Source organism: Phytohabitans houttuyneae, from assembly GCF_011764425.1.
Lineage (GTDB): Bacteria > Actinomycetota > Actinomycetes > Mycobacteriales > Micromonosporaceae > Phytohabitans > Phytohabitans houttuyneae.
On the sequence record NZ_BLPF01000001.1, the window covers coordinates 3,773,196 to 3,829,139 of the forward strand.

Here is a 55,944-nt window from a genome sequence, read left to right on the forward strand (position 1 = left end):
CCGCCGCCGCCCACCGGCACCAGCACCACGTCGACGTCCGGCAGGTCCTCGGCGATCTCCAGCCCGACGGTCCCCTGGCCGGCGATCACGTCCCGGTGGTCGTACGGCGGGATCAGCGCCAGACCGTCCTTCGCCGCCCGCTCCTGCGCCACGTCGAGGCGCTCCGGCGGCGGCACCAGCACCACCTCGGCACCGAGCGCGCGTACCTGGTCGACCTTCACCGCCGGCGCCACGTCCGGGATCACCACGACGCAGGGCGCGCCGGCGCGGCGGGCGGCGTACGCCAGGGCCTGCCCGTGGTTGCCCGACGAGTGCGTGATCACCCCGCGGGCCCGCTGCTCGTCGGTGAGCCGCGCCACCGCGTTCGTGGCGCCGCGGAGCTTGAACGAGCCGACCGGCTGGAGGCTCTCGGGCTTGAGCCACAGGCCGTCGTCCCAGCGCGTGGGCAGGAGCGGCGTGCGGAGGGCCACGCCGGCGATGTTGCGGGCGGCGGCGCGGACATCGTCCAGGGAGGTCAACTGCATGGCGTCAAGGGTGCCTTATCACGAAGCCACCTTCGGCACACCGGACAAAAGCCTAGAATCACCCAATGGAAGAACCACCGGACGGCGAGTCGGGTCGCGGTGCGCGCGTCGCCGTGCTCATCGGCGCCGCGATCGTGCTGGTCTCGCTGTGCTGCTGCGCGGCCGCGGTCGCGGGGGTGGTGACCTGGGGTGACGACGCCTACCGCTGGTTCACCAACGAGCGGGGTGACACCGTGGCCGTCGGCCAGGCCGGGCGGGACGGCGCGTTCGAGTTCACGGTGTCCCGCATCGACTGCGGCGTCTCCCAGATCGGAGACTCGTTCGTCAACCAGTCGGCCGTCGGCCAGTTCTGCCTGGCCGAGATGACCATCCACAACGTGGGCAAACGCCCGGCCACGTTCGCCGACGCCCTCCAGCGGGGATACGGGCCGGACGGCGACCGGTACGCGCCGGACAGCGCCGCCGGAATCCTCGCCAACTCCGAGCAGCAGCTCTTCCAGAACCAGATCAATCCGGGCAACCGGGTGACCGGAGTCGTCGTGTACGACATACCGCCCGACAGCCACATCGCCGAGCTTGAGCTGCACGAGTCGGAGGACACCGCCGGCCTGCGGGTGAAGGCGTAAACGCCGGTTGGGCGACCCTGTCCTGCGCGCGCACCGCTGGTGGAGTACCTTCGTCCCCGTACAGGAGGTAGCGAATGTCCTTGACGGTGAGCACGGTCCAGCACGGCGACACATTCGTCGTGACGGTTGCGGGTGAGCTCGACATGGGCACGGCGCCGCAGTTGCAGGACCAGATCACGGACCTGCTCGACAAGGGGCGCAGCCGGCTGGTCTTTGACCTCGCCGACCTCTCCTTCTGCGACTCGACCGGGCTGTCGGTCTTCGTCCGCGCGAAAAACAACTGCGACGAGGCGGGCGGCATCTTCCGGCTCGCCGCGCCGCAGCGTGGTGTTCTCCGGATCCTCGAGGTCAGCGGTCTCGTCGAGGTGCTGGAGACCTACCCCACGGTCGAGGAGGCCAGGACGGCGGGCGCCGCCGCACCCGCCGCCGACTGAGCCTTCTGGTTCGTTCGCTCGTGCGGCGCTCAAGGCGACGTCTTCCTCCGCCGCCCCGAAAACCCCGACTTCGTCGGCGGGGCGGCTCCGTCCAGACGCCGCCGCGCCAACTCGCTCACTCACGCCTTAGGTGACCTTGAGACGCTCGGCGTCCGCCGACGCGTCGTCGGGCTGCTCCTGCGACGCCCGCTCCGCGCGCACGCGCGCGTGGTAGTGCTCGACCTCCCGGTCCACCCGCTCCGGCGACCACCCGAGCACGCCGGCCATCAGCTCCGCGGCGGGGCGCGCGGCCGCGTCGCCACGATCGAAAACCTCGATCGAGATCCGGGTACGGCGCGTGAGCACATCCTCCAGCCGCAACGCTCCCTCGTGGCTCGCCGCGTACACCACCTCGGCCCGCACGTAGTCGTCCGCCCCTTCCAGCGGCTCGCCCAGCTTGTGGTCCGCGTCGATCAGGTCGAAGACCTCGTCGGCGAGCGTGCCGTACCGGCTCAGCAGGTGCTCGACCCGCGCCACGTGCAGGCCGTGCTTCTGGGCGAGCGCACGGCGCTGGTTCCAGCGGGCGGCGAAGCCCTCCGCGCCGAGAAGCGGGATCTTGTCGGTCACCGAGGGCGGCGCTCCCCCACCCATGCCGTCGACGGCCGCGTCCACCGCGTCCGCCGCCATCACCCGATACGTGGTGAACTTGCCCCCGCCACCACCACCAGCCCGGGTGACGGGCTGCCCACGACGTGCTCGCGGGACAGCTTCGAAGTCAGCTCCGACTCGCCGGACAGCAGCGGGCGGAGCCCGGCGTACACGCCCTGGACGTCCTCCCGCGTGACCGGGGTGACGAGCACGCGGTTGACGTGTTCCAGCAGGTAGTCGATGTCTTTGCGGGTCGCCGCCGGATGCGCCTTGTCCAGGCGCCAGTCGGTGTCGGTGGTACCGATGATCCAGTGCCGTCCCCAGGGGATCACGAAGAGCACGCTCGTCTCGGTGCGCAGGATCAGCCCGGTGGTCGAGCGGATCCGGTCCCGGGGCACCACCAGGTGGATGCCCTTGGACGCCCGCACGTGAAACTGTCCCCGCTCGCCCACCAGCGCCTGCGTGTCGTCGGTCCACACGCCGGTCGCATTGATCACCTGGCGAGCGCGCACCTCGATCTCGCGGCCGCCCTCCTCGTCGAGCACGCGTACGCCAGCGATGCGGTCGCCCTCACGGACGAAGCCGGTGACCGCGGCCCGGGACGCGACGTGCGCGCCATAGCTGGCCGCGGTCCGCACCAGAAACTCGGTGAACCGCGCGTCGTCCACCTGCGCGTCGTAGTACCGCAGCGCGCCGATGAGCGAGTCCTTGCGCAGGCCGGGTGCCGCACGCAGCGCGCCCCGGCGGGTCAGGTGCCGGTGCCGGGGCAGGCCGCGCGCGCTGCCGCTGGACAGGGACAGCGTGTCGTAGAGCATGACGCCGGCGCCGGCGTACACGCGCTCCCACGCGTGGTGCTTCAACGGATAGAGGAACGCGACCGGCCGCACCAGATGCGGCGCGAGGCGCTGCAGGAGCAGCCCGCGCTCCCGCAACGCCTCCCGTACCAGCGCGAAGTCGAGCATCTCCAGGTAGCGCAGGCCACCGTGGATCAGCTTGCTGGATCGGCTGGATGTGCCGCTGGCCCAGTCCCGCGCTTCGAGGAGCCCGACGGTGAGGCCGCGGGTGACGGCGTCCAGCGCGGCTCCCGCGCCGACCACACCGCCACCCACGACGACCACGTCCAGCTCGCGCCCGTCGCCCATCGTGTCGAGCGCCCGCGTCCTGGCCTGTGGCGAAAGGGCGGTCATACGTCCACCCAATCCAGGGTCCGCTGCACCGCCTTCTTCCACTTGGCGTACCCCTCGTCGCGCTGCTCGTCCGACCAGGTGGGCGACCAGCGCTCGCTCTCGTTCCAGTTCTGGCGCAGCTCGTCGGTGTTCTTCCAGAAGCCGGTCGCGAGCCCCGCCGCGTACGCGGCGCCGAGCGCGGTGGTCTCCGCCACCACGGGACGGCTCACCGGCACGCCGAGGATGTCGGCCTGCAGCTGCATGCAGAGCTTGTTGGCGGTGACGCCACCGTCCACTTTGAGCACGTCGAGGTGCACGCCGGAGTCCTGCTCCATCGCCACCGCGACGTCGCGGCTCTGGTAGCAGATCGCCTCCAGGGTCGCGCGGGCCAGGTGGGCGTTCGTGTTGTACCGGGAGAGGCCGACGATCGCGCCGCGCGCGTCGGACCGCCAGTACGGTGCGAACAGGCCTGAGAAGGCCGGTACGAAGTAGACGCCCCCGTTGTCCTCGACCTGTGCGGCCAGCGCCTCGCTCTGCGCCGCGCCGCTGATGATGCCGAGCTGGTCGCGCAGCCACTGCACGGCCGAGCCGGTCACCGCGATCGAGCCCTCCAGCGCGTACACCGCGGGTGCGTCGCCGAGCTTGTAACAGACGGTCGTGAGCAGGCCGGACTTCGAGCGCACCAGCGAGGTACCGGTGTTGAGCAGCATGAAGTTGCCGGTGCCGTAGGTGTTCTTCGCCTCGCCCTCGGAGAAGCAGACCTGACCCACCGTCGCGGCCTGCTGGTCACCGAGGTCGGCGGTGAGCGGGACCTCGCCGCCGAGCGGGCCGTTCGGGAGGGTCACCCCGTACCGGCTGGGGTCGGACGAGGGGCGGATCTGCGGGAGCATCGCGCGCGGGATGTTGAAGAACGACAGCAGCTCGTCGTCCCAGTCCAGCGTCTCCAGGTTCATCAGCATGGTGCGGCTGGCGTTTGTGACGTCGGTGACGTGCACTCCGCCGTCGACACCGCCGGTGAGGTTCCACAGCAGCCACGTGTCGGTGTTGCCGAAGATGGCCTCGCCGCTTTCCGCCGCGGCGCGTACCCCGTCGACGTTCTCCAGGATCCACTGGATCTTGCCGCCGGAGAAGTAGGTGGCCGGCGGCAGGCCGGCCTTCTGCCGGATCACGTCGCCCCGACCGTCGCGGTCGAGCGCCGCGGCGATCTGGTCGGTGCGCGTGTCCTGCCAGACGATCGCGTTGTAGTAGGGGCGGCCGGTGCGCCGGTTCCACACGACGGACGTCTCGCGCTGGTTGGTGATGCCGAGTGCGGCGAGGTCGGAGGCGCTGAGGCCGCGGCTGTTCATGGCGGTGCGGACAACCGCCGTCGTTCGCTCCCAGATCTCCAGCGGGTTGTGCTCGACCCAGCCGGCCTTGGGCAGGATCTGCTCGTGCTCCAACTGGTGGCGCCCGACCTCGTTGCCACCGTGGTCGAAGATCATGAATCTGGTACTTGTCGTGCCCTGGTCCACCGCGCCGACGAAGTCAGCCATTCTCGTTCTCCTTCGCTGTCTCTTACTGCCTCGCCTGGACGGTCTCCGGCTCTGCCTGTGTCGGGATGCGACCGGGCTCGGGCGGGCCTTCCTTGGGGAGGAACCGGCCGATGAGCAGCTGGTACAGCCCCGCACCGCCCAAGCCGCCCAGGAGCGGCCCGACGATCGGCACCCAGAAGTAGAGGTCGTTGTTCTGATCGCGGAAGGCTGTTCCGTACCCCGTGAGGAAGGATGCCAGCCGCGGCCCGAAGTCACGGGCAGGGTTGATGGCGTATCCGGCGTTGGTGCCCCACGCCATGCCGATGCCGACCACCAGCAGGCCGATGACGACCGGGGCGAGGTTGGCCGCGGGCGTGTTCTGCCTCAGGTCGGTTAGGGCGAGGATCACGAAGAGCAGGATCGCAGTACCGATGATCTGGTCGCGGAATCCGCCCCACATGTCGACCGGGAGGGAGCCGTTGCCGGGGAGGGTGGAGAAGACGCCCTGTGACTTGATGGTGTGGCCGGGGTCGAACGCGCCGAGGACTTCGGTGTAGTTCCAGCGCACGATCAGCGCGGCCACGAACGCGCCGAGCGTCTGCGCCGCCGTGTAGGGCAGGACCTTGCGCCACTCGAAGCCTTTGAAGACCGCGAGGGCGAGGGTCACCGCCGGATTGAGGTGGGCGCCGCTGATCCGGGCAGCGACGTAGACGCCGAGCGTGACGCCGAGGCCCCACGCCCACGCGATGCTGTCGTGGTCACCGATGCCGCCCGCGACGACCTGCGCCACCACCCCCACTCCGAAGAGGATGAGGATCATCGTGCCCGCGAACTCCGCTGCCAGCTCGCCGAGGAGTCCCGGGAGTCTCATGCGCTGTGCCATGTTTCCTCCTCGTACCCGGGTTGTTACGAAGCGCCACGGTAGGGACGCCTAGCGCCCCGGTCAACGAACCCCGGTCGGCATTGTCGAACACTGTTGCTCCAGGCAGAACGGAGTTAGCATGCGGCCGTGCCCGGACAGGTACAGTCCATCGCCCGCGCCGCCGCCATCCTCCGGCTGCTCGCCGGGGGCTCGGGGCGACTCGGGTTGCTTGAGATCGCCCGCGCGCTGGACCTGCCGAAGGGCACCGCGCACGGCATCGTCCGGACGCTCCAGGACGTGGGGTTCGTCGAGCAGGACAAGACGTCCGGGAAGTACCAGCTCGGTGCGGCGCTGCTGCACCTCGGCACCAGCTACCTCGACGTCAACGAGCTGCGCTCCCGCTCGATCAACTGGGCCGACCCGCTCGCCGCCCGCAGTGGCGAGGCCGTACGGATCGGCACGCTGCTGGACAGCAAGGTGCTGGTCGTGCACCACGTCTTCCGTCCCGACGACACACTCCAGACGCTCGACGTGGGCGCGCTGCTGCCACCGCACGCCACCGCGCTGGGCAAGGTGCTGCTGGCGTACCAGGCCGGCGTCAGTGCCGCTCCACCAGCGCAGTCACATGGCGGCGGTTACGACGATCTGGCGCCCTACACCCGGCGCACGCTCGCCACCCCACGCGCGCTCGCACGGGCGCTGGCCGCGATCCGCGAGGCGGGGTGGGCCTCGGACATCGAGGAGATGACCGTCGGCGAAGCCAGCATCGCCGCACCCATCAGGGGTACGGCGGGCTGGTCGTCGGCGCCATCGGTATCTCCGGACCGGTCGAGCGGGTCTGCGACGCGCACGGCCAGCCGCGGGTCTCCCTCGTGACGCAGGTTCGCGAGGCTGCCCGTGCCGTATCCCGTGACCTTGGAGGGCGGGGTCTGTGAACGGTCGCTACGTCATCTCCATCGACCAGGGCACCACGTCGACGCGGTGCATCGTCTTCGACCACCGGGGCCAGCTCGTCTCGGTCGACCAGCGTGAACACGCGCAGCACTTCCCCGCCCCGGCTGGGTCGAGCACGACGCCATGGAGATCTGGCGCAACGTGGAGAGGGTCGTGCCCCGGGCGCTGTCCCGCGGCGGCATCGACGCCAGCCAGATCGCCGCGATCGGCATCGCAAACCAGCGTGAGACCACTGTGGTGTGGGATCGCCGCACCGGGGTGCCCGTCGCCCCCGCGATCGTCTGGCAGGACACCCGCACGGACGCGCTGGTCGAGGAGCTGTCGCGCACCGCGGGCGCCGACGAGGTACAGCGGCGGTGCGGGCTGCCGCTCGCCACGTACTTCACCGGTCCCAAGCTGCGCTGGCTGCTCGACCACACCCCGGGCCTGCGCGGGCGTGCCGAACGCGGCGAGGTCCTCTTCGGCACGATGGAGAGCTGGCTGATCTGGAACCTCACCGGCGAGCACCTCACCGACGTCACGAACGCCAGCCGCACGATGCTCATGGACCTGGCGACGCTCGACTGGCATCCGGACTCGCTGGACTTCTTCGGCATCCCGCCGGCGATCCTGCCGGAGATCCGCTCGTCGGCCGGCGTCTTCGGCACGGTGCGCACGGTCCTGCCCGGCGTACGGCTCGCCGCCGCCCTGGGCGACCAGCAGGCCGCGCTCTTCGGCCAGACCTGCTTCACGCCGGGCGAGGCCAAGTGCACGTACGGGACGGGGAGCTTCCTGCTGCTCAACACCGGTACCGGCCCGGTCCGCTCGCAGCACGGCCTGCTCACCACGGTCGGCTACCGCATCGAGGGGCAGCCGGCCGTGTACGCGCTGGAAGGCTCGATCGCCATCACCGGCTCGCTGGTGCAGTGGTTTCGCGACGGGCTGGGCATCATCAACACCGCGCCGGAGATCGAGACGCTCGCCCGTACCGTCGACGACAACGGCGGGTGCTACATCGTGCCTGCGTTCTCCGGCCTCTTCGCGCCACACTGGCGCAGCGAGGCGCGGGGCGTGATCGTGGGGCTGACCTCGTACATCACAAAGGGACACCTGGCCCGCGCCGTGCTGGAGGCCACGGGCTGGCAGACCCGCGAGGTGGTCGACGCGATGGACGCCGACTCGGGCCTCGCGCTCACCACCCTCAAGGTCGACGGCGGCATGACCTCCGACAACCTCCTGATGCAGTTCCTGGCCGACGTGCTCGACGTGCCCGTGGTACGCCCGATGGTCGCCGAGACGGTCTCACTCGGCGCCGCCTACGCGGCCGGGCTCGCCGTCGGCTACTGGCCGGACCTCGAGGGCCTGCGGCGAAACTGGCACCGCGCGGCACAGTGGCTGCCCGATGTGGACCCCCAGTGGCGCAAGACCGAGTACGACAACTGGCGCCGCGCTGTGGAACGCACCTTCGGCTGGATCCAGCCCCACTAGCCCTTGCCCGCGCTTGGCCTTGCCCGGTTGATGCCTTGCCCCGTTGATCAGGGACTTTGTGGGTGGACACGCCGGCCGACTCGCCCACCAACTCCCTGATCAACCGCCGCCGGGGAGGCGTCGTGAGGCGCGGGGTCGATAGCGTGGATCTGTGGATCTTCGGGGCATAGAGGTGCGGGATCACCTGGAGGGATCGCGGCTGGGGCAGCTCATGGGGCTCTTCGCCGCCGGGTGGTGGACTGAGGACCGGGTGGCGGAGGATGTGGCGGCGATGCTCGCGGCGTCCGACCTTGTCTTCGCGCTCGTGCACCGCCCCGACGACCGGCTCGTCGGGTTTGCCCGCGTGCTGACCGACGGCGTCTACCTGGCCCTGGTGCTCGACGTGCTCGTAGCGCCGGACGCGCGCGGCTCGGGCGTCGGGGCCATGCTGATGGACGCCGTCGTGCGGCATCCGCGCCTGGCGCGCGTCCGGAGTGTCGAGCTTGTCTGCCAGCCGGAGCTCTTCGGGTTTTACCGGCGGTGGGGCTTTACCGAGCAGGTCGGTCGCTCGACGCTGATGCGCCTCACTCGGTCTTCGTGACGGTCGAGGCGGTCACCGTGCCTTCCGCGTCGGCGCCGCCCTCCACGCTCACCTTGTCGCCCGCCTTGAGGTCCTTGAGCTTGCCCGGCACGCTGACGGACGTGTCGCCGTCGGTCCGCACAGTGACCACCTCGCCCGAGGCCGTCTCGATGTAGACGGTGGTGCCGTCGACCAGCTTCACCGTGCCGGTGGTCGCCTCGGCGCTCTGGCCGCTGGCGCTCGGCGCGCCCTGCCCGGTCTGTGCGCCGCCGCCCGGGAACCCCTCCGGAAAGCCGCCCTGGCCGCGGTAGCCACCCGGGCCGCCGCCGGGACCCGCGGCGGCGGGCGTCTCGCCGTAGGCCTTCTGCACCTCGACGCCCGCCACGAAGCCGCCGACCAGCAGCAGCGCCAGGCCGAACACGATGGTCCACCTGTTCCACCAGCGGCGGCTCGCGGCCGCGGCCAGCTCGGTGTCCAATGTGGATGCGGTCAACACGGGCTCCCGGGTCACTCGTAGCGGAGGGCGTCGATGGGGCGCAGGCCGGCCGCGCGGTTGGCCGGCACGCTGCCGAAGAAGAGGCCGATCGCGACCGAGACGCCCAGGGCGAGCGCGATCGAGCTGGGCACGATGATCGGCTTTACGCCGACGATCGTGAAGTTGCTGCCGACGAGCGCGGCCGCCACGCCCAGACCACCGCCCAACAGGCTCAGCATCGTCGCCTCGGCCAGGAACTGGGTCAGGATCACCCGGCGTGGCGCGCCGAGCGCCTTGCGGATGCCGATCTCGCGGGTCCGCTCGGTCACCGTGACGAGCATGATGTTGGTGATGCCGATGCCGCCGACCAGCAGGCTGATGCCGGCCACCGCCCCCAGCAGCGTCGTGAACGTGTCCGCGGTCTCGGTCTGCGTCTCCAGCAACTGCGACGCGTTTTGGATGCGGTAGGGCTGGGTGGTCGAGCCTGCCGTCGTCTCGATCCGCTGGGACAGGATGAGCGAGACCTGCGACTGCGCGTCGGCGACCTTTTCCGACGAGCTAGCTTCCACGATGATCGAGTTGAACGGACCGTATCCGACGAGCGCCTGCTGCACCGCGGTGAGCGGCGCGATGGCCAGGTCGTTGGCGTCCATGAAGCCCGAGGCGCTGCTCTTTTCCTCCAGCACGCCCACCACCGTGAAGAGCGCGCCGCTCACGGTGATCTCCTCGCCGACCGGGTCGAGGCCGGGAAACAGCTCCTCCGCGACCGTCTGCCCGATCACGACCACCCGGCGTCCCTGCGCCACGTCTTCTTCGGTGAACGCGGACCCGGTTTCCACCGGCGAGTTGGACGCGCCGAAATAGCTCGGATAGCTGCCGACGAACTGCTGCACCGAGTGGTCGGTGCCCTCATACGTGAGGGTCGCCTGCGTGCTGGCGACCGGCGACACCGAGGTGACATCCGGCGCGAGCACCGGGTCGTCGAGTGCCTCGGCCACCTCGCGCGTCAGCACGTCGCCGCCGCCGACGCCCTGCACGGTCAGCGTCTTGGTGCCCAGCGCCTCGATCCGCTCGGCCACCTCGCGCGCCGAACCGTTGCCCACCGCGACGAGCAGGATCACGGCGGCGACGCCTATCAGGATGCCCAGCATCGTGAGGCCGGAGCGGAGCTTGTTGGCCCCGATCCCGCGGACCGCAAAGCGCAGCACCTCGAAAACGCTCATGCCCGTCCTCGCTCGTGCACGGCCGGCTGCTGCCGGAGGTCGGCGGAGATCTGGCCGTCGAAGAGCCTGATCAGGCGGCTGGCTCGGGCGGCCACGTCTCCCTCGTGCGTGATGAGCAGGATCGTGCGGCCCGCGGCGTGCAGCTCGTCGAAGATGCCGAGGATGTCCTCTGTCGACCGGCTGTCGAGGTTGCCCGTGGGCTCGTCGGCCAGCAGCAGCGCCGGCTCGGTAACAAGTGCGCGCGCCACCGCGACGCGCTGCTGCTGGCCACCGGACAGCTGGTTGGGCTCGTGGTCCGCCCGGTCCGCGAGCCCAACCATGTCCAGTGCGACCCGCGCCCGGCGCCGGCGCTCCGCCGCCTTCACCCCCGCGTATGCCAGTGGAAGCTCCACATTGGCCAGTGCGCTCGTGCGGGGGATCAGGTTGAAGGACTGGAAGACGAAGCCGATCCGCCTGTTGCGCACGAGGGCGAGCTGGCGGTCGTTGAGCCGGCTCACGTCGACACCGTCGAGCAGATACCGCCCTGCGGAGGGGATGTCGAGGCACCCGAGGATGTTCATCAGCGTGGACTTGCCAGAGCCGGACGAGCCCATGATCGCGAGGTATTCACCGCGCTCGACGCTCAATGACACTCCGCGCAGGGCGTGCACGGTGGCTGCGCCTTCGCCATACACCTTGGTCACGCTGCGGACGTCCAGGACGGTCACCGGCCACCACCGGGGGTCGCTGGCCGCCGCCCGGGAAGCCTCCACCGCCGGGGAGCCCACCGCCGCCGGGGAAGCCGCCGCCGGGGAACGTGCCCTGGTTGGTGGAAGTGCTCGACGTGGTGATCACGACCTGCTCGCCGACCGTGAGCCCCGACTTGATCTCGGTGGCGCTGTCGCCCTCAAGTCCGATCTCGACGGTGCGCACGACCCGCTGGCCGCCCTCCAGCACGGTCACCGTGTGGCGGGTGCCGACGCTGGTGAGGGCCGCCGAGTTGACATACACCACGTTTTCCGCCTGCCCGACGGTCACCGACACCTCGACGCTCTGACCCGCGCGCACCCCGTCGGGCAGCGTGTCGAGCGTGAACGTCACCCCATACGTCACGACGTTGTTTTCCGAGGTCGCGTTGGGGTCGATCGCGGCGAGGCTGGCCGTGGACTCGGCACCGGGCAGCGCATTCCACGTGACGGTGCCGGACTGCCCGCTCTTGAGCTTGGTGGCGTCGGCCTCGGCCACCGATGCGGCCACCTCCAGCCGCGTGAGGTCTGCGATCTCGACGAAGCCCGACGATGACGAGTCGGACCCGTCGCCCCCGGTGCTTCCACCGCTCGACCCGCTGCTCGACGCCGAGCTGCCCACCGTGCCGTTGACCGCTGTCACCGTGCCGGCCATCGGCGCCTTGAGCGTGGTGCCGGCGACCCCGTCCTCGGCCTCGGCGACATCCAGCTCGGCCTGCTCGACCTCGGCCTCCGCCTCCGCCGTGTCGCTGTCGGCATCCTCGGCGCGGTCGAGCGCGGCCTGCGCGGCGTCGAGATTGGCCTCGGCGGCGTCGAGCTGCCGCTGCGCCGCGGTGCCGTCCACCTTGGCGAGCACCTGGCCCTTGGTCACCTTGTCGCCCACCTGGACGTGGATCTCGGTGACCGTGCCGGACGTGTCGAACGAGGCGCTCGCGGTCGACGCGCTCTGCACCGTGCCGGAGGCGGAGACCGTCGCCGTGACCGTGCCCTGTGCGACCGGAACGGTGCGGCTGTCACCGGTGCCCGTCTCGGCGGCCTCGGCCCTGGCGAAAGACGTGTATGCCCACGTCGCCGCGGCGGCCAGGACCAGCGCGAGCGCGACGTTGACAAGCAGAGCCGGGGACAGGCCCAACCTCGGCAGGGATCGGCGCATGCGCGAAAGCTTGGAGGAGGCGCCTCGGAGCAACCCCCGCGCTAGCTCAAAGGTGACTGGGAACCCGTCGGCAGCAGCACCCGGAACGCGGAACCCTGCCCCGGCCCCGTCTCCAGCTCCACCCGGCCGCCGTGGCTGCTCACGATCGCCGCCACGATCGAGAGCCCGAGCCCCGAGCCGCCGTTGCGCCGGGCGCGGCTCGGATCCGCGCGGTACAGCCGCTCGAAGATGCGCCCCGCGTGCTCGGTGGGCACGCCCGGACCGTTGTCGGCGACCTCCAGCACGGCGATCGGGGTGCGGCGCGGCAGGTCGTCACCGACCGCGGCGGTCGTGGACCGGTGCGGCCGGTACGTGCTCAGCCGGCCCACCCGCACGGTGATGTCGGCCTGCGGCGGCGTGTGCTGGAGCGCGTTGGCGACGAGGTTGGTGGCGACCTGGCGGAGGCGGTGCTCGTCGCCGAGCACGGTCACCGGCTCGAAGCCGCACTCGTCTCCGCCGAAGCTGGCCAGCCGCACCGGCCGGTCTGGGCGCCGCGCATGCGCGTCACGGATCGTGTCGGCGGCGATGGCGAGCAGGTCGACCGGGCGCCGCTGCGGCTCGCGCTGGCGGTCCAGCTTGGCGAGCAGCAGCAGGTCTTCGACCAGCAGCCCCATCCGCGCCGCCTCGGCCTCGATGCGGGCCATCGTCTCGTCCAGCAGGGGGCCGTGCGGGGCACCACCCCGGCGGTACAGCTCGGCGAAGCCCCGGATCGACGTGAGCGGTGTGCGCAGCTCGTGCGAAGCGTCCGCGACGAACTGCCGGATGCGCTGCTCGGACGCGGTGCGCGCGGCGACCTCCGACTCGATCCGGTCGAGCATCGAGTTGAGCGCGATGCCGAGCCGTCCGGACTCGGTGTGCGGGTCGGCGTCGTCGACGCGGCGGGTCAGGTCGCCCGCGGTGATCTCGGTCGAGGTCGACTCCATCCGGGTGAGCGGGCGCAGGCCGATCCGGACGACCGACGCCGCGACAAGGCCGAGCAGGAGGAGCACCACGAACATCACGATCAGGTCGATCACCAGCAGCAGGTCGGCCGTCGCCTCCACCTGGCGCAGCGAGACGGCGGGAACGGCAACGCCACCGTCCTCGCGCGCGACCACCACCACGCGCCAGAAGTCTTCGCCGTCGGCCGACTCCACCGTGAACGGCTTGCCGCCGACCCGCTTGGACACCTCCTCGAACGAGCCAACCTCGGGTGGAGAGATCTCCTCCGAACCCATCATCGAGCGCTGGTTGCCCTGGGCGTCGTAGATCAGCATCGTCCGGTACAGGTCGAACTTGCCGCGGGGGAAGCCGTCGTCGTCGGGGCGGACCCGGATCGGGCGATCGTCGGCGGCCATCCGGCTCATCCCGATGAGCTGCTCGTCGATCTGGTCAGTCAGGTAGCGCTTCAGCAGCAGGATGCCGGCCGCGTTGGACGCGATGAGGGCCACCGCGGTCAGCGCGGCCACCACGACGACGAGGCGGGACCGGAGGGTCCAGTGCCGCCACCTCGGCATTTTCATTCGTCCGGGGGGCGGGGCAGGCGCAACGCGTAGCCGACACCGCGCACGGTGTGGATCAGCGGCGGCTCCCAGCAGTCGATCTTTTTGCGCAGGTAGTACACGTACGACTCGACGATCCGGCCGTCGCCGCCGAAGTCGTAGCTCCACACGCGATCGAGGATCTGCGCCTTGCTCACCACCCGCCCCGCGTTGACAAGCAGGTAGCGAAGCAGGTTGAACTCGGTCGGCGACAGGTCGACGAGCCGCCCGCCCCGGCGCACCTCGTGCGCGTCCTCGTCGAGCTCCAGGTCGGCGTAGCGCAGGACGCCGCCGTCGCCGTCACCCTCCGGCTCGGTGCGGCTGCGCCGCAGGATCGCCCGGATGCGGAGCACGACCTCCTCCAGGCTGAACGGCTTTGTCACGTAGTCGTCGGCGCCGACCGTCAGCCCGGAGATGCGATCCTCGACCGCGTCACGCGCCGTCAGGAACAGCACGGGCACGCCCGGACCCGAGCCGGACCGCAGCCGCTGCGCCACCTGAAAGCCGTCGAGGTCGGGCAGCATCACGTCGAGCACCACGAGGTCGGGCTCGAACTCGACCGCTGTGGCGAGGGCCTCGTGCCCTCCGCTCGCCACGCGCACGTCGAAGTCGATCAGCCGCAGCGTCGCAGACAGCAGGGCACAGATGTTGGGCTCGTCGTCGACGACGAGCACTCGGGTCAAACGGCCAGCCACGTCACTCTTGTACGGGAACTGCCTCGGAGTTGGCTGGGAACTACCTAAGCGCCAGCTATGACAACTTCGTCGCCTTCGATAAGTCCGCTCTTGACCTCGGTGAACTGGTCGCCCCGCAGGCCGACCTCCACCGTGCGGGTCTCGTCCCCCGCCGCCGTGCGGACGACGACCTTTCCTTCGGCCCGCACCGCCGTCGACGGCACCCGAAGCACGCCGGTGACCTCGCCGGTCTTGACCCTCACACCCGCGCTCTGACCGACGAGAAGCTCCGCCGGCACCTCCTCGAACGCGAGCACCGCGCCGTATCGCACCATGTCGCCGTCTGCGGTGCCCACCGGGCTGACCCGGACGACACGCGCGGCGAACTCCTCGCCCGGCCGGTTGGCAAGCGTCACCGTGGCACTCAGGCCCACCGTGAGGCGGCCGGCGTCGGCCTCGGGAAAGTCGGCCGCCACCTGCATGCCGGCCACATCGGCGAGCGAGACGAACGTGCTGCCCGCGCGGACGTCGGCACCCACGGCTCCGCCGACCGACAGCACCTTGCCACCGATCGGTGCCGTGATCTTCGTGCCCGCCAACTGGTCCTCCGCCTCGGCGAGGGCGAGCTCCGCGCTCGTCACCCGCTGCTGGGCGGCGAACACCGCATCGCCGCCCCGGGGCGCCCCACCAGGGCAGGCGGAACTCTCCCCGCCACCGGGCACCTGGCCACCGTCGGGTCCGGACGGTGCGCTGCTATGGGGTGGCTGGCTTGCCGACGGCGCCTCCGTGCTCCGCGACGGCGACGGGGATGGCGACGGCTGGACGCTCGGCGACGGGGACGGCGTCGCGGACGGTGAAGGGGTCGCCCCGCCGCCCGACATCAGGGCGACCTGCACCACCTGCCCGCCCACGGCGGCGGAGACCGCGCAGGTGCTCGTCCCGCTGTCGGCGGCCTCCTCCGCCTCGTCGAGCGCCTCCTCGGCGTCGTCGAGCGCGTCCTGGGCGTCGTCCACCCGCTCCTGCGCCTCGGTGGCGTCGATCTCGGCGAGCACCTGACCAGCCTTGACCTGGTCGCCGGCGCGCACCTTGACCGAGGTCACGGTGCCGTCGATGGCGAAGCCGAGCGTCCGCGTCTGCGCGGGCTCGAGCGAACCCGTCGTCGCCACCGCCGTGGCCACGTCGCCCCGGTCGACCCGCGCCGTGGCGGCCTCGGCCGTGGGTGCCGGATCGCCGCTGGTCAACGCATACGCCCCCGCGGACGTGAGCACGACGACCAGCACGACGAGGCCGCACACGACAAACCGCGTGCGGACACGCCACTTCCTCCGGCGAACGCCCATGAGCCGCGAGTCTCGGCCGTCCACCTCGCAGCCGCCTGAGCCGTACCTCGGAGTTTGCTCAGAGTCGATTCGAAGGGTTCTCCGAGCTTCGCCTGACGCGGCATGGAGGTAGCGGCGGTTGCATGAGCCGGCGTGCCGCGGAGTTCCCCCAAGCCCGCGGCACGACCAAGGCAAGCCCTCGCGGCACGCCCACTGATGGAGGACCTGTGTCTCTGCGCGCGCGTTGGACCCTCGCTCTGGCAGCCGGATCGATCGCGGCGCTCTTCGTCGCCGCGGGGTGTGGCGGCTCGGATGGCGGCTCCGATGACTCCGGCCAGGCTGCGACAGGCTTCTCGGCCTACATGGACTGCCTTCGCGACCAGGGCATCGACATCCCCGACACGACGGCGTCCGGCCGGCCGGGCGGCTTCCCGTCGGGGCGTCCGACCGCGTTCCCGTCGGGCTTCCCCTCGGACCGTCCGACCGCGTTCCCGTCCGGCGGGCCGTCGGGCGGGCCGGGTGTCGGGCCGTCGGGAGCGCCCGGTGGCGGTCGGATGGGCAGCGGCTTCCGGCCGGAGGGCGTCGACGACGCGACCTGGCAGAAGGCCCAGGAGGCGTGTGCCTCGCTGCGACCGACCGGCGGCCCGGGCGGCCCGGGCGGGCAGGGCGGCCCAGGCGGGGGCAACCGCGAGGCGGACGCTGCCTACCGCACCTGCCTCTCGGACCGCGGCGTCGACCTGAGCGCCAACCCGAGCACCACCGACCCCAAGGTCAAGGAGGCCATGGAGGCGTGCGCGGTCCTGCGCCCGAGCGCCTCGACCACACCCTAGGAGCGGGTCACCAGCGGTTGATCAGGGAGTCCGGCGCGGCCAGCCACAAGGTCCCTGATCAGCCGGGTCAGTCCTCGACGAAGCGAGGGCGTGCGACCGCGAGCCCGGCGACGGTCTGTGCCAGCGCGGCGGCGATGAGAAAGCCGATCGGGATGTTCCACCCACCGGTGATCTCGTAGAGCGCGCCGACGACGAGGGGGCCGAGCGCGGCGATCAGGTAGCCGAGGCTCTGCGTGAAGGCGGACAGCGCCACCGTCCCCTCGGGCGTCCTCGCGCGCAGGCCGATCGTCACCAGCGCGAGCGGAAACGCGCCCTGGCCGATCGAGAGCAGGACCACCCACGCGACGGCGCCGCCGTGTGGGGCGAGGATGAGGCCGACGTACGAGGCGATCATCATGGCCGACAGCGCCAGCACCAGCGGCCTCAGGCTGCGCAGCCGCATCGCGAGCGCGGGCATCACCAGCGCCACCGGGATGCCCACGGCGGTGACGCCGGCGAGCAGCAGGCCGGCCGTCTGCGGGCGGTAGCCGGAGTCGCGGAAGAGCTGGGCCAGCCAGCCCATCGTGGCGTACCCGCTCAGTGCCTGCGTGCCGAAGTAGATGGCCATCGCCCAGCCGACCCGGGTGCGGGCCGGGCGCACCCGCCCGTTCAGCGGCGCGGCCGTCGCGTGCGTGCCGGAGCGGCGGAGGATCACCGGGAGCCACGGCAGCACCGCGACCACGGCGAGCACCGACCACGCGCCCAGCCCCGCCCGCCACGAGCCGAAGGCGTCGGCGATCGGCACTGCCGAGGCGGCGGCCACGGAGGCGCCGGCGGTCAGCGAGACCGTGTACGCACCGGTGACCAGCCCGGTTCGCGTCGGGAAGTACTGCCGCACCAGCAGCGGAAGCAGGATGTTGGCGACCGCGATGCCGGCCAGGGCCAGCGCGCTCGTGGCGATGAACACGACCGTCGACCCGGTGGCGACCCGCACCGCCTCGCCCGCGACAAGCGCGACCATCGCGGCCACGACCACGCGGCCGGGCGAGAAGCGGCGCACCAGCCAGGGTGCGATCGCGCCGAACGCGGCGAACGCGATCGTCGGCATCGTCGTGACCACGCCGGCCATGGCACCGGAAAGGTGCAGGCCGGTGCGCACCTCCTCGAGGAGGGCGCCGAGGCTCGTGATGGCGATGCGCAGGTTGAGCGCGACGAGCAGGATGCCGGCGAGGATGAGCGCGGTGCCGCGCGTACGGGCAGCCGGTGCGGTCTCGATGGCGGCGGAGGCAGGGGCGGTGAGTGTCGATGCTGGCGGAGCCACGAGGACCATCCTAAAATCATGGGATGATTTATGGTCGGGTGATGTAACCGATGCCACTAGCCGCAGCTCACGAGGTGGGAGCCGGCCACCGCGGCATCACACCCACCCGTTCCCGCCCCACCCTTGTCCGGCAGGTGATCGACCAGCTCCGCGAGCAGGTCGCAGCGGGCGAGTGGCCGGTGGGCAGCCGCATCCCGACCGAGCCGCAGCTTGTCGAGGCGCTCGGCGTCGGGCGAAACACGGTTCGCGAGGCGGTGCGGGCGCTCGTGCACGCCGGGGTGCTGGAGTGCCGCCAGGGCTCGGGCACCTACGTGATCTCGGTGGACGAGATGTCCGGCGTGGTGGGCCGCCGGCTGGCCGGGGCACAGGCTGCCGAGGCGGTCGAGGTGCGCCGCGCGTTCGAGGTCGAGGCGGCGCGGCTGGCGGCGATGCGCCGTACCCCCGAAGACATGGCGGCGCTCGACGGCGCGCTGGCCGACCGCGAGGCCGCGTGGCGATCAGGCCGCGTCGACGATTTCGTGGAGGCCGACGCCGTGCTGCACACCGCGATCGTGGCGGCCGCGCACAACGCGATGCTGGCCGAGCTTTACGCCTCGTTCGGTGCGGCGATGCTCCGCGCCTCGATCGCGACCTGCGTGGGCGACGAGCTGCGCCCCGAGCACCGCGTCGACCACGACCGCCTCGTCGATGCCATCCGGGCGGGAGACCCGACGCGGGCGGCCGCCGAGGCTGGGGCATTTCTGGAGGTATGACGCCGGGACCACTACGGTGCTGGGCATGCTCAAGGGTTTTAAAGACTTCATCATGCGCGGAAACGTGGTCGACCTCGCGGTCGGCATCGTGATCGGCGCCGCGTTCACAGGCGTGGTGACCCAGTTCACCAAGTCGTTCCTGGAGCCGCTGGTGCGGGTCATCTCGGGCGGCGAAGGCATAACGGCCGGTGCACCAAAGATCCGGGGTGTCGCGTTCGACTGGGCGGCTTTCATCAACGCGGCCATCGCCTTCCTGCTCACCGCAGCGGCGCTCTACCTGTTCGTCGTGGTGCCGATGAACAAGCTCGCCGAGCGCCGCCGCCGCGGCGAGGAGCCACCGCCCGCCGCCCCCAGCGAAGAGGTCAAGCTCCTCACCGAGATCCGCGACGCGCTCATCTCCACGCGGGTACCCGAGCAGCACCGCAGCGCCCTCGACAACCTCGTCAACAAAGATCGACCCGCCGACCGTTAGTCGAACATCCGTTCTATACAGTGCTCCGATGGAACAGCGAAAGCACTGGTGGAACGGCAAGTGGGGCCGGCTAGCGCGCCGGGACGTGTACCTGCGCGCCGACGCCGACCAGTGGTTCGTGGAGCAGCGCGCGGGCGGGGCCGAAGGGCTGTCCCGCTTCTACGAGTACGACAGCGAGGACGAGGCCTACGAGGCGGTCCGCGCGCTCCTCGCCGGTCCGGACGAGTGGCGCCGACTAGATGGCAACACTACCTAGGTAGCTGTGCTACCTTCCCCGAGTGGATCAGGACCGGCGAGGGCAGTGGCTGCGCGGCGTGCTCGACGTCTGCGTGCTCGCCCTCCTGGCCCGCCGCGAGTCGTACGGGTACGAGCTCGCCCAGGCCCTCGACCGCGCCGGCCTCGGCCAGATCCAGGGCGGCACGCTCTACCCCGTCCTCCTGCGGCTGCAGCGCACCGGCCTTGTCGCGGCCCACTGGCGCGACGGCGAGTCCGGGCCGGCCCGCAAGTACTACCGGCTCACCCCGTCGGGCGAGGAGGCCGTGCGCCGCCTTTCGACCGACTGGCGCGCCTTCGCCGGCCGGGTGGACGACCTGCTCATGGAAGAGGTGACCAGTTGATGACCGACGAGAGGTGGCTGCACGCGCTCGGCCAGGAGCTGGCCCGGCACCGGCTCGCGCCGGAGGTCACGCACCACGTGGTCGCCGAGGCCGCCGCGCACCTGCGGGACAGCGGGCAGCCGGCGTTCCGGGCCTTCGGGACGCCGGAGGGCTACGCGGCCGCGGTCGCGGAGAGCCTTGCCAGCCAGCGCCGCCCGCAGCGGCGCCCGCCGGGACGCGTGCGGTTGCAGGCCCGCCAGATCACCAAGAGGTACGGGCGGCGCACCGTCCTGCGCCCCACGGACCTGACCATCCGCGCGGGCGAGGTGGCCGCGATCGTCGGGGCGAACGGGTGCGGCAAGAGCACGTTCCTGCGCATCTGCGCCGGCCTGCTGTCGCCGGACTCGGGCGACGTGGCGGTCGACGGCGTGCTGGGCTACTGCCCGCAGGACGGCGGCACGTATGACTTCCTCCTTCCCGAGGAGCACTTCGTGCTGGTGGGCGCCGGCCGTGGCCTCGACCGTGCCCACTCGCGGCGGCTGGGACGCGCCGGCGCCGCCTCGCTCCAGTGGGATGCGGGCGAGAGCGTGCAGGCGCGGCACCTCTCCGGCGGCACCCGGCAGAAGCTCAACCTCGTGATGGCCGCGCTCGGCGACCCGGACGTGCTGCTGCTCGACGAGCCGTACCAGGGCTTCGACCGCGGCACGTACCTCGACTTCTGGCAGCACGTGTGGCGCTGGCGCGACGAGGGGCGGGCGATCGTGGTCGTCACCCACCTGCTCAGCCAACTGGACCAGGTCGACCAGGTGCTCGACCTGACGCCCGACCGCCGAGGAGTCGCCGCATGAAGCTGCTGACCGTCGCCGAGATGGCGCTGCGCGAGCTGGCGCGCCGACGGGGCGTCCTCCTGCTGCTCCTGACCTTGCCCCTGCTCTGCTACCTGGTCCGCCACGGCCAGGTCGGCCAGTCGATCCGCTTCGTGCTGCTGGGCCTCGCCTGGGCGGTGAGCACCGCGGCCCTGTTCGCCAGCGGGACGAGCCGCCACATCGAGCCGAGGCTGCGCCTGTCCGGGTACCGCAGCCACCATCTCTACCTGGGCCGGCTGACCGCGATGTGGGTGCTCGGGCTGGCGGTCGCGGCGCCGTTCTTCGCGCTGATCGCCATCGACCGCGGCGGCCAGGTGCGGCTCGGTGCGCTGGCCGCCGCGATGGTGCTGGCGGTGACGGTCGCCGCCCCGTTCGGCCTCCTGATCGGCGCGCTCATGCCCCGCGAGCTGGAGGGCACGCTCATCCTGCTGGTGACGATCAGCCTGCAGATGATGATCGACCCCGCCGACCAGATCACGCGGCTCACGCCCTTCTGGTCCAGCCGCGAGATCGGGACGTACGCGGTCGACCACACCGGCAAGGAGTACCTGGTCCGCGGCCTCGCCCACGGCATCGCCGTCACCCTGCTGGCGACCGCGCTCGTGGCGATCGTGTTAACCGTCCGTTTGCGGAGCCGCCCTCACTTGCGGTACGCACCCCGTTAGAGGGGGTGTCCCGATGGCTGACGAAGACCGCCGCACCGACCGGCTACGGCGCAGGTGGGACCGCGTGTCCGGGTCGTACGACGGCATCATGACCCCAGCCGACCAGCGCTTCTTCGGCGACACCCGCCAGTGGGTGTGCGGCCAGGCCACCGGCGAGGTGCTGGAGGTGGCCATCGGCACCGGCCTCAACCTCGTGCACTACCCGGCCGGCGCGCGGTTGACCGGCGTGGAGTTCAGCCCCGGGATGCTCGCGCTCGCCCGCCGCCGCGCCACCGACCTCGACCGCGCGGTCGACCTGCGCGAGGGCGACGCCCAGGCACTCGACCTGCCCGACGCCGCCTACGACACGGTGGTGTGCACGTTCGGCCTCTGCGCGATCCCGGACGACCGCAAGGCGCTCGCCGAGATGGACCGCGTCCTGCGCCCCGGCGGCCTCCTGCTGCTGGCCGACCACGTGGCCGCCGGCCCGTGGCCGCTGCGCGCGGTGCAGTGGCTGGCCGAGCTGGTCAGCGTGCCAATGGCCGGCGAATACTGGCGGCGCCGCCCGATCCGCCACGTCGAGGCGATGGGCTACATGATCGAGCGGCACGACCGCTTCCGCCTGGGCATCGTCGAACGCCTCGCCGCCCGCAAACCCACCGCTGGTACCTCATAGCGGTACCGACGACGGGCGTCAACCTCCACCGGGTAGTAGCGCACGCGCAAACTACTCACCGTTCGCCGATCCGAATTGCCAATGGCCGGTGGCCGTTAAGTGAGATCGGCCGTACCGCCGACGATGACGGTGGGCCGTCAGGGCCGCATTTTTCGATAGATCGGCCCGCATCGTTGGGCTCATTTCTGATCACGCGCCGTGTAACTTCCAGTACTACTGCGGTATCGAGGAGGTTGCGAATGTCCGAGGACACGTGGCTCGCCGCTCGGCTGATTCCCACATCCGGCATCAATGGCGCTGAGGAACAAGAGCGAAGAGCAACCTCGGCCGTTCTCGCGGTGATGAGCGCGGTACGCGAGTTCGGACGCGCTCTTACCCAGCCGTTCGGTGCACCGGCGGGCCCGGTTCAGACCTTTATCGAGGTCCCGTTCAAGCTCGGCGACAAACAACTCTTTCCCGATGGCCTCATTCGCGTATCACGAGGTCAGCGGCAGTGGACCGCTCTGGTCGAGGTCAAGACGGGAAGCAACGAGTTACGCACGGAGCAGGTGGAGGCGTACCTGGAGATTGCTCGCGAGCAAAGCTTCGACGCCTTGATCACGATCTCCAATGAGATACCGGCAGTCGCGGGCCAGCACCCAACACCCGTCGACAAGCGAAAGCTGCGAAAGGTCAGCCTCTACCACCTGCCGTGGACCGAGATCCTCACTCAGGCCGTCATGCAGAAGGAATACCGCGGTGTGGCCGACCCGGATCAGGCATGGGTCCTCGGCGAACTGATCCGCTACCTCGAGCATCCTCGTTCCGGTGCCATGGAGTTCAGCGACATGGGCCCGGCGTGGGTGAGTGTTCGCGACGGCGTGGCGGCTGGGACCGTCCGCACGGGCGACACAGTTGTCGCAGAAGTGGCCGGACGCTTCGACGCGCTGATGAGATACGCCTGTCTGCGCCTCGGTCGGCGACTCGGCGCAGAAGTGACCCCCGCACTAAGCCGACGCGATCTGGCGGAGCCCTCCCTACGAACCCAAACTTTGGTCAGTCAGTTGAGCACGACGGGCGCCATGACCGGAGGTATCAAGATTCCGGGCGCTGTAGGCGCGATGCAGGTGACGGCGGACCTTCGCGCTGGACGAGTGATTTGCCATGTAGATGTGGACGCACCCAGGAGCGGAAAACCGACGACACGCGTCAACTGGCTGGTGCGCCAACTGAAGGACGCGCCTGAGACTACGCGGGTGGAAGCGTTCGTGATGCACAGCCGTGGCGACGGCACCGCCGGGCTCCTCCGCCAGGTGCGAGCCGATCCGGCCACGTTGATCAGTGATCCGGCGAAGGAACTCCGCGCGTTCCGTGTGGCGATGTCGGCTCCCGCCGGCTCGAAGAGGGGAACGGGGCGAGGGGCATTTATCGACTCGGTACTTGCCGCGATCGACGACTTCTACGAGCAGGTGATTCAAAACTTGAAGCCGTGGATGCCGGCACCTCCGCGCCTTCGCACGCCCGAAGACATTCAGCCGGTTGAACCGGTCTCGCCCAGCCTCGTCTCAACGGCGATCTCTTCTCAGGATGGCGCGACGACCAATCCTCCGGTCGTGGAGCAGCGGAAGGTGGACGAGCCACGATCGCCCGCGGACGCAGTTCACGTCGGAGCCGCTCCACAAGCGGGAGCCGACGACACGTAGATGTGGGATCAGGTGCGGAGGGCGGGCAGCGTGATGGTGAACGTCGTACCGACGCCGAGCTGGCTCGCGACCGTGATCGTGCCGCCATGGTCCGTGACGATCTGGCGGGCGATCGAGAGCCCCAGGCCGCTCCCGCCCGTACGCCGTCCGCGCGCCGAGTCCGCCCGCCAGAAGCGGTCGAAGACGTGCGGCAGCGACGCCGGCGCGATGCCCGTGCCGGTGTCGGCGACCCGCAGCACCACCGCGGTGCCGTCCACCGTGGTCGAGAGCGTCACGCTGCCGCCGGCGGAGGTGGCGCGGAGGGCGTTGGTGACCAGGTTGCCCAGCACCTGCCGCAGGCGGTCGGGGTCGGCGTGCACCTGGGCCGGCCCCGGCGACGCCACCATCAGGCGCACGCCGGCCGACTCGGCGACCGCGTGGTGGGCGGCGCGGGTGGTCTCCAGCACCTCGGCCATGTCGATGACCGTGCGGTGGTACGCGAGCGTGCCCGCCTCGGCCAGCGCCAGGTCCTGCAGGTCGTTGACGATGCGCTGCTGGAGTACCGCCTCCTCGTGCAGCGACGTGAACAGATCGGGGTCGGGCTCGATAACGCCGTCCTTGAGCGCTTCGAGGTAGCCGCGCAGGTTGGCAAGCGGCGTACGCAGCTCGTGCGCGACGTCGGCCACCAGCCTCCGCTGCCGCTCCTCGCCGCGCTGGAGGGAGTCGGCCATGCGGTTGAACGTGCGGCCCAGCTCGGCCACCTCGTCGCTGCCCACCACCGCGACCCGGCTCGTGAGGTCGCCGCGCCCCAGCCGGCGGGCGGCCTCGGTGAGGCTGCCGATCGGGCGGAGCACGCGGCGGCTGAGCAGGGCGGTGCCCGCGAAGGCGAGGATGGCCACGCCGGCCGCGGCGGCGAGGATGGGGGCGGGCGAGAGGGGTGTACGCGGCTCGCCGGCGAACCCCAGCGTGACCCGCAGCGGCTTCGGGGCCACCTCGCTGATCAGGTCGGTGAACGCCTGCGAGAGGCAGATCGGGAGCGCTTCGCCGGCAACCTCCGGCTCCTTGCAGGCGGCGATCCGCCGCTGGTCGAACTCGTTCTCGCGCGGCGACTCGGCCGAACGCGCGTAGCAGTCCTTCAGGACGGCCGGGTCGCCGTCGCGGGCCTGAAACGTGGGCACGCCGAGGGCACCGTCGATCTTCAGAATGTTGTACCCAGCTCGGTACATGCACGCCGCGAAGCGCACGCCCGCGCGGTAGCTGCTCACCGCCTTGTCGGTCGCGACGAACGGCTCGCGCACCTCGGCAAGCTCGATCTTGGGTCGGGGATCGACGAGCGTGACCGAGGTGCCGAGCTTGCGGGCGGTGACACCCTGCAGCGTGTCGGTGTCGGACACCACCTCGCCCGACTCGGTCGCCAGGTGGATCCGCTGCCCCGTGCTGACGCCGAGATCCGAGACGAGGCCGGCCACGCCCTCCCACGTGCCGTGCGTCTGCCCGTACTGGAGCAGCTCGCTGGTCACCTGGTCGATCACCGCGCGGTCGGCTGTCTCGGAGTCGGCGATCTGCTGCGACGCCTGGCGCAGCACGATCCAGGCGGTGGCACCCACGGCGGTGACGGCCACGAGCGTGACCAGCACCAACACGCGAATCCGGAAGCTCACGCCCGTCCTCGCTTCGCTGCGGGCGGACGCGAGCCACGAGACGCATTGAGCCAAACGGTTCGCTCGCTACGCTCGCTCACGACTCGGCCAACCGGTACCCGCGCCCGTAAACGGTCTGCACGTAGCGCGGCTCGGCCGCGTCCTCCTCGATCTTGCGGCGGAGGTTCATCACGTGCGCGTCGACCGTGCGCTCCAGCACGTAGTGGTCGAACCCGAACGCCCGGTCGATGATCTGCGCCCGCGTGAACGCCCGACCCGGCTCGCCCGCCAGAACCTCCAGGATCCCGAACTCCTTGGCCGTCAGCACGATGGGCCGCCCACCCACGCGTACCTCGAATCGCCCTGGATCGATCTCCAGATCGCCGACCTTGAGGATGGCCTGGTTACCCGCTGTGACCGCGCCCGCGCGGCGCAGCAGTGCGCGGACGCGCGCAGCCAGCTCGCGAGGGCTGTACGGCTTCGTGATGTAGTCGTCCGCCCCCACGTCGAGGCCGAGCAGCATGTCGTCCTCGGTGGTACGCGCGGTGAGCAGCAGGATCGGCACCTCCGACTCGCCGCGCAGGATGCGACACACGTCAAGGCCGTCGACCTGCGGCATCATCACGTCGAGCACGACGAGGTCGGGACGGCGCGCGCGGGCGTTTTCCAGCGCGGTGCGCCCGTCGCCGACCACGAGCACACTGTGGCCCTCCCGCTCCAGGTAGACCCGGATGAGGTTCGCCTGCTTGGGGTCGTCCTCGGCGACCAGGATCCGCGCGCTCATGGCCGTCCTCGCTTCGCTGCGGGCGGCCACGAGGCTCCAGGCGCACCGCACCCGATGATTCGCTCGCTGCGCTCGCTCATGGTGTCCAATAGTGCCTGGTACCGCGATGAAGATGCAGTGAAGAACGCCGGGCAGACAGCTTCTTCAATGGTTCTTCACCGCCGCCTCCGTACGGTGCGTGGCATGGGACGCGAAGAGGAGGAACGGTGGCGCCGCGCCGCCCGCCGCCGGATACGGGAGACGATCGCGCTGCGGCGGGCCGTCGCGGCGGTCCAGGAGGAGGAGCAGCGGCGTGCGGCGTAGGAACCGCGCGCTGGCCTACGTCGTGGTCAGCGTGGGCGCCGTCGTGGGCGGCCTGACATTTGCGGCCGGCGGCTTCGCGATTCGCGACAATTCATCATCAGGTACGTCAAACACCTGGTCCGGACCACCGACGGCGGCGCCAGAGACGCCCGTCGAGTCGACGCAGGCGCCGCCGTCCACGACGGCTCCGCCGACGTTTCCGCAGAGCGGCGAGGGTAGCTTCCGGCGCGCGACCGGCTCCGCCAAACGCGTGGGCAGCGGCAAAGTGCTGCGGTACCGCGTCGAGGTCGAGCGGGGGTTGGAGCAGACGCCGGGCGAGTTCGCGCAGTGGGTCGACCGCATCCTGGCCGACGAACGGGGGTGGACGGCGGGTGGCCAATGGGCCTTCCAGCGTCCAGCGGGCGGATCGGTCGACTTCATCGTGAAGCTTGCCAGCCCCGACACCGTCGACGAGATCTGCGGCCGCTACGGCCTGGACACCGGCGGCGAGGTCTCCTGCCGCGGCCAGGAAAACGTCGTGATCAATGTGAAACGGTGGGTGCTGGCCATACCGGCGTACGCGGGCGATGTCGACATGTACCGCCATCTTGTGGTCAACCACGAGGTCGGCCACTTCTTGGGCCACAGCCACGTGACGTGCCCCGGAAAGGGGCGGCTGGCGCCCGTGATGCAGCAGCACATCTTCGGGATGAACGGCTGCGTACCCAACGGGTGGCCCTTTCCCCGCGGCCGCCCGAGATAGCCGCCGGCAAGGTCTTCGCGGCGGCGCCGACCGGCGCCGCATGGCGCGGCGGCATCGGAGTATGCCAGTGCCTGCAGGGTGCCGTTGAGGGCTGGTAGGGCCGGCTGGTTGCGCCTATGCTCCGGAAACGTGTCTAGCGTCGGCGGGGGGCCGGGCGCGGGTCCGCGAGGGCTCCGCGCCCGTATTGTCGCTGTTCCACTGCGGTGGCTCGGCCTGAGCGCCGGCGCCGCCGCCCTCGCCGCGTCGGGCCTGTTCGGCGGGCTGGAGACCGTCGAAGAGCCCGAAGTGCCCGCCGCCAAAATCCACGAGCTGAGCAAGGGCGAGCCGTGGAACGTCACGGTCGACGGCGGCCGCCTCGTCGGCGACGGCCTCCCAGGCCTCCGCCTGACAAACCCCGCCAACCGCTGGGTGGTCGTGCTCGCCACGGTCGAGGTCACCGCAAACGAGAGCCGCAACGACACCGACGACATCATTGACATCTCGGGCGTCGAGGGCTTGGTGGAAAAGCCGGACTATCCCCGCCTCGAACCCCAGTACGTCATCGGACTGCGCGACGGCACCCACGTCAACTACCTCCAGCCGTCGATGCCGGAGAAGCTCGCGTTCTTCTACGAGCAGGAGAGCACCGCCCCGGTACCCACCGAGGTGACGGTGACAATCAACCAGAAGACCTATCGCGTGGACACGCTGACCAACAGCAAGGAGTGGAAGGACCTCGAACCCCGCGCCGAGCTGACAGTGCCCATCGAGGACAGGCGCGGCAAGTGACCACGCCACCCGAGCACCCCGACCAGGACCAGCCCGCCAACGGCTGGCCCCCGCCAGGCAGCGCGCCGCCCGAGGGCTGGCCTACGGCAGCGGGCGCGGCCGGACCGGGATCGGGCGGCTGGCCAGGGCACCCCACCCCGCCGCACGCCGGCGCCCCCGCTCCCGCCAACTGGCCCGCGGCCGGCACACCCGCCTGGCCCGGCCCGATCCCGCCCGGCCCCGCGGCGCCGCCGTCCGCGCCTGGTCCCGCGATGCCGCCGTCCGCGCCCGGTCCCGCGATGCCGCCGTCCGCGCCCGGTCCCGCGATGCCGCCGCCCGCGCCCGGTCCCGCGATGCCGCCGCCCGCGCCCGGTCCCGCGATGCCGCCGCCCGCGCCCGGTCCCGCGATGCCGCCGCCAGCGCCGGGTGCCGCTATGCCCACACCTGGCGCCTGGCCCGGCGCGAGCCCACCGTCCAGCACGGTCCCGCCGCACGGCGCAGTCCCGCCCCACAGCGCGCTCCCATCGCATGGGCAGAGCCCATCGCACGGCACTGTGCCACCCGGCCAGATCCCACCGCCGCCGCACGGTGGTCCGCAGCCCGGCGAAGGCGCACCGCAAGGTGGGTGGCCTGCGCCCGCGCCGCCGCACGGTTGGTCCGCTTCCACGTCGCCGCCTCCGCCACAGGGCTGGCCCGCATCTGCGTCACCGCCCCCGCCACAGGGCTGGCCCGCCTCCACGTCGCAGCCCCCGCCGGGTGGCCGACCCGTGTCCCCGCCTCCGCCGGGTGGCTGGCCCGCATCCCCGCCCTCGTCCACCGGCTGGTCTGGTCCGGCACCGCAACCTCCGCCTGGCCCGGCACCTGGATACCCCGCACCTCCGCCGTCCGGAGTCGTGCCTGGACACCCCGTACCTTCCTCGCCCGGCGCCGCACCCGGACACCCCACACCTCCGCCGCCCGGCGCTATGCCTGGACACCCCGCGCCTACCCCACCCGGCGCCGCACCCGGACACCCCGCACCATCCCCACCCGGCGTCTCGCCTGGACACCCCGCACCTCCCTCGCCGGGTGGCTGGTCGGCGCCCGCGGCGGCCCCGCCGCCCGGTTCGCTTCCGCCACCACCGCCTCATGCCGGCTGGCCCGCGCCACAGGCGGCCGGTGCACAGCACGGCTCAGGGCCGCAGCCCGGTCCCGCCACCTCGCAGCCCGGTCCCGCAGCGCCGCCGGGCGGATGGGCTCCGCCCGCTGGTCTGCCGGCCGCGGGCGGTGCGGGCGCGGGCGGTGCAGGCGCGGGCGCGGCTGCTGGTCTGGGGGCTGCGGGGGTCGCGGGTGCGATGGCCGTCGACCCGGAGGAGGTCCGGCGTCATCGGGCGCCGCCGGGGAGGATCGAGCGGGCCGGGATGCGCGCGCGGGTTGGCATGCTCCTCATCGCCGCGCTGGCGGTCGGGGGCGTGGTGGCCAACTGGCGGCCCCTCAACGGAGATCGCGCGGACCTGCGTGAGCGGCCGTACATCGCGGTCGGTGAGGTGGGCGACTCCGTCTCGGCCCGCACGTTCGAGGCTGAGCTGGTCAGTATGCGCGGTGCGGGCCTGCTCGGGGTGGACGCCAAGCGCTACGAAACCGGCGGCGTGTGGCTCCTCGTCCGGGTGAAGATCACCGCTACCACCGAGGACACGCGGGTCGGATACGCGGCGCTCATCGACGACCGTGACCGTGAGTTTCTGGCGAGCACCAGGTGCACGCAGCCGCTCGCCCCCGGAGGGCGGACCTTCCAGCCGGGGGTGACGGTGGAGGGCGAGATCGCGGTCGAAGTGCCGCGCGATGTGGCCACCTCCATGCGGCTACGGTTGGCGGCCAACAGCTTGGAACATCGGATGGACGCCATGGCCGAGTTCTCGCTGCCCAAAGTGGACACCGCCAAGGTGGACGCGTGGGCCGCGCAGAAGGACGCGGTCATCATGGAGGCGGCGAAGGTGGCGTCGTGACACAGCCACCGCCGTCGCCGTCTCACCGGGCGCACGCTGACTCTGTGTGGGCGCCCCAGCAGGAAGCGTCTCAGGCCCGCGAGTCCGACACGGCGGTCATCCCCGCGGTCGAGCCCGACACCGCCGCCATCCAGGTCGACCCCAGCCAGGCGGACACGGCCGCGCACCCGCGGGTGGCCGACCGTAAGGCGCCGCCGCTGGGTCCCAAGCCGCCGGTCTTGCTCAACCCGCTGCCCCAGCCACCCCACGCGCCGGGCGAATACCCGAACGCGGGTCCGCACCAGCCTCCACAGGTGGCGCCGCGTTCACCCGTCACGAACGCGACGTCGGCCACCTCCGCTCTCCCTCCGCCACCAAAGCCGGTGGTGCCGCCCCGGCGTGCGGAGGAGCCAGCGGCGGGAGGAACGCCATCGGCCTGGGGTGCGACGCAGGAGACGCCCTCACCGTGGAGCGCACCCGTAGCGCCATCGGCCAGGACGGGCACACACCAGGCGGCCGCGCCCGAGGCACCAGCGCACCGCATGCCAACGCCACCGACGCCCCAGCCACCCGCACCGCAAGCACCCACACACCAGACACCAACGCACTGGGAACCCACACGCCCGGCACCAACGCCGCAGCCGGCCATGCCCCAGGCACCAACGCACCAGGCGTCAATGCCTCAGTCGCCTCCGTTCCAAGCGTTCGCACCCCAGATGCCGGCACCCCAACCGCCCGCGCCTCACACAGCCGCGCCTCACACAGCCGCGCCTCACACAGCCGCGCCTCACACAGCCGCAGCTCATGCGCTCACCTCGCAAGCGCCCGCCCCTCAGCCGCGCGCGCCGCAACCCGCTATGCCGCAGCAGGGCGCGCCGGTGGCGTTCGCGCCGCAAGGAACGCCGTTGGCGGCACCGCCCGGCCAGCCGGGCGTGGCGCACCCAGCGGCCCACGGGGCGGGGCAGCCGAACCAGATCCCGCCACCACAAAGCCTTCCGGGGCCGCACGGCTTTCCGCCGCCGGGACCACCGATACAGCCACCACCGGCGCCAGCGGTGGCGAGGCCCAAGGGGTGGTGGCGGCGCAACCTGTGGGGGCTGATCGCGATCCTGCCCGCGTTCGCCCTCGCCATCGGGCCGAGCGCCAAGGAAGGATTCGACAAGTACACCAGTGGGTACCCGCGCCAAGCGGTCCAGCCCAGCTCGGACGGCTGGGCTTCGTACGCCGGCGCGCGCGTCCGGCTCGTCACCTTCGAGCCGGCCATCTACCTGGAGAAGTACGACGGGGAGCTCTTCAGGCCGCAGGGTGGCACCAAGGTGTGGAAGGCCACCCTCGCCTTCGAAGCCGCCGACAGAAAGGCGCTCGCGGGCTGCGATCTCGTGCTGGAAGACACCGCAGGGCGCCTCTACAGCGTGAACCCAGACGAGCTGGACGGCACTCGCGCCGGCTACCCGTCCTGCACGCCGGACGAGGACGACCCATCGACCCCGTGGCAGGCCGAGATGTACTTCGTGACGTCCGGGTCGGCGCAGCCCTCGGCGGTACGCGTGGTGAACAGCCTGGAACTGCCGCTTTACGCCCGGCTGCCCACGTCCTGAGCGTCGCCTTCCGGCGCGGCCGCGGAGGCGGAGTCTGCCGGAGTCGCCGGCTGCAGCCGCAACACCCGGTCGACCGCTGCGGCCAGCAGGGTGGCCAGCAGCACCACGCCCACCGCGTCGTTGAAGATCGCCAGCGGGCCGACCACCGAGCGCCACACCTCGTCCAGGTCCTGTGGTCCGATGATCACCCGCTCGACCTCCCACAGCAGGTCGTTCGCCGTCTGCGCGGCGAGGAACGAGAGGCAGAAGAACAGCATCGGCGCCAGCCCGGCCTGCGCGAGCGTGCGCACCCCGTGCACCAGCGGCATGAATCGCTCGCGCAGGTCGGAGGTCGCGTTGGCACCCACGACGCGGACGGGCTTGGGCAGTGCGTTCCACCGTTTGCTTGCCCGCTGCAACAGTTCGGAGCCGGACGGCGCGGGCGGCGCGAGCCTGTGCCCGTACACGACGGCGCCCACGGCGAGCCACGCCAGCGGTACCACGATCACGGTGTCGGCCGACGCGATCGCGCCCACCAACCAGTCACCGGCACCCCGCACGAGGCCGGTGAGCGGGCCGAGCGCCTCGACGAAACGGTCCCACAGCTCGAGCAGCCACTTGACGACCTTGCGCTCGCGCAGCCAACTGGTCACCGGGTCGCGAACCTGGTTGAGCGCGGCGACCGAGACGATGATCCAGATGACCTCGACGTACGCGCCGAGGATGCCCAGCACGGGCCACCTGCGGCCGGCGCGGAAGGTGTTGAGTAGCCAGCGCAACACGATCGCCACCACGATCACCGAGATCAGGGCGATCGAGGTGTTGAACGGCAGCCGGTCATCGAGCTCCCGACTGAGGACGGTCGGATCGTCGAACACCCGCGGGTCGTTGAAGGACGCGTCGTACAGCACGTCGTACACGTAGCCGGAAAAGTCGTCCTGCAGGTAGCCCCACGAGGCGTACACCGCGAGGAACGGGACGAGCGCGCTCGCCAGGTGGTCCATCAGCGTGGGCGGGCGGCGTGGGGCATCGCCGGACTCGTCGGGCAGCGGGTCGGCGGTGGCGGCCGCCAGCCAGGGCAGCGAGGGGCGCACCACCCGCAGCATCAGGACCAGCGAGATCAGCGTGACGACCGGGCCGAGAATTATGATCATCACGCCGAGCACGCCGCTGAGCTTGCTGGCCTGCACCGCGCCGATCGAGATGAACACCTTCGCGGCCGCGCCGGCGAAGTAGAGCGCGAAGAGCACCGGCCAGTGCCGCCACAGCAGCCGCGCGGAAGAGGCCAGCACGGCGCCCGTCTCGACGACGGCGCTCGTGAACGTGCGGTAGCGACGCGGCCGCGGTGGCAGCGGCTGCGACGCCACTCCCCCCGTGGCGGTCACGGGGCACAGGCTAGCCGAGCCGCCCCAAACCGGATACCCCCTGCTCAGCCACCGGTCGGGTGGGTGCGCCGCCAGTACTGCCGCTTCGCTTCCTCGCGCACGACGACGCCCAGCTTGCCGAGCTCGCCCCGCAGCTCGACGGCGTCGGATTTGTCGCCCTTCTCCAGCGCCTTCGCCCGCGCCTTGAGCAGCGCGTCGGCGCTCCCCGGCAGCGCCGGGTCGTCCGGCACCCACCGGCGGAACTCGTCCCGGTACGGGTCGCCCGCCGCCGCCCACGGGTACCCGTGCGCGAGGAAGCCGTCCCGCATCGCGTCAGCGCCGAGGTCGAAGCCCTCCCGGGCCAGTTCCTCGGCATCCCGCCCGAGCAGCACGAGCTGCTTGCCGTCGATGAAGACCGTCTGTACCACGCTGCGGTTGATCTGTCGGGTGCTGTCACCCCGGCGGAGGGTGACGTCGCCGTCGGTGATCCGCACGACGAGCATCTCCATCGCGCCCATGACGGCGAGCACGAGACCCACCACCGCGCCCACCGCGAGGCTGACGATCGTGGCCAGCGGCTCGTTGTCGGCGACCGAGGCGACGAGCTCGAAAAGACCGTCGAACGGCACCCACGGCAGCTCGGCGAGCCACCCGGCGAGCGCCTGCAGCAGCCAGCCCGCGCCGGCGCCGGCGAGCGGCAGGCCCACCCACATCAGGCCCACCGCCCACGCCGGTTCCGAGACCACCGTCTCGTGCCGCTGATACACCGCGTCCATGCGCTCAGCCTGCCCAGTAGCGGAGCACACCCGCGTCTATCCCCGGTCGCCCGGCCCTTCGCCTTTCGTCTAAGAAGTGGGCGCTCGGCGCCGCGATCAAGCTGACCTGGTGGGCGCTCGCCGCCGAGATCAACGGTGGCGAGCGCCCACGTCGATCAGCTCACCGAGCAGGCTGAGCCGTTGAGGGTGAACGCCGTCGGCCGGGCGTTGGTGCCCGTCCAGCTGGCGATGAAGCCGAACGTCGCCGACCCGTTGGGCGCGATCGTGCCGTTCCACGCCTCGTTTCGCACGGTCACCGTGGCGCCGCTCTGCGTCCGCGTGGCGCCCCAGATCTGCGAGATCTGCTGGCCATTGGCGAACGACCACACCAGGGACCAGCCGTTGACCGCCTGGGTACCGGTGTTGGTGATCTTCACGTCACCCTGGAAGCCGCCGCCCCACTGACCCGTGATCGCGTACGTCACGGCACAACCGCTCCCCGTCGGCGGCCCAGACGTGGGCGGCGTGGTCGGCGGTGTCGTGGGAGGGGTGGTCGGAGGCGTCGTGGGCGGCGTCGTGGGCGGTGTGGTCGGAGGCGTCGTAGGCGGTGTCGTAGGCGGAGTGGTCGGGGTGCCCCCGGTGCGGTCGGCGTAGAGGATGCCTCGCCCGTTGGTACCCAGGTACACCCGCCCGTAGATGCGCGGGTCGCCGGCGAGTGCCTCGCCCATGTTGCCGTACTGGTGCGCGTTGTCGTTGATCCGCAGCCAGGTGCCGGCGGTGTCGTCGGACCGGTACACGCCCTTGACTCCGTCCACGGTGCCGACGATGAAGAGCGCCTGGTACGACTGGCCTGGCGCGGCCCGCCCGTACGCGACGTTGACCGCCTCGGTGACGTTGGAAATCTTGGTGAAGCTCGTCCCCGAGTTGGTCGACCGGAACAGGCCGGTGCTGCCGGCCAGCCAGATGTCACCCTCCCGCCCCGGCACCGGCTTGAACTTCACACCCGTCGTGGGCAGCCCGGTGGCCGCCGCGGTAAACGACTGCCCGCCGTTCGTGCTGACGTAGAAGGTGCCGTTGCTGACGCCGTAGAACTTGTTGGAGTTGACCCGGTCGGCCTCCACCACCGCGTTCGCCGGGATGCCCGACGCCGCGGTCCAGCTGTTGCCGTATCCCACGGTGTAGTGCACCTGGATGCCGGCGTCACCCGGCGCCCACACGAAGCGGCTGCCGTTGGCGGCCGCCGCCACCGTGCCGCCGGAGTTGATCCCGCCCGGCTCGGTGCCCTGGAACCAGTTGGCACCACCGTCCGTGGAGAACGCGACGTGGCTGTCGTTCGGCCGGTCGGAGTCGGTGAAGTTGCCGGACCGCACCATGATGCTCGGGTTGGTCTCGGCGTAGTCGAGGCTCGTCGTGCTCGTGAAGTACGGCTGCTGGAACATCATCGCCGGCACGGCGTCCAGGTTGGTGTGCCGGAAGCCGCCGATGTCACCGAGGCCGCTCACCAGCGAGGCGCCCGACGGCGGGCTGATCAGGTCGAGTACCGCCGTCTCCTCGAGCCCGCGCACCATCGGCCGTATCGTGACCGTGCTGCCGGTGTCCCAGTTCTTGAGGTTGGTGGCCCCGTAGATCGTGGCGCCGGTGCCGTACATGAAGCGGTTGCCGTCGAACGGGTCGATCTCGACGGAGCCGTTCATCCAGCCCAGCTTCGGCGTCTCCTCCGGCGGCTGGGGATTGGCGCCGAGCGAAAGCCACGGCACCGAGGAGATGTCCATCGTGTACCGCTTCGAGCGGTTGGGGTACGACGTCCAGTCCCAGATCCGCGTCCACGTGGTACCGCCGTCGGTGCTGCGGAAGAAGATCGCATCCGGCCACCAGGAGATCTGCGTGGCTACCATGATCGTGTTCGGGTTGGTGCGGTCGATCGTGAGGCCGCTGTACCCGAAGTAGTCGTCGGCGCTGCTCGACGGGATCGGGCTGATCTGGGTCCACGCGCCGGTCGCGGTGTTGTACTTCCACACGTCGCCCTTGGCACCGTCGTACGGGCCGCCGGTGTCACTCGTCGCGATGTAGAGGAAGCCGCCGGTCGTGTCCAGCACGCCCTTGTGCGCGATGTACCCGGTCGGCTGGCCAGCGACCCGCTCCCACGTCGTGCCGCCGTTGGTGGTGCGGTACACCGTGTTCTGCTTGTCCGCGACGCCCACGTAGATGGTCTGCGTCGCGTTGCCGGCGGTGCCCGTCCGCTTGTCGAACGTCACCCACACGACGCCCTGGTTGTCGCCCTGGTACACGTCACCGGGCACGGCGACGTAGTTGCCGGCGTTCGGGAAGTTGGTGACCTTCGCCCAGGTCGCGCCGAAGTCGGTGCTGCGCCACAGGCCGTTTCCGCTGGGCGCGCCGAGGTAGAGCGTGCTGTTGCGGTTGGGGTCGACGGCCAGCCGCTCGCCCATGCCGCGGCCGGGCATGTTGCCGCCGAGCTTGAACGGCAGCGCCGTCTCGGCCCAGGTGTTGCCCTTGTCGGTGGAGCGCAGGATCGCGCCGTTGTTGGGGTCCCAGTCGTTCGTGTACATGCCCGCGGCCACGTACACCCGGTTGGTCTGCACCGGGTCGGTCGCCATGCTGACGACGCCGTTGTACCCCCACCGGTCCCAGCCGTACTTGTCCAGCAGCGGGATCCACGACTGGCCACTCTGGTCCCACCGGTAAGCACCGCCGATGTCGGTGCGGGCGTAGATGAGGTTTCGCTCGGTCGGGTTGAAGACGATGCCCGGCACGTACCCGCCGCCGTCGATCCGCACGTTCTTCCAGTTGTACGGGTCGGAGGCGGCGGCGGACGCGGGCGTGGAGGTGCTCACGGCCACCTGGGTAACGACGGCCACCGCACCGGCGGCCAGGACGGAGGCGAGAGCGCCGGCGATGCTTCTTCGCATGTGTGTGCTCCTTGAGGAACCAAGCGTTTGCCTGGGCAAACGGAAACCGCACGCTGTGTCCACAAGGGAGGCGTGCGACGTCGAAGAGGAAGCTGCCCAGGCTTCCGCCGGCTCCGCCGCAGAGATTCACACAGGCGACAGATGACTGTCAATAGTTTGGCGTGCCAACTAAGGCATCGCAGGAAGACTCGCTTAGCGGTTCGCGATCGCGTCCAGTGCGACAGCGACGGCGATGACCACCCGGCGGTCCAGGTTCGGGTCGGGCACGGTGATCGTGAACTTGTCCCGCACGCTCCAGCTCTTCGCGACCGTGAAGGCTTCCCCGCCGCCCGCGCGGGTGAACTCGAACTGGTATGGCAGCCAGAAGAGGTCGGCGCTGAACTTGCGCAGCGTGGAGACGGTCGAGCTGCTCTCCTTGCCGCTCACCGGCGGCAGTCCGGGCTGCTCCACGACCCACACGGTCTTACCGGACGCCTTGCGGAATTCGCCCAGCGGCACGCCACCCCCGTCGGTCACCGTGTACGCCGCGCCGGCCGCCTGGAAGCTCAGCACCGGCTGCCGCCGGCTGTCGTCGGCGTAGAGCATCGCGCCGCGCTTGTAGTCCGCGCGCTTCTGCTCGGTCACCGCGACGACGCCACCCTCGGCGCCGTCCGCTCCGACGGCGTGCACCTCGTACCGGTTTTCCGACATGCGCACGCTCTGCCGGACCACGAACTCCCGCACCCCTTGCAGCTGCTGCAGATCCATGGGCGTCAGTGTCCCAAGAAAAGTCCGGCAAATACCAAAAGTGCTACGGCACCCGCAGGATCTGGCGGGCCGCCTGCACCAGCGCCATCACCTCGGCCGACGCCTGCTCCGGCGACCACACGAGGCCGTACGTCATCCGCAGGTCGCCGGCGTCGATCGGGACAAAATGCACATCCGGGCGGCGTACCGTCTCGACAAGCAGGTGCGGCGCGGCCAGCAGACCGCGTCCGGCGGCGACAAGGTCGAGGGCCGCCGGAAGGTCGTCGAGGTCGCCCACCACGGCCGGCGACCGCAGGCGGGCGGCGAGGGCGTGCCACACGCTGCCCGGCGGGCGCAGGCGCGGCAGGAGGACCGAGGGCAGCTGGTCGAGGCCGAGGCGGGTCGCGGTCGCCAGCCGGCTCCGCGCCGGCACGGCCACGTGCGTCACGGGTACGTGGAACCGCGCGGTCATCGCCACCCCGCCCGGAAAGGGCGTGCTCATGAACGCGGCCGCGGCACCGCCCCGCGCCAGCTCGGCGGTCGCCGCATTCCAGCCGGCACGGCGCAGCTCGACGTCGATCGCCGGCGAACGGTCCGCCAGCCGCCGCACCACGCGGGCGGCGAGCGCGCCGACGAGCGGGCAATAAGCCAGCCTGATGGGCTGCCCGGCCGGCTCGGCGAGGCGGGCCGCCTCGGTCGCGAACGCGGCGGCGTGCTCCAGCATGGCCTCCGCGTACGGCAGGAGCACCTTGCCCTCGTCGGAGAGCGCGACCTCGCGGCTTGTCCGCTCGAAGAGGCGGATGCCCAGCGTGCGCTCGAGGCGGGCGACGGCCTGGCTGACCGCCGGCTGGGTCATGCCGAGCGCGGCCGCGGCCCGGGAGAAGCTCAGGTGCTCGGCCACCCGCACGAAGCAGGCGATCTCGCGCGGCGGCGGTCCCGGGTCCACACCCCAGTATGGCCATCCGCTGTGCTGGTTGCGCTCGCTCCGCTCGCTGGGCGCCGGGCTATAAGCAGCGGCTATAGACGGCCCAGAAGGCCCGCGCCATGGGCAGGATCGCTCGCGTGCTGACGCATTCGACAATCCTCGGGTACCCACGGATCGGACCGCGCCGCGAGCTGAAGCGGGCGCTGGAGGCGTACTGGGACGGGCGGCTCGGCCGCGCGGACCTCGACCGGGTGGGCGCCGACCTGCGCGCCGACACCTGGCGCCGGCTCGCCGCGCTCGGGCTCGGCTCGCTGCCCTCCAACACCTTCTCCGAGTACGACCACGTGCTGGACACCGCGGTCCTGCTCGACGCCGTGCCGGAACGCTACCGGGCGGCCGCCGACTCGTACGTGGCGATGGCGCGGGGCGCCGACGGCCTCCCGCCGCTGCGGATGACCAAGTGGTTCGACACCAACTACCACTATCTGGTGCCGGAGATCGGCGCCGATACGCCGCTGCGGCTGGCCGGCGACAAGCCCATCCGGGAGGTACGCGAGGCGCGTGCTCTCGGCTACGAGACCAGGCCGGTGCTGGTGGGTCCGGTGACGTTCCTGCTGCTGTCCGAGCCCGCTCCCGGCAGCCCGTCCCCGCTTTCACGCCTGGACGACGCCGTCGACGCGTACGCCGACCTGCTCGCCGCGATCGCCGCCGAGGGCGTGCAGTGGGTGCAGCTCGACGAGCCCGCGCTGGTCACCGGCGTTGGCGTGGCCGAGGCGCGTCGGGCGTACGACCGGCTCGGCGCGCTCACCGACCGGCCGAAGCTGCTCGTCGCGTCGTACTTCGGCGAGCTGGGCGAGGCGCTGCCCGCGCTCGCCGCCACCGGCGTCGAGGCGATCGGCCTCGACCTCGTCCGCGGCGGCCCGGTCGACCCGGCCGCGCTGGGCGGCAAGACGCTGGTGGCCGGCGTGGTCTCCGGCCGGGACGTGTGGCGCACAGACCTCGACGCCGCGCTGTACGAGCTGTCCCGCTACCCGGACGTCGTGGTGAGCACCTCCTGCTCGCTGCTGCACGTGCCGTACGACCTGGCGGCCGAGACCGACCTCGACCCGGCCCTGCGCGAGCGGCTGGCGTTCGCCGACCAGAAGGTCGCCGAGGTCGTGGCGCTCGCCGACCGCCTGGCGCGGGGCGGCGCGGGCGTGGCGCCGGTGGCCACCCCGTCCCCGCCGACGCCCGCGTCCACCATGGACAGCCGGGCGCCGTACCCGGAGCGGGCCGCATCGCAGGCCGTCCACCTTGGACTGCCGGAGCTGCCGGTGACGACCATCGGTTCGTTTCCGCAGACCGACGAGCTGCGCGCCGCCCGGGCCGCGCTGGCCGCCGGGACGCTCGACAAGCCGGGGTACGAGCGGCTGATCGAGGCGGAGATCGAGCGGGTGATCCGGCTGCAGGAGCGGCTCGGCATCGACGTGCTCGTGCACGGCGAGCCGGAACGCAACGACATGGTGCAGTACTTCGCCGAACACCTCGAAGGCTTCGCCACGACGCGCTTCGGCTGGGTGCAGTCGTACGGCTCCCGCTGCACCCGCCCGCCGATCATCCACGGCGACGTGCGCCGGGCCGCGCCGATCACCGTGCGCTGGACCCGGTTCGCCCAGTCGCTCACCGACCGGCCGGTCAAGGGCATGCTCACCGGCCCTGTGACGATCGTGGCCTGGTCCTTCGTGCGGCGGGACATCCCGCTGCGCGAGGTGGTCACCCAGGTCGCCGAGGCGGTACGCGAGGAGGTGCGCGACCTCGCCGCCGCCGGTACGTCGATCATCCAGGTGGACGAGCCGGCGCTGCGCGAACTGCTCCCGCTGCGCGCCGAGCGCCAGGACGAGTACCTGGGGTGGGCGGTCGCGGCGTACCGGCACGCCACCTCCAGCGCCGGCGACCACACCCAGATACACACCCACCTGTGCTACTCGAACGCGAACGAGGTCGTCGCCGCGATCGACGGGCTGGACGCCGACGTCACCACCATCGAGTCGGCCCGGTCCGGCGGGCGCATCCTCGGCGAGCTGGACGGCTTCGGGCGCGGGCTCGGCCCGGGCGTGTACGACATCCACTCGCCCCGCGTGCCCGGCGCCGAGGAGGTCGGCGACCTGCTCGACGCGGTGCTCAAGGTGGTGCCCGTGGAGCGGGTCTGGGTCAACCCGGACTGCGGCCTCAAGACGCGGACGTACCCGCAGGTGGAGGCCGCGCTGGCCAACCTCGTGACCGCCGCGCGGGAACGCCGCCCGAGAAACTAGGCCAGCGACGCGACGCCATCCAGGAGGCGGTCGACGTCGGTGCGGTCGTTGTAGTGGACGAGCCCGGCCCGCACCGCGCTGCCCGCCTCCCGGATGCCGAGCGCCGCGGTGACCTCCCAGGCGTAGTTGTGCCCATCCCACACGTTCACCCGCTGCTCGGCGAGGTGGCTGGAAACCTCGCGCGGCGTGCGTCCCGCGACGGTGAAGTACGCCGTCGCGGTGCGCCGCGCCGCCTTGCCGTACACGGTGACGTGCGGCATCGCGGCGAGGCCGCCCAGCAGGTCGGCGAAGAGCTCCAGCTCGTACGCCTCGGCCGCGGCCAGCGAGGCCAGCAGCCGCTCCCGGCGCGTGCCGGTGGCGGTCGGGTCGAGCCCGGCCAGATGGTCGACGGCGGCGACCACGCCCGCGAAGTCGGCGAAGGGCGACGTGCCGGTCTCGAACCGCCCCGGCACGTCGTCGGAGGAGGACGCGAGCTTGTCCGGGATCAGCGCGTCGAGCCGGGCCGGGTCGCCGACCACCGCGCCGACGTGCGGGCCGGACCACTTGTACGCGCTCGTGGCGTAGAAGTCGGCGCCGAGCGCGGCCGCGTCGGTGGGCCCGTGCGCGCTGGCGTGCACCCCGTCGACGTAGGTGACCGCCCCGGCCGCCCGCGCCTTCGCGGTGATCGCCGGCACGTCCGGCCGGGTACCGAGCACGTTGCTCGCCGCGGTGACCGCGACAAGCCGGGTGCGCTCGCCGATCAGCCCGTCGTACTGGTCCACGCCCAGCTCGCCGCTCGCGACGTCCACCTCGGCCCAGCGCACCGTCGCGCCGGCGCGGGCGGCCACCTGTACCCACGGCCGCACGTTGGCGTCGTGGTCGAGCCGGGACAGCACCACCTCGTCGCCCTCCCGCCAGTTCCTGGACAGCGCGTACGCCAGCCGGTACGTGAGGGTGGTCATGTTCGGCCCGAGGATCACACCCTCCGGCACCCCGCCCACAAGGTCGGCGACCGCGGCCCGGGCCTCGGCGACGATCGTGTCGGAGCGGTGGCTGGCCGGAAACGCCCCGCCCACGTTGCCGATCCCGCGGCGGTACGCGGAGGCGATCGCCTCGATCACCGCCTCGGGCACCTGGGTACCGGCGGCGCCGTCGAGGTAGGCGTATCCGTCGGAAAGGGCGGGATAGGTGGCGCGGACCACACTCACGTCGTAGGCCATGCCACCAGTCTGCCCCGGGAAGATCTTCTTATGAACATCCGTTCCGCGAGCCCGGCCGACCTCGACGCGGTGGCCGAGATCTACGGGCACTACGTCGAGCACTCGGTCGCCACCTTCGACATGGCCCCGCTGACCGTCGAGCAGTGGGCCGCCAAGCTGGCCGACCTCAGCGAGCGCGACCTGCCCTTTCTGGTGGCCGACGAAGGCGCCGGACCGATCGGCTTCGCGTACGCGGGACCGTGGCGGCCCAAGCCCGCGTACCGGCACACCGTCGAGGACACGATCTACCTCGCACCGGGGCACACCGGCAAGGGGCTCGGCGCCGCGCTGCTCACCGAACTGCTCGCCCGGTGCGAGGCGGCCGGCGTACGGCAGGTGGTGGCGGTGATCGCGGACACCGGCAGTGACGCCTCCGCCGCCTTGCACCGCCGGATGGGGTTCACCGACGCCGGCCGGCTGGCCGGCGTCGGTCGGAAGCACGGACGCTGGGTCGACACGCTGCTCATGCAGCGTGACCTGACTACTTCCGCACCACCCGGTACGCCAGGTGGGTCACACCCTTCCCCTGCGTGACGAAGGTCGGCCCTTCCAGCGTCACCGGCCCGTCCTTGATCTGGCCGAGCAGCGGGATACCGGTGCCGAGGAAGACCGGCACGAGGTCGACGTGCACCTCGTCCAGCAGGCCGGCGTCGAAGCACTGCCGGGCGATCTCGCCGCCGTTGACGCCGACGTCCTTGTCGCCGGCGATCTCCCTGGCCTTGGCGATCGCGTCCTCGATACCGGTGGTGACGAAGACGAAGTTTTCGTCGTCTTCGGGACGGTCGTCGGGCCGCTTGTGGGTCACCACCACCACGGTCTTGTCCATCGGGTGCCGGCCGCCCCATCCACTGGTGATGTCGTAGAGGCGCCGACCGCAGACGAGCACCCCCATCCGCTCGAGCAGCCCGCGCAGATGCTCGGCGCTGGCTTCGGAGACCTTGAATGTCATGTCCGGAAAGCCCGTGGGGACCTCGACGTCGCCCGCGCTGTACCACGCGAAGAGGTGGTCGAAGCCGTCGGTGTGGTTGGGCCCGGCGATGAAGCCGTCGAGGGACATCGTCGCACCGGTCGTGATCTTGCTCATCGTCTCGCTCCTTGGTCGTCTCCAGGTCCTTCTATCAACGCGTCGACCGGCCCCGCGTGGATTCGACAACCCATCTCAAGATTTTTTTGGTCCCTTCAGGCGACCGCCGTGTGCAGGGCTTTTATGGCCATTCGCACCTCCAGGACGCGCGGGTCGTCGTACTCCTTGAGCGTCACGAGGGCCGCCTCCCAGAAGTGCCGGGCCAGCCCGCCGTGGCCGGCCTGGTGCAGGGTGCCGCCCACGTCGACCACGACAAGCGCCTCGAACCGGCGGTTGCCCTGGCGTCGGTACATGGCGATGGCCTCGCGGAACGCGCGCAGTGCGAGCCGCGGCCGCCCCAGTGCCGCGTACGCCCGACCCAGGTGGTGCCGGTTGATCGCCTCGCTGTTGGCCTCGCCGAGCTTGGTGTTGATCTCGCCGGCCTCCAGGTGGCACTCGATGGCCGCGTCGTACCGGCCGGCCGCGTAGAGGGCCACGCCGAGGTTGTCCAGGTTCAGGGCGCGGCCGCGCTCGTAGCCGAGGGACTCGCACATCTCGAGCGCGCGGCTGGCGTACCGGCGGGCGGTCAGGTGATCACCCCGCTCGCCGTAGATGGTGCTGAGGTTGCCCCACAACATCGCCTCGCCGCGCACGTGCCCGGAGCTGCGAAACCGGTCGAGCGCGCCGCGGAAGTGCCGGATCGCGGTGTCGAGGTCGCCCTTGAGCAGGCACATGTACCCGAGGCCGTTGAGCACGTACCCCTCGCCGGTGCGCTCACCCGCCGCGCTGGCCGCGCCGAGCACCCACTCGTGAAACTCGATCGCGTCCTGCCACGGGATGCGCCGCTCGAAGAACGTGGTCATCGACGTCAGCGTCCGCCACGCGTGTCCGCCGAAGCCGTTGGCGTCCGCCCAGCGGATCACGGCGCGCAGGTTGTCGTACTCCCGCTCGAACCAGGCCACCGCGGCGGCCGCGCCGTCGAACGCGGGCGGCTCGACCTGCGGCTCGTAGGGCGTCAGGTAGTCGCGCCGGCGGTGCGGCAGCAGCGCGCTGTCGGCGGCGACCGCCGCGTGCAGGTACCAGTCGACGAGCCGGCGCGCCGCGTCGAGCCGCGCTCCCGGCACCTCGTCGCGGCGGGCCTGCTCGTTCGCGTACCAGCGGACCAGGTCGTGCAGCTCGTACCGGCGCGGCCGGCGCTGCTGGAGGAGGTGCACCGCGACAAGCTGGTCCAGCGCCTGCTCGGCCGCGCGCTGCGGCACGCCGGCCAGTGCGGCCGCGGCGTCGGCGGTGAAGTCGCCGGCCGGGTGCAGGCCCAGCCGGCGGAACATCGCCGCCGCGTCCGGGGTCAGCGCCCGGTACGACCAGGACAGCGCCACCCACAGGTCGGTGTGCGGGTCGCCCTCTCCGTCGCCGAAGACGTCGAGCCGGTTTCGCTCGTCCATCAGCGCCTGCACGACTTCGGTCAGCCCGCCGGCACGCTGTGCCCGCTCGGCCACGATCGCGAGCGCCAGCGGCAGCCCGTCACAGAACTCGACAAGCCGCTCGGCCGCATCCCGCTCGACCGCCATCCGCGCCCGGCCGAAGGCGGCGCCGAGCAGTGCGAGCGCCTCGTGCGGCGGCAGCGGCCCCAGCGTGACCCGGTGGGCACCGTCCCGAATGGACAGCCCACGGAGCTGGTTGCGGCTGGTGACCACGACCAGGCTGTCGGCGCCGGGCAGCAGCGGGCGCACCTGCTCGGCGTCGCGGGCGTTGTCGAGCAGCAACAGCACGCGCCGGCCGGCGAGCGTGCTGCGCAGCAGGGCGGCCCGCTCGTCCCCGCCGGGCGGGATCATGTCGGCGCGCACGCCAAGGCCGCGCAGCAGCGTCTCGGCGGCCGCCGCCGGCGTCATCGGCTCGCCCGGCCCGTACCCCCGGAGGTTGAGGTGGAGCTGGAGGTCGGGGTACGCGTCGGCGACCTTGTGCGCCCAGTGCACCGCGAGCGTGGTCTTGCCGATGCCAGGCGCGCCGTCGATCGCGACGATGTGGGTGACCCGCCGCTCGTTGCGCGCGATCGTGGACATCAGCCGGTGCAGCTGCGCGAGCTCGGCACGGCTGCTGAAGTTGGCGATGTCGTGCGGCAGCTGGCGGGTGGCCACGCTGTCGGCCGCCGGCTCGGCGAGGGCGGGCGCGCTGCCGTCGAGCAGCACGCGGCGGTGGGTCTGCTGGAGCGCGTCGCTCGGCTCGATGCCCAGCTCGTCGGTGAGCACCCCGCGCACCTCCTGGTACGCGTCGAGTGCCTCGGCCCGGCGCCCGCAGCGGTGCAGCGCCTCGATGAGCCGCAGCCACAGCGACTCGCGCGTGGGGTACGAGCGGACGAGGTCGCGCAGCTCGGCGACGAGGCCACCCGGGCTGTGCATGCGCATCTCCAGGTCGATGCGGCGCTCGGTGGCGCTGAACCACTCGTCGCCGAGGCGAGGCACCACCTCGCGGTCGAGCCACGTCGACTCCATGCTCATGAACGGGCGGCCGCGCCAGAGCGCGAGCGCCTCGCGCAGCAGGTCCAGCTCGCGCTCGGCCGTCTCCGCCGCCGCGGCCCGCCGCAGCAGCTCACGAAACCGCCACACGTCGATCCGCTCCGCCGCCACGGCGAGCCGGTAGCCGCCGGGCGCGGTCTCGATGACGTCGTGCCCGAGCAGGCGCCGCAGCCGGGCGATGTACGTGTGGACGGTGGCCCGCACCCGGGCCGGCATACGCTCCGGCCACACCTGCTCGGCCAGCACGTCGGTGGGCACCGAGCGGCCCACCGAGACAAGCAGCGAGGCCAGCAGCAGTCGCATGCGACCGGCCGGTATCACCACCGGACCGCTGGCGTCGGTGACCTCCCACGGCCCCAGCACCTCAAACCGAACGTCGCCCCTGCTCATCGTCTCCCCCAAGATGACGCCGCACCCGGCCGGTAGACGCTCGTGACCGGAGTGGCGTTGCAGGCTCTGCACGTATCGATAGGCAGCCTCCCGAAAGAGTCAAACACGGGAGTCAGACACAAACGCACATACAGGTGTGGAGTGGTTCCCAAAAACGCAAACCTGTTTCGCAATACCGCAACGCGCACCCTTCCGCGGACCCGTACCGGCGTGCGCAGGGCTGCGCGGACCGGACTCTCGCGGTTAGATCGGCCGATGTGGACTAGAAGGCTCACGGCGGTACTCGGCGCGGTCACCCTGGCCCTCGCCGCGCACGCCGCACCAGCCAACGCGATCGCCAACGGCGAGGAGGTGCCGATCGGCAAGTACCGCTTCTCGGTCAAGCTGACGATGACCGGGATACCGACCGCGGACGGCGGGCGCCGCAACAGCGCCTGCTCGGGCTCGCTGATCTCGCCCGAGTGGATCCTCACCGCCGGGCACTGCTTCCGCGACGCCAACGGGGTACGGGTGGAGCGGCCGGTTGCCGACCTCACCACCGCGACGGTTGGCCGGACCGACCTCTCGGGCACCGGTGGCTACGTCGCCACCGTGATCGCGGTACGGCAATCCCCCACCAACGACGTGGCGCTGGCGAAGATCGACCGGCAGATCACCGACATCCGGCCGCTGTGGCTGCCCCGCGTCGCCCCGAAGGTCGGCGACGTGCTGCGGCTCACCGGCTACGGCTCGATCACCAGCCAGAACCCCACGCCGTCGACCCGCCTGCGCACCGGCCACCTCCAGGTCACGACCGTCAACGCCACCACCCTCGGGATGACCGGCTACGCGCCGCAGCGGGACACCACCCCGTGCCCGTACGACTCGGGTGGTCCGTTCTTCGTCGAACGCGTCCACGGGCGGCCGGAGGTGGTGGCCGTCGTCAGCAGCGGACCGAGCTGCCCCCACGTCCTGGACGAGACGACCGCGCGGATCGACGTCATCGTGCCCTGGATCCAGAGCGTGGTCAGGTACCAGATGCCCTGATCCGGCGGATCATCCGTTCAGTGGATCACTCGTGTCCGGCCGGAGCTTAGGCTTACCTAAGTCTCCGGCCGGCGAAGGGGTGTGCCCGTGGGGTTCGCGTCGAGGGTGCGTGCGATCACCCGCTCCGACCACGCCGCCGCGCAGGGCATGGCCTACTTCGACGCGCTGCTCAGCGGCCGCCTCGACCGCGCCGGGTACACGGCTCTCACCGCTCAGCTCTTCTTCGTGTACGAGACCCTCGAGGAAGCCGCCGGCGAGATGCGCGGCGACCCGGTCGCGGGTGCGTTCGTCGCCGAGGAGCTGGACCGCCTCCCCGCGCTGGTGGCTGACCTCACCTACCTCGTCGGACCCGACTGGCCGGCGCACGTCTCGGCGAGCGCGGCCACGTCCGAGTACCGGGCCCGGCTCCGCGAGGTGGCGTTCACCTGGCCGGCCGGCTTCGTGGCCCACCACTACACGCGGTACCTCGGTGACCTGTCCGGCGGCCAGCTGATGCGCCGCGCCCTGCAGCGCGAGTACGGCCTGGACGGCCCCGGCACCCGCTTCTACGAGTTTCCCGGGCTTGAGCCGCACGCGTTCAAGCAGCACTACCGGCACCTGCTCGACACGGCGCCGTGGGACGCGGTGGAGCAGGACCGCTTCCTGGACGAGGTGTCGCTGGCGTACCGGCTCAACACGGCCATGCTCGACGACCTCGGTAAGGTGTTCGCGTGACATCGCCGTTCACCCCGGACGTCATCGAGGCGATCCAGCGCCACATGAATGGCGACCACGGCGACGACTGCCGGGTGATCGTGCAGGGCCTCGGCGGGCAGCCGGGCGCCACCTCCGCCGCGATGTCCGGCATGGACGCCGACGGCATGGACTTTCTCGCCACTGTGGACGGTGCGGAGCTGCCGGTGCGGGTCCCGTTCACCCAGCGGCTCACCGAGCGGCGCCAGGTGCGGGCCGAGGCCGCCCGGATGTACCGCGAAGCGTGCGCCAGCCTCGGCATCGAGCCGCGGGCCGACGCACGCTGATCGCGTCCCTCTGTCACGCGGTGGGCAGGCGCTCGGCCGCGTAGCCGACCACCCGGCAGATCTCGAAGCGGTCCGGGCCGGTGAGCAGCGCCGGGTCCTCGCCGGGCAGCAGCTCGGTCGACATGACCGCCTGACCGATCGCCTCCAGCGCGGGCATGCTGGTCGCCAGCGTGACGATGGCGGCCTTCGCCTCGTCCGGGTCGAAGAGCACGAGCGTGCGCACCCGGCCGGGCAGGTCGCGGGTGGCCGGCAGGATCCGCTCCCGGCTGGACCACCGGGCCGCTTCGAGCCGTGCCGCGCTGAGCGGGCCGTCGAAGTAGATGACCGTGGCCGCCTCCGGTCGCTCGCCGGCAGCGACGCCGGGCCAGTCCTCCTCCACCTCGTACACATCGTCGCTGTGAAGCGTGACCGGCCGCGGACCGCGTGCCGCCGCGGACCGCTCCGAGGCGAGCACGGCGTCCTGCCTGGTCTGCCACAACGTCACCATCGCGCCCCAGCCGATGCCGAGCTGCTCCATCAGGAACATGCCGGCGAAGCCGGGGTGCCCTGCGATCATTTCTGTCACCTGTGTCCGGAGGGCCTCGGTGTCCGGGCCGCTCGGGACGTCTCGTGTGGTCTGCAGTCGTGCGTACATGTCCACACGGTGCGCCTTTCGCCGCCCGGTGAAATCAGTGGAGGCACGTACATCAGGTACGTAGTCCGTGCTTGAGTGCCCACGCCGCCACCTGCGTACGGTTGCTCAGCCCGAGCTTGGTGAGCAGGTTGCGCACGTGCGTCTCGACGGTCCGCTCGGAGAGCACGAGCTTCTCCGCGATGGCCCGGTTGGCGAGGCCGTCGGCGACGAGGCGGGCGATCTCGCGCTCGCGGCGGGTGAGCGCGGCGGGTACGCCCCGGTGCCGGCCAGCTCGGCGATGAGCGCGGTCGAGGCTGCCAGCAGCGGCGCCATGCCGAGGCGGCGGGCGGTGTGCGCGCACTGCTCGGCCAGCTCCGCGCCGCGCGGGCGGTCGCCGGGCCCGTCCCGCGCCACCAGCGCGCGGGCGAGGTCGAGGCGGACCCCGGCCAGCGCGCCGGGTGCGCCGGACCGCTGCTCCAACGCCTCGGCCTCGGTCAGGTGCCGCACGGCCGCGCCCCGGTCACCGCGCGTCGCGGCGAGCCGGCCGAGGACCCCGGCGACCGAGCCGAGGTATCCGTTGGTCGCGGCGATGTAATAGCCGGCGTACGGCAGAAGCGCCTGGTAGCACGCCTCGGCGACCTCCACGTCGCCGAGCCCTGCCGCCACCTCCGCGACCAGCCCGACCGTTGGCAGCCAGCGGGTGTCCATCGGCAGGTCGGGCAGCAGGATCCGCAGCCGGTCGAGGTGCGCCCGGGCCTGTTCCGTGTCGCCCGCCGCGAGGCAGTAGACGCCGTGCACCGCCATCACGATCGGAACCGGGAGGCGGCCGAACTCGCTCACGCCCGGCTCGTACTCCCCGAACCGCCCGGTCTGCCGGAGCACGTCGACGATGAACGCGTAGAACAGGCCCGGCGCGGTCGGGTCCTGAAGCGCTTCGGCGACCTCCAGCGAAGCGCGGGCGAGGCGCTCCGCCTCGGGAAAGTCGCCGGCCGCTATCGCTCGCGTGGCCTTGGTGCGCAGCAGGTGCCAGCGGGCCAGCGGCCAGCCGAGCCGGTCGACAAGCCCGGCGAGCGCGGCGATCTCCGCGTCGACCGCCGCCAGCCCGCTGACCTGGAAGGCGGCGTCGATCCGCCACAGCTGCCCCCACAGCGGCGCCTCCGGACGGCCGGGCACGGCGCCGAGGTCGCGCAGGAGGGAACCGAGCTTGAGCCGCTCGGTCACGCCCTCCGGCGCCGACGCGAGGCGGTGCCGCGCGTGCGCGGCGTCGACCAGCGCGGCCGGGTCGCCACTGCGCTCGGCCATCGCGCCGGCCCGCCGGCTGAGCGCGTCGGCGGCCTCCACCTGGCCGTACTCGGCGAGCGCCATCGCGTGCTGCGCGAGCACCCGGGCGTGCGTGGCGCTCTCCTCGTCGCCGATCAGCGCCCGCGCCCGGCCGCACAGCGCGGCGATTGTCTCGTTCGGCGGGCCGTCGATGCCGCGCACGACAAGCGCCGCCCGCGCCACAAGGTACGTCCGGCCGGCCTCCTCCGCCAGGTCCGCCGCGGCCGCGCAGTGCGCGAGCGCCTCGGTCACCTGCCCGTCCGCGTACGCGGCGTCCGCGAGTTCCAGCAGCAGCTCCGCGCGTTCGAGGCCGCCGTCGGCGAGGTCCACCGCCCGCGCGTACCAGTGCGCGGCGTCCGCGAAGGCGAGCGCCCGATCCGCGGTCGCGGCCGCCGCCCGGCAGGCATCGATGGCGGTACGGCGACTCGCCGCGTCCACCGCCGCCCGCAGCCGGTGCCGCGCCAGCTCACCCGCGTGGGCTCCCTTGCTCGCGTCCAGGGCGGCGGCGATCCGCCGGTGCCAGTCGATCCGCTCGGCGCGGGGCAGCTCGTCGTACCGCGCCTGGCGTACCAGCGCGTGGGCGAACCGCAGCCGGCCCGGCACCTCCGGATCGTCGACGATCACGCCCGCCGCTATCGCCTCCGCGAGTGGGTCTCCCACGTCACTGCCGGCCGCCTCGGCCAGGATCGAGACGTCGAACTCCTCGCCCATCGCGCTCGCGGCGCCCAGCAGCGCGCGGCAGCCGGGGCTGAGCCGCTCCAGCCGGTACCCGGCCATCGCCCGCACGTGCGCCGGTACCGGCAGCTCCGTCGCCGGCTCGGCGAGCCGACCTTCCTGGGCCAGCACCCGGGCCAGCTCGCGCACGAAGAGCGGGTTGCCGCCGCTGACCCGGTGCACGTACGCCGGCCAGGTCTCGTGCGCACCCGCCAGCCACGCGGCCACGTCCGCCTCGGCCAGTGGCCCGAGCGGCAGCGCGTGCGCGGGCAGGGCGGCCAGCGGCGCGGTCACCTCGCGGGCGGTACCCAGCACCAGCACCCGCGCGCCGGCCAACTCCCCGCACGCGTGGCGCAGCAGCCGCAGCGAAGCGTCGTCGGCCCAGTGCAGGTCGTCGAGCGCGATCACCAGCCCGTCCGGCTCGGCGGCCGCGAGCAGCGCGCGTACCGCCCGCTCGACCGCCAGAAACCGCTCCGCCGCGGGTGGCCCGTCACCCACCTCCAGCAGCGCGGGCGAGAGCCCGAGGTACCGACCCTGCTCCAGCACCCGCAGCCACGGCCAGAACGCCGGCGCCCCCTCGTCGGCCACCGCCCGCCCGGCCAGCACCGGCACACCGGCCGCCGCCGCACCCTCGGTCACCCGCGCGGCCAGCGCCGACTTTCCGATCCCGGCCTCGCCGTGCAGCAACACGAACGCGCCCCGCCCACCGTCCGCCGCCGCCCGCAGCCGCGACAGCTCGGCCAGCTCCCGGTCGCGGCCCACCAGACGGCTGTTCACGGACGTATTCTGCGCCGCCGCCGGACGTACGCCCGGCAGGACGGGCTACGCAGGCCGCCGTACCCCCATTGCCCGCACTCGACGGACGCCCCAAGGCCCTGTTCCCGCGAGTCTGAACACATCGAAGAACAGCCAAACGAACGGGAGCAGGCCATGACTGTCACGACCCCTCCGATGTCCCTCGTCGAGGCCCGCGCACGCCTCACGAGGTGGTTGGCCAAACACAGCATCGACCTGCTCCGCGTCAGCTTGGGCATGGTCTTCCTCGGCTTCGGCGCCCTGAAGTTCTTCCCAGGCGCCAGCCCGGCCGAGGACCTTGTCGCCCGCACCCTCGACACCCTGTCCCTGGGCATCGTCTCCGGCCGCTGGGCGGTGCTGATGACCGCGGTGGCGGAGTGCTTCATCGGGCTCACCCTGGTCAGCGGCCGGTTTCTCCGCGCCGGCCTGCTGGTCCTGGCCGCCTCCCTGGTCGGCATCATGTCCCCGCTGGTCCTCTTCTTCGGCGACATGTTTCCCGGCACGCCCACGCTGGAAGCCCAGTACGTCTTCAAGGACATAGTCCTGGCCACGGGCGGCTTGGTGGTGGCAGCCAAGGCGCTGGGCGCCCGGCTGGTGCCCTAGGTCGGCGGCACGCAAGAAGGTGGAGGCTCCACCCCTGCGGGGGTGGGGCCCGCCTCCGGTAACCTGGTTGATCGCGGGCCGCTAGCTCAATTGGCAGAGCTGAGGACTTTTAATCCTTAGGTTCGGGGTTCGAGTCCCCGGCGGCCCACCAGCACAAACGCATGATCCTCGCCGGGACTTGGTTGCAGTGGGGCACATGCGGGGCACATCGACACGCCGGCCAGGCGTGAAAGAGGGCCCGATGGACGCCGTCGCAGACGCCCGCCGAGCCCTCGTTGACCTGCTGCGCTACTGCCGGCCGCGTGGTTGGAGCGGGGTTACGGAGCCGCTGCGCGAGCCGACGGCCGCGAGCTCCCGCTCGGTGTCCAGCAGCGCCTGCACGTCGCTCAGCCGGCCGTCGAGCCGAGCGTCGAACTCCCGCACGACGGTCGCCGCCTCGTCCCGGAACCGGGCGAGGAGGTCGCCGGCGCAGCGGCCGAGGGCGCCTGCGATCGCGTCGACCTGTCCGTCGTGGACGGCGGCGACGGAGGCGTACAGGACGTTGGGCTGCGGCCGGTGGGGTGGGGCGACGACGTCGAGGGTGGGTTCGCTGGCGTCGCGTTGCTGGCGCAGGTCGTCGATCGCAGCCAGGACGAGCATCTGCCATTCGGTGTCGCGTTCGCGGCGGTTCTGGTTACTCGCGGCGACGAACGTGATGACGGTGCCGCAGCCCAACCCGGTGAGCATGATCGAGTTGAGGTAGCGGGGTAACACGCTGGTGTCCCCATCGGACAGCCAGGCAACGCCGAACGCCCACACCACCCAGCCCGCCCCGAGGACGACTGTGAGGCTGTACCAGTGGTTCCACCAGCTGCGGTGGTGGCGTGGGGCGATGGTCGTGGTCGGTGTGTCCGACACCGTCATGGGGGCCTCCTTGGACAGTCTTTTCCTGCGGTGTCCGCCTCGGGCGGCTGCGGCCCCGACCCGGGTGTGAAGGCGATCACATACGACTATCACGCACGCTGCGTAATCGGTGGATCTTCCACCGTTCCGGCGCGTCGGGTCGCCCATGGGGGTGAAAAGCGCTGTGGCCCGGTCGGTGGGTCCTCCGCCCACCACCGACCAGGCCACGCCCGCGCGCTACGGCCGCGGTTTGAGCGGCCAGCCGACCACGGTGCCGCGACCGTTCAGGGCAGGCTGGGTTTCCGCCAGTTTCTCGACGTCTGCCAGGCAGCCGTCGACGTGCTCGTCAAACTTTCGGATCAGCCCATCGACGTGCGCGGTGAACCGGTCCATGGCTCGGTCCACCGCGGCGTCCATGCGCGCGCTGCCGTGCACCGGGGCAACCCCGATCGTGTGCTGTGGCGGCGGTAGCTGGTAGACGATCGGCTTGGTGGCATCTGGGTCGTCGTCCGGGCGCACCCCGAGCCGGTCCTGGATTCTGCCCATGCGGCCGGCGACCTCGCGGGTTGGTTCGGCGATCTGCTCCTTGATCTCCTCGCGGACGGCGTCCCGAAGCACCTGCAGGCACCAGGTTTGAGAGTCCGCGACGATGGCTCTGAACTTGGCCAGGATCGTTTCGATGAGCTGCTTGACCGCCGCGCTGGTCGACAGGGTGATCAGCGTCCAAAGGAGCAGGATCGAGGCGGCGTTGATGGCGATGATGACGGCGTTGTCGCCGACGTTCTCGCGGTTGGCGGCGCCGATGACGACGCCGACGCCGAGTCCGCCGAGAAGGGCGCAGATGGTGGCGGCGGCGCGCCGGCGGCGGTCGCGCGGGTCTTCGGCGGGTTCAACGGTCGCTGTGGTTGGGGCTGTGGCTGGGCTGTTCATGGCCGGCCACCTGTGTGGACGCACTTGTGGTGCGCCGGATGGGCGGGGGTGGGGTTGAGGATGGTTGCCGGTGAGGGTCGGCGGTGGGTCACTTTTGTCCCCCAACTGGGTTGACGGTCGTGGGTAGGTCGCCGAATCCCCTTCGGCGACGCGTGCCGCAACGTTGCCGTAACGGTGAGTTGATCGCGATCGACAAACGTTCTTTCCCGGTGTGGGCCGTTCGGGTGGCTGCACCAAGGTGTCGATCATCCGTTTGGCCAGCGGAAACACACTGAGTGGCCAGTCAGGATGTGCGCGGGAAGCCGACAGATCGATCGTGATCGTCAGCGTTTCCGGCGGGGTCCGCCCTCGACGAAGACGATCCACGGCGGCAGATGCTCCGGCGAGGGGAGCAGGACGGCGTCGACCTCGCCGCGTTTGTGCCGCTCAACAGCATTGGCGAAGCCGTCGCCGGCGTGGCTGTCGTGCTCGACTTCGACTGCGATCAGGCCGGGTGTGCGTTGGACGTGGTCGCGGGTTTTGTCGAGGGCGGCGGACATTCCGGTGCCGTCAGCGATGACGATCACTGCACGTTTTTCCTGGCCGGCTGGGGGTTGGTCGAGGGCTGGTTGGTGGGCGGGGTGGTCTGGGGGCATGGGGGCGCTCCCTCGATCGTTTACCTTGGTCAACGATCTCCTGTGACCCAGGTCACCCATACGGCCCAGGGCTTCCGTGAGCCTGTCTCATCGGCATACGCGAAACCGGACAGAACCTCACTCGGAAGTGGTGTGCACCTCGAACCGGTCACCCGGCAACGCGTGCGGCAGATCGTCCTCCGCGCCCTCCGGCGGAATCACCACGATCATGTGAACGCCCTCCGGGACCCGCCCCCACTGCGCGACATCCGACTCCTCCGGCGGCCGCACCTGGATGACCGAGCCCGGCGGCGCGTAATACGCCTCCAGCGGCGGACGCTCCCTCACCACCATCCCCCAGCCCCTCACGAAGTCGACGAGCCCGCGGGCGCGCAGCACGGCCATCGCCTGCCGCACCGTCCACCGCGACAGGTCGTACGTCTGTCGGAGGGCCACCTCAGACGGTAGCCGCTGACCAGGGCCGAGGGTGCCGTCCTGGATCTGGCGGCGAATGAGGGCAGCCAGCTCTTTGTACCCGGTGACGGGTGGCTGGCCGGGGACGATCACGCAGGGAGGCTACGACCCCGTTCGATCATGGCCGGACAGCCGGACGTCCGGCCCAATTTTGGGCGCCCGGCCTGATTCCCTGCAGTGGGAACGCCCGCCGGGGCGGCAGAGCTTGGACGCGCGCGGTGGGTAGGGTTTGTGCAGCACAACGGCACAACCCTGGGGATCTCCCACCATGATCCAGATTTGTTGGCGGACGTACCGCCGGGCATTTGCTGCCCTTCTCGCCTGCTCCGGCTCTCTCATCGTCGCCGTCGCGACCGGCTACGCCCTGGCGCAGGCCGACCCGGTGCCGCCCGCGTCCGCGGTCACGCCGGCGCCCTCCGGGACTGGGCAGCTCGGCCGCGCACCCGCTGTGACCGTGTCGCCGACACCCGACCGGTCGAGGTGGACACCGCCGCCCGCGGAGCGTCCGAAGCCGCGCCACACCACCCGCACCCGGCCCGCGCCGACCGGCAGCCCCGCCGCGCCTCCGCAGTCGCCCACACCGTCACCGGAGCCGACCCCAACCGACGTCCCGGCAAGCCCGCCGCCGTCGCCGACGTTCACCGCCGACTAGCGTGAGCGCTGCCGCAACAGCCGGCGCTACTCTCGTGACATGGACAGAGTGTCCCCAAATGATGACGATGTGTTGACCGACCTCCCCACCCTGGAGAGCCTCACCGAGATACCCGACGGCCCGTGGCGGGACATCGTCCGCGCGGTGGTCGAACGTCGGACCGGTGAGGACGACAGCGTGACGGCGTTCCAGTCGGCCATCGGCTAGGCCCGCCGGTACACCCACGGCGGACCTGACCCGGCGACTGGTTCGAGCTCGAAGTGTTGCCCGGCCACGTCGACGCCGGCCGGCGGCAGGCCGTCGTCGTCCAACTCCACGGTCACCTCTGAGCCCGGGGCTGCCCGTCCTCGAGCGGGATGTCGACCACCTCGGCCATGCCCTGATCATGGGCGTTTGGCAGGTCAGGCCGCAGGCGTTTCGGCCAGTCCCTGGCGGACGTGCCACGACTCCCGCTCTCGATCGGCCAGCTCGGCCGTGACGCCCGCTAACAGAGCCAGCGTCAGGCGCCCGGACTGCGACGGCGGCGCGGCGCCCCTCGGGCCACAGGTGTCGAACGTGCCGGCGGCGAGATGCCCGGCCACAGCGTCGAGGCCGTCGAGTAGGTTGCTACGGATCGTGCGGAGAGCGGCTGTGGATGCGCCCTCGAAGCCGGTCACGTCGAGGCCAGGAACGCGCGCCGGACGCTCAGCAGCCACGCC

Annotated in this window: 54 protein-coding genes, 1 tRNA gene and 4 pseudogenes (2 of these 59 running past the window's edge); 26 read left to right on the forward strand and 33 right to left on the reverse strand. The window is 71.5% G+C overall.

Annotated features, from left to right (window positions below; translation table 11 throughout):
• Positions 1 to 524: the 5' portion of a threonine ammonia-lyase gene (locus tag Phou_RS16865; protein ID WP_173056896.1), read on the reverse strand. Its footprint begins 418 nt before the window's first position; the window shows 524 of its 942 coding nt (coding positions 1-524); the start codon lies at positions 522 to 524; the stop codon falls past the left edge of the window.
• Positions 525 to 589: 65 nt separating this feature from the next.
• On the opposite strand from Phou_RS16865, the gene Phou_RS16870 reads away from it, so the two are divergent.
• Together Phou_RS16870 and Phou_RS16875 are read left to right on the forward strand one after the other, a co-directional pair.
• The gene (locus Phou_RS16870) at positions 590 to 1,150 is read left to right on the forward strand and encodes a DUF4352 domain-containing protein (RefSeq protein WP_173056897.1); all 561 of its coding nucleotides are present in this window, start codon (positions 590 to 592) and stop codon (positions 1,148 to 1,150) included.
• 74 nt (positions 1,151 to 1,224) lie between these two features.
• A complete protein-coding gene (locus Phou_RS16875) occupies positions 1,225 to 1,584 on the forward strand; it encodes an STAS domain-containing protein (RefSeq protein ID WP_173056898.1) in 360 nt (119 codons plus the stop codon).
• A gap of 126 nt (positions 1,585 to 1,710) precedes the next feature.
• Here the strand turns inward: Phou_RS16875 and Phou_RS16880 are convergent.
• The 3 genes and pseudogenes from Phou_RS16880 to Phou_RS16890 form a co-directional block, all read right to left on the reverse strand.
• A pseudogene (locus tag Phou_RS16880) lies at positions 1,711 to 3,398 on the reverse strand (glycerol-3-phosphate dehydrogenase/oxidase).
• Complete coding sequence (glpK, locus tag Phou_RS16885; protein WP_173056899.1) at positions 3,395 to 4,909, reverse strand: glycerol kinase GlpK; 1,515 nt, start codon at positions 4,907 to 4,909, stop codon at positions 3,395 to 3,397. Before glpK (Phou_RS16885) ends, Phou_RS16880 begins: the two are co-directional and overlap by 4 nt.
• A 22-nt stretch (positions 4,910 to 4,931) precedes the next feature.
• Positions 4,932 to 5,771, reverse strand: a complete 840-nt coding sequence (locus Phou_RS16890; protein ID WP_173056900.1) for an MIP/aquaporin family protein — start codon at positions 5,769 to 5,771, stop codon at positions 4,932 to 4,934.
• Positions 5,772 to 5,897: 126 nt separating this feature from the next.
• Between Phou_RS16890 and Phou_RS16895 the strand changes: the two are divergent.
• The 3 genes and pseudogenes from Phou_RS16895 to Phou_RS16905 all read left to right on the forward strand — a co-directional run bounded on the left by Phou_RS16895 (position 5,898) and on the right by Phou_RS16905 (position 8,751).
• Positions 5,898 to 6,685, forward strand: a pseudogene (locus tag Phou_RS16895) (IclR family transcriptional regulator).
• A pseudogene (gene glpK, locus Phou_RS16900) lies at positions 6,682 to 8,171 on the forward strand (glycerol kinase GlpK). Before Phou_RS16895 ends, glpK (Phou_RS16900) begins: the two co-directional pseudogenes overlap by 4 nt.
• Before the next feature lie 151 nt (positions 8,172 to 8,322).
• Positions 8,323 to 8,751, forward strand: coding sequence for a GNAT family N-acetyltransferase (locus Phou_RS16905; RefSeq protein ID WP_173056901.1), 429 nt, complete (start codon positions 8,323 to 8,325; stop codon positions 8,749 to 8,751).
• Here the strand turns inward: Phou_RS16905 and Phou_RS16910 are convergent.
• From Phou_RS16910 to Phou_RS16940, 7 genes are read right to left on the reverse strand one after another with little or no spacing between them, the layout of a single operon-like run.
• Positions 8,735 to 9,226 carry a hypothetical protein gene (locus tag Phou_RS16910; RefSeq protein WP_371872187.1) on the reverse strand — a complete coding sequence of 164 codons (492 nt, stop codon included), beginning with the start codon at positions 9,224 to 9,226 and terminating at the stop codon, positions 8,735 to 8,737. The two genes, Phou_RS16905 and Phou_RS16910, sit on opposite strands and share 17 nt — an antisense overlap.
• 11 nt (positions 9,227 to 9,237) lie before the next feature.
• A complete protein-coding gene (locus tag Phou_RS16915; RefSeq protein ID WP_173056902.1) occupies positions 9,238 to 10,428 on the reverse strand; it encodes an ABC transporter permease in 1,191 nt (396 codons plus the stop codon).
• Positions 10,425 to 11,135, reverse strand: coding sequence for an ABC transporter ATP-binding protein (locus Phou_RS16920; protein WP_218579039.1), 711 nt, complete (start codon positions 11,133 to 11,135; stop codon positions 10,425 to 10,427). Before Phou_RS16920 ends, Phou_RS16915 begins: the two co-directional genes overlap by 4 nt.
• A complete protein-coding gene (locus tag Phou_RS16925) occupies positions 11,035 to 12,306 on the reverse strand; it encodes an efflux RND transporter periplasmic adaptor subunit (protein ID WP_173056903.1) in 1,272 nt (423 codons plus the stop codon). Before Phou_RS16925 ends, Phou_RS16920 begins: the two co-directional genes overlap by 101 nt.
• A 41-nt stretch (positions 12,307 to 12,347) precedes the next feature.
• On the reverse strand, positions 12,348 to 13,841 hold the full coding sequence (locus tag Phou_RS16930) for a sensor histidine kinase (protein ID WP_173056904.1): 1,494 nt from the start codon (positions 13,839 to 13,841) through the stop codon (positions 12,348 to 12,350).
• A 2-nt stretch (positions 13,842 to 13,843) separates the two neighbouring features.
• Positions 13,844 to 14,560 carry a response regulator transcription factor gene (locus Phou_RS16935; protein ID WP_173056905.1) on the reverse strand — a complete coding sequence of 239 codons (717 nt, stop codon included), beginning with the start codon at positions 14,558 to 14,560 and terminating at the stop codon, positions 13,844 to 13,846.
• Between the two features lie 44 nt (positions 14,561 to 14,604).
• Entirely contained in the window at positions 14,605 to 15,879 is a 1,275-nt protein-coding gene (locus Phou_RS16940) for an efflux RND transporter periplasmic adaptor subunit (protein WP_173056906.1), read from the reverse strand.
• Between the two features lie 206 nt (positions 15,880 to 16,085).
• Between Phou_RS16940 and Phou_RS16945 the strand changes: the two genes are divergently transcribed.
• The gene (locus Phou_RS16945) at positions 16,086 to 16,688 is read left to right on the forward strand and encodes a hypothetical protein (protein ID WP_246273593.1); all 603 of its coding nucleotides are present in this window, start codon (positions 16,086 to 16,088) and stop codon (positions 16,686 to 16,688) included.
• Between the two features lie 67 nt (positions 16,689 to 16,755).
• Here the strand turns inward: Phou_RS16945 and Phou_RS16950 are convergent, their stop codons facing one another.
• A complete protein-coding gene (locus tag Phou_RS16950; RefSeq protein WP_173056907.1) occupies positions 16,756 to 17,997 on the reverse strand; it encodes an MFS transporter in 1,242 nt (413 codons plus the stop codon).
• Positions 17,998 to 18,038: 41 nt separating this feature from the next.
• Between Phou_RS16950 and Phou_RS16955 the strand changes: the two genes are divergently transcribed.
• The 8 genes from Phou_RS16955 to Phou_RS16990 all read left to right on the forward strand — a co-directional run bounded on the left by Phou_RS16955 (position 18,039) and on the right by Phou_RS16990 (position 23,676).
• Entirely contained in the window at positions 18,039 to 18,740 is a 702-nt protein-coding gene (locus tag Phou_RS16955; RefSeq protein WP_173056908.1) for a FadR/GntR family transcriptional regulator, read from the forward strand.
• Between the two features lie 25 nt (positions 18,741 to 18,765).
• Positions 18,766 to 19,212, forward strand: coding sequence for a large conductance mechanosensitive channel protein MscL (gene mscL / locus Phou_RS16960; RefSeq protein WP_173056909.1), 447 nt, complete (start codon positions 18,766 to 18,768; stop codon positions 19,210 to 19,212).
• Positions 19,213 to 19,240: 28 nt separating this feature from the next.
• Positions 19,241 to 19,468 carry a hypothetical protein gene (locus Phou_RS16965; RefSeq protein WP_173056910.1) on the forward strand — a complete coding sequence of 76 codons (228 nt, stop codon included), beginning with the start codon at positions 19,241 to 19,243 and terminating at the stop codon, positions 19,466 to 19,468.
• A gap of 22 nt (positions 19,469 to 19,490) precedes the next feature.
• Entirely contained in the window at positions 19,491 to 19,829 is a 339-nt protein-coding gene (locus tag Phou_RS16970) for a PadR family transcriptional regulator (protein ID WP_173056911.1), read from the forward strand.
• On the forward strand, positions 19,829 to 20,656 hold the full coding sequence (locus Phou_RS16975) for an ATP-binding cassette domain-containing protein (protein ID WP_173056912.1): 828 nt from the start codon (positions 19,829 to 19,831) through the stop codon (positions 20,654 to 20,656). The genes Phou_RS16970 and Phou_RS16975 overlap by 1 nt, the downstream gene beginning before the upstream one ends.
• Entirely contained in the window at positions 20,653 to 21,339 is a 687-nt protein-coding gene (locus tag Phou_RS16980; protein ID WP_173056913.1) for a hypothetical protein, read from the forward strand. Before Phou_RS16975 ends, Phou_RS16980 begins: the two co-directional genes overlap by 4 nt.
• A 13-nt stretch (positions 21,340 to 21,352) precedes the next feature.
• Positions 21,353 to 21,994 carry a class I SAM-dependent methyltransferase gene (locus Phou_RS16985; protein WP_173056914.1) on the forward strand — a complete coding sequence of 214 codons (642 nt, stop codon included), beginning with the start codon at positions 21,353 to 21,355 and terminating at the stop codon, positions 21,992 to 21,994.
• A gap of 239 nt (positions 21,995 to 22,233) precedes the next feature.
• Positions 22,234 to 23,676 (forward strand): stress response protein, encoded by a 1,443-nt coding sequence (locus Phou_RS16990; protein WP_246273594.1) that lies wholly within the window; start codon positions 22,234 to 22,236, stop codon positions 23,674 to 23,676.
• Between the two features lie 8 nt (positions 23,677 to 23,684).
• On the opposite strand, the gene Phou_RS16995 is transcribed toward Phou_RS16990, so the two are convergent.
• On the reverse strand, positions 23,685 to 25,316 hold the full coding sequence (locus tag Phou_RS16995; RefSeq protein ID WP_173056915.1) for a sensor histidine kinase: 1,632 nt from the start codon (positions 25,314 to 25,316) through the stop codon (positions 23,685 to 23,687).
• 76 nt (positions 25,317 to 25,392) lie between these two features.
• Positions 25,393 to 26,079: a response regulator transcription factor gene (locus Phou_RS17000; RefSeq protein WP_173056916.1), complete on the reverse strand. Its 687-nt coding sequence runs from the start codon at positions 26,077 to 26,079 to the stop codon at positions 25,393 to 25,395.
• Between the two features lie 292 nt (positions 26,080 to 26,371).
• On the opposite strand from Phou_RS17000, the gene Phou_RS17005 reads away from it, so the two are divergent.
• The 3 genes from Phou_RS17005 (at position 26,372) to Phou_RS17015 (ending at position 29,856) form a co-directional block, all read left to right on the forward strand.
• Positions 26,372 to 27,124 carry a DUF3152 domain-containing protein gene (locus Phou_RS17005; protein ID WP_173056917.1) on the forward strand — a complete coding sequence of 251 codons (753 nt, stop codon included), beginning with the start codon at positions 26,372 to 26,374 and terminating at the stop codon, positions 27,122 to 27,124.
• A gap of 129 nt (positions 27,125 to 27,253) precedes the next feature.
• Positions 27,254 to 27,892, forward strand: a complete 639-nt coding sequence (locus Phou_RS17010) for a hypothetical protein (RefSeq protein ID WP_173056918.1) — start codon at positions 27,254 to 27,256, stop codon at positions 27,890 to 27,892.
• Positions 27,893 to 29,205: 1,313 nt separating this feature from the next.
• Positions 29,206 to 29,856 carry a hypothetical protein gene (locus Phou_RS17015; protein ID WP_173056919.1) on the forward strand — a complete coding sequence of 217 codons (651 nt, stop codon included), beginning with the start codon at positions 29,206 to 29,208 and terminating at the stop codon, positions 29,854 to 29,856.
• 70 nt (positions 29,857 to 29,926) lie between these two features.
• Here the strand turns inward: Phou_RS17015 and Phou_RS17020 are convergent, their stop codons facing one another.
• Positions 29,927 to 30,190, reverse strand: a complete 264-nt coding sequence (locus Phou_RS17020) for a hypothetical protein (RefSeq protein WP_173056920.1) — start codon at positions 30,188 to 30,190, stop codon at positions 29,927 to 29,929.
• A 700-nt stretch (positions 30,191 to 30,890) separates the two neighbouring features.
• Here Phou_RS17020 and Phou_RS17025 point away from each other — a divergent pair.
• Complete coding sequence (locus tag Phou_RS17025; RefSeq protein ID WP_173056921.1) at positions 30,891 to 31,433, forward strand: P-loop NTPase family protein; 543 nt, start codon at positions 30,891 to 30,893, stop codon at positions 31,431 to 31,433.
• Here Phou_RS17025 and Phou_RS17030 read toward each other — a convergent pair.
• The 5 genes from Phou_RS17030 to Phou_RS17050 form a co-directional block, all read right to left on the reverse strand.
• Positions 31,409 to 32,797: a hypothetical protein gene (locus Phou_RS17030; RefSeq protein ID WP_173056922.1), complete on the reverse strand. Its 1,389-nt coding sequence runs from the start codon at positions 32,795 to 32,797 to the stop codon at positions 31,409 to 31,411. The genes Phou_RS17025 and Phou_RS17030 overlap by 25 nt on opposite strands.
• 44 nt (positions 32,798 to 32,841) lie before the next feature.
• Complete coding sequence (locus tag Phou_RS17035) at positions 32,842 to 33,552, reverse strand: YqeB family protein (RefSeq protein ID WP_173056923.1); 711 nt, start codon at positions 33,550 to 33,552, stop codon at positions 32,842 to 32,844.
• Between the two features lie 155 nt (positions 33,553 to 33,707).
• Positions 33,708 to 36,458: a cellulose binding domain-containing protein gene (locus Phou_RS17040; protein ID WP_173056924.1), complete on the reverse strand. Its 2,751-nt coding sequence runs from the start codon at positions 36,456 to 36,458 to the stop codon at positions 33,708 to 33,710.
• 192 nt (positions 36,459 to 36,650) lie between these two features.
• Positions 36,651 to 37,205 (reverse strand): LURP-one-related family protein, encoded by a 555-nt coding sequence (locus tag Phou_RS17045; RefSeq protein WP_173056925.1) that lies wholly within the window; start codon positions 37,203 to 37,205, stop codon positions 36,651 to 36,653.
• A 43-nt stretch (positions 37,206 to 37,248) separates the two neighbouring features.
• Complete coding sequence (locus Phou_RS17050) at positions 37,249 to 38,130, reverse strand: LysR family transcriptional regulator (protein ID WP_173056926.1); 882 nt, start codon at positions 38,128 to 38,130, stop codon at positions 37,249 to 37,251.
• A 116-nt stretch (positions 38,131 to 38,246) separates the two neighbouring features.
• Here Phou_RS17050 and metE point away from each other — a divergent pair, with 116 nt between their 5' ends.
• Entirely contained in the window at positions 38,247 to 40,400 is a 2,154-nt protein-coding gene (metE, locus tag Phou_RS17055) for a 5-methyltetrahydropteroyltriglutamate--homocysteine S-methyltransferase (protein WP_246273595.1), read from the forward strand.
• Here the strand turns inward: metE and Phou_RS17060 are convergent.
• Positions 40,397 to 41,599 (reverse strand): cysteine desulfurase-like protein, encoded by a 1,203-nt coding sequence (locus Phou_RS17060; RefSeq protein WP_173056928.1) that lies wholly within the window; start codon positions 41,597 to 41,599, stop codon positions 40,397 to 40,399. The two genes, metE and Phou_RS17060, sit on opposite strands and share 4 nt — an antisense overlap.
• 30 nt (positions 41,600 to 41,629) lie before the next feature.
• On the opposite strand from Phou_RS17060, the gene Phou_RS17065 reads away from it, so the two are divergent.
• The gene (locus tag Phou_RS17065; protein WP_173056929.1) at positions 41,630 to 42,172 is read left to right on the forward strand and encodes a GNAT family N-acetyltransferase; all 543 of its coding nucleotides are present in this window, start codon (positions 41,630 to 41,632) and stop codon (positions 42,170 to 42,172) included.
• Here Phou_RS17065 and Phou_RS17070 read toward each other — a convergent pair.
• A complete protein-coding gene (locus Phou_RS17070) occupies positions 42,120 to 42,722 on the reverse strand; it encodes a dihydrofolate reductase family protein (RefSeq protein WP_173056930.1) in 603 nt (200 codons plus the stop codon). The two genes, Phou_RS17065 and Phou_RS17070, sit on opposite strands and share 53 nt — an antisense overlap.
• A 95-nt stretch (positions 42,723 to 42,817) precedes the next feature.
• Positions 42,818 to 45,604, reverse strand: a complete 2,787-nt coding sequence (locus Phou_RS17075; protein WP_173056931.1) for an AfsR/SARP family transcriptional regulator — start codon at positions 45,602 to 45,604, stop codon at positions 42,818 to 42,820.
• A 255-nt stretch (positions 45,605 to 45,859) separates the two neighbouring features.
• On the opposite strand from Phou_RS17075, the gene Phou_RS17080 reads away from it, so the two are divergent.
• The 3 genes from Phou_RS17080 to Phou_RS17090 all read left to right on the forward strand — a co-directional run bounded on the left by Phou_RS17080 (position 45,860) and on the right by Phou_RS17090 (position 47,649).
• Positions 45,860 to 46,630, forward strand: coding sequence for a S1 family peptidase (locus tag Phou_RS17080; RefSeq protein WP_173056932.1), 771 nt, complete (start codon positions 45,860 to 45,862; stop codon positions 46,628 to 46,630).
• Positions 46,631 to 46,717: 87 nt separating this feature from the next.
• On the forward strand, positions 46,718 to 47,344 hold the full coding sequence (locus Phou_RS17085; protein WP_173056933.1) for a biliverdin-producing heme oxygenase: 627 nt from the start codon (positions 46,718 to 46,720) through the stop codon (positions 47,342 to 47,344).
• Positions 47,341 to 47,649, forward strand: coding sequence for a DUF2470 domain-containing protein (locus tag Phou_RS17090; RefSeq protein WP_246273596.1), 309 nt, complete (start codon positions 47,341 to 47,343; stop codon positions 47,647 to 47,649). Before Phou_RS17085 ends, Phou_RS17090 begins: the two co-directional genes overlap by 4 nt.
• A gap of 13 nt (positions 47,650 to 47,662) precedes the next feature.
• Here Phou_RS17090 and Phou_RS17095 read toward each other — a convergent pair whose 3' ends face one another.
• From Phou_RS17095 to Phou_RS52710, 3 genes and pseudogenes are all read right to left on the reverse strand, one after another.
• Positions 47,663 to 48,205 carry a hypothetical protein gene (locus Phou_RS17095; RefSeq protein WP_173056934.1) on the reverse strand — a complete coding sequence of 181 codons (543 nt, stop codon included), beginning with the start codon at positions 48,203 to 48,205 and terminating at the stop codon, positions 47,663 to 47,665.
• Between the two features lie 130 nt (positions 48,206 to 48,335).
• Positions 48,336 to 48,623: a response regulator transcription factor gene (locus Phou_RS17100; RefSeq protein ID WP_173056935.1), complete on the reverse strand. Its 288-nt coding sequence runs from the start codon at positions 48,621 to 48,623 to the stop codon at positions 48,336 to 48,338.
• A 1,997-nt stretch (positions 48,624 to 50,620) separates the two neighbouring features.
• Positions 50,621 to 51,073 (reverse strand): annotated as a pseudogene (locus tag Phou_RS52710) (ATP-binding protein); the annotation flags it as partial.
• A 153-nt stretch (positions 51,074 to 51,226) separates the two neighbouring features.
• Here Phou_RS52710 and Phou_RS17105 point away from each other — a divergent pair.
• Together Phou_RS17105 and Phou_RS17110 are read left to right on the forward strand one after the other, a co-directional pair.
• The gene (locus Phou_RS17105) at positions 51,227 to 51,694 is read left to right on the forward strand and encodes a DoxX family membrane protein (RefSeq protein ID WP_173056936.1); all 468 of its coding nucleotides are present in this window, start codon (positions 51,227 to 51,229) and stop codon (positions 51,692 to 51,694) included.
• A gap of 75 nt (positions 51,695 to 51,769) precedes the next feature.
• Positions 51,770 to 51,845: transfer RNA gene (locus tag Phou_RS17110), tRNA-Lys, on the forward strand.
• A 137-nt stretch (positions 51,846 to 51,982) separates the two neighbouring features.
• On the opposite strand, the gene Phou_RS17115 is transcribed toward Phou_RS17110, so the two are convergent.
• The 5 genes from Phou_RS17115 to Phou_RS17135 form a co-directional block, all read right to left on the reverse strand.
• The gene (locus Phou_RS17115) at positions 51,983 to 52,597 is read right to left on the reverse strand and encodes a hypothetical protein (protein ID WP_173056937.1); all 615 of its coding nucleotides are present in this window, start codon (positions 52,595 to 52,597) and stop codon (positions 51,983 to 51,985) included.
• A gap of 216 nt (positions 52,598 to 52,813) precedes the next feature.
• A complete protein-coding gene (locus tag Phou_RS17120) occupies positions 52,814 to 53,506 on the reverse strand; it encodes a hypothetical protein (protein ID WP_173056938.1) in 693 nt (230 codons plus the stop codon).
• A gap of 323 nt (positions 53,507 to 53,829) precedes the next feature.
• Positions 53,830 to 54,174 (reverse strand): hypothetical protein, encoded by a 345-nt coding sequence (locus Phou_RS17125; RefSeq protein WP_173056939.1) that lies wholly within the window; start codon positions 54,172 to 54,174, stop codon positions 53,830 to 53,832.
• An 84-nt stretch (positions 54,175 to 54,258) separates the two neighbouring features.
• Positions 54,259 to 54,687 carry a winged helix-turn-helix domain-containing protein gene (locus Phou_RS17130; protein WP_173056940.1) on the reverse strand — a complete coding sequence of 143 codons (429 nt, stop codon included), beginning with the start codon at positions 54,685 to 54,687 and terminating at the stop codon, positions 54,259 to 54,261.
• 264 nt (positions 54,688 to 54,951) lie between these two features.
• The gene (locus Phou_RS17135) at positions 54,952 to 55,236 is read right to left on the reverse strand and encodes a hypothetical protein (RefSeq protein WP_173056941.1); all 285 of its coding nucleotides are present in this window, start codon (positions 55,234 to 55,236) and stop codon (positions 54,952 to 54,954) included.
• A 49-nt stretch (positions 55,237 to 55,285) separates the two neighbouring features.
• Between Phou_RS17135 and Phou_RS17140 the strand changes: the two genes are divergently transcribed.
• On the forward strand, positions 55,286 to 55,453 hold the full coding sequence (locus Phou_RS17140; RefSeq protein WP_173056942.1) for a hypothetical protein: 168 nt from the start codon (positions 55,286 to 55,288) through the stop codon (positions 55,451 to 55,453).
• 194 nt (positions 55,454 to 55,647) lie between these two features.
• Here Phou_RS17140 and Phou_RS17145 read toward each other — a convergent pair whose 3' ends face one another.
• Both Phou_RS17145 and Phou_RS17150 read right to left on the reverse strand, forming a co-directional pair.
• On the reverse strand, positions 55,648 to 55,941 hold the full coding sequence (locus tag Phou_RS17145) for a hypothetical protein (protein WP_173056943.1): 294 nt from the start codon (positions 55,939 to 55,941) through the stop codon (positions 55,648 to 55,650).
• Positions 55,899 to 55,944 carry the 3' end of a nucleotidyltransferase domain-containing protein gene (locus Phou_RS17150; RefSeq protein WP_173056944.1) on the reverse strand. 635 nt of this gene lie beyond the right edge of the window, so only the last 46 of its 681 coding nucleotides appear in the window; the start codon falls outside the window, past its right edge; the stop codon is at positions 55,899 to 55,901. Before Phou_RS17150 ends, Phou_RS17145 begins: the two co-directional genes overlap by 43 nt.

Bases quoted from the DNA above. Each gene is read 5' to 3' on its own strand.
- Phou_RS16870 (WP_173056897.1), top strand. From the start codon at position 590: ATGGAAGAACCACCGGACGGCGAGTCGGGTCGCGGTGCGCGCGTCGCC.
- Phou_RS16875 (WP_173056898.1), top strand. From the start codon at position 1,225: ATGTCCTTGACGGTGAGCACGGTCCAGCACGGCGACACATTCGTCGTG.
- glpK (WP_173056899.1), bottom strand. From the start codon at position 4,909: ATGGCTGACTTCGTCGGCGCGGTGGACCAGGGCACGACAAGTACCAGA.
- Phou_RS16890 (WP_173056900.1), bottom strand. From the start codon at position 5,771: ATGGCACAGCGCATGAGACTCCCGGGACTCCTCGGCGAGCTGGCAGCG.
- Phou_RS16915 (WP_173056902.1), bottom strand. From the start codon at position 10,428: ATGAGCGTTTTCGAGGTGCTGCGCTTTGCGGTCCGCGGGATCGGGGCC.
- Phou_RS16925 (WP_173056903.1), bottom strand. From the start codon at position 12,306: ATGCGCCGATCCCTGCCGAGGTTGGGCCTGTCCCCGGCTCTGCTTGTC.
- Phou_RS16930 (WP_173056904.1), bottom strand. From the start codon at position 13,841: ATGCCGAGGTGGCGGCACTGGACCCTCCGGTCCCGCCTCGTCGTCGTG.
- Phou_RS16940 (WP_173056906.1), bottom strand. From the start codon at position 15,879: ATGGGCGTTCGCCGGAGGAAGTGGCGTGTCCGCACGCGGTTTGTCGTG.
- Phou_RS16950 (WP_173056907.1), bottom strand. From the start codon at position 17,997: ATGGTCCTCGTGGCTCCGCCAGCATCGACACTCACCGCCCCTGCCTCC.
- Phou_RS16955 (WP_173056908.1), top strand. From the start codon at position 18,039: ATGCCACTAGCCGCAGCTCACGAGGTGGGAGCCGGCCACCGCGGCATC.
- mscL (WP_173056909.1), top strand. From the start codon at position 18,766: ATGCTCAAGGGTTTTAAAGACTTCATCATGCGCGGAAACGTGGTCGAC.
- Phou_RS16965 (WP_173056910.1), top strand. From the start codon at position 19,241: ATGGAACAGCGAAAGCACTGGTGGAACGGCAAGTGGGGCCGGCTAGCG.
- Phou_RS16975 (WP_173056912.1), top strand. From the start codon at position 19,829: ATGACCGACGAGAGGTGGCTGCACGCGCTCGGCCAGGAGCTGGCCCGG.
- Phou_RS16980 (WP_173056913.1), top strand. From the start codon at position 20,653: ATGAAGCTGCTGACCGTCGCCGAGATGGCGCTGCGCGAGCTGGCGCGC.
- Phou_RS16985 (WP_173056914.1), top strand. From the start codon at position 21,353: ATGGCTGACGAAGACCGCCGCACCGACCGGCTACGGCGCAGGTGGGAC.
- Phou_RS16990 (WP_246273594.1), top strand. From the start codon at position 22,234: ATGTCCGAGGACACGTGGCTCGCCGCTCGGCTGATTCCCACATCCGGC.
- Phou_RS17000 (WP_173056916.1), bottom strand. From the start codon at position 26,079: ATGAGCGCGCGGATCCTGGTCGCCGAGGACGACCCCAAGCAGGCGAAC.
- Phou_RS17015 (WP_173056919.1), top strand. From the start codon at position 29,206: ATGGCCGTCGACCCGGAGGAGGTCCGGCGTCATCGGGCGCCGCCGGGG.
- Phou_RS17035 (WP_173056923.1), bottom strand. From the start codon at position 33,552: ATGGACGCGGTGTATCAGCGGCACGAGACGGTGGTCTCGGAACCGGCG.
- Phou_RS17040 (WP_173056924.1), bottom strand. From the start codon at position 36,458: ATGCGAAGAAGCATCGCCGGCGCTCTCGCCTCCGTCCTGGCCGCCGGT.
- Phou_RS17045 (WP_173056925.1), bottom strand. From the start codon at position 37,205: ATGGATCTGCAGCAGCTGCAAGGGGTGCGGGAGTTCGTGGTCCGGCAG.
- Phou_RS17060 (WP_173056928.1), bottom strand. From the start codon at position 41,599: ATGGCCTACGACGTGAGTGTGGTCCGCGCCACCTATCCCGCCCTTTCC.
- Phou_RS17065 (WP_173056929.1), top strand. From the start codon at position 41,630: ATGAACATCCGTTCCGCGAGCCCGGCCGACCTCGACGCGGTGGCCGAG.
- Phou_RS17070 (WP_173056930.1), bottom strand. From the start codon at position 42,722: ATGAGCAAGATCACGACCGGTGCGACGATGTCCCTCGACGGCTTCATC.
- Phou_RS17075 (WP_173056931.1), bottom strand. From the start codon at position 45,604: ATGAGCAGGGGCGACGTTCGGTTTGAGGTGCTGGGGCCGTGGGAGGTC.
- Phou_RS17080 (WP_173056932.1), top strand. From the start codon at position 45,860: ATGTGGACTAGAAGGCTCACGGCGGTACTCGGCGCGGTCACCCTGGCC.
- Phou_RS17095 (WP_173056934.1), bottom strand. From the start codon at position 48,205: ATGATCGCAGGGCACCCCGGCTTCGCCGGCATGTTCCTGATGGAGCAG.
- Phou_RS17105 (WP_173056936.1), top strand. From the start codon at position 51,227: ATGACTGTCACGACCCCTCCGATGTCCCTCGTCGAGGCCCGCGCACGC.
- Phou_RS17115 (WP_173056937.1), bottom strand. From the start codon at position 52,597: ATGACGGTGTCGGACACACCGACCACGACCATCGCCCCACGCCACCAC.
- Phou_RS17120 (WP_173056938.1), bottom strand. From the start codon at position 53,506: ATGAACAGCCCAGCCACAGCCCCAACCACAGCGACCGTTGAACCCGCC.
- Phou_RS17140 (WP_173056942.1), top strand. From the start codon at position 55,286: ATGGACAGAGTGTCCCCAAATGATGACGATGTGTTGACCGACCTCCCC.